At 72.5% G+C, this 41,886-nt stretch carries 35 protein-coding genes and 1 pseudogene; 20 read left to right on the top strand and 16 right to left on the bottom strand.

From position 1 onward, the window contains the following. Window positions 1-67: 67 nt before the first annotated feature. Complete coding sequence (locus J7F03_RS07180) at window positions 68-805, top strand: enoyl-CoA hydratase family protein (protein ID WP_214947810.1); 738 nt, start codon at window positions 68-70, stop codon at window positions 803-805. Beyond that, window positions 793-1,389, top strand: a complete 597-nt coding sequence (locus tag J7F03_RS07175) for a TetR/AcrR family transcriptional regulator (RefSeq protein ID WP_214947809.1) — start codon at window positions 793-795, stop codon at window positions 1,387-1,389. The genes J7F03_RS07180 and J7F03_RS07175 overlap by 13 nt, the downstream gene beginning before the upstream one ends. Window positions 1,390-1,495: 106 nt before the next feature. Here J7F03_RS07175 and J7F03_RS07170 read toward each other — a convergent pair whose 3' ends face one another. Then, a complete protein-coding gene (locus J7F03_RS07170) occupies window positions 1,496-2,611 on the bottom strand; it encodes a citrate synthase 2 (RefSeq protein ID WP_214947808.1) in 1,116 nt (371 codons plus the stop codon). Between the two features lie 237 nt (window positions 2,612-2,848). Between J7F03_RS07170 and pdxH the strand changes: the two genes are divergently transcribed. Next, a complete protein-coding gene (pdxH, locus tag J7F03_RS07165) occupies window positions 2,849-3,472 on the top strand; it encodes a pyridoxamine 5'-phosphate oxidase (protein WP_251071555.1) in 624 nt (207 codons plus the stop codon). 462 nt (window positions 3,473-3,934) lie between these two features. Further along, on the top strand, window positions 3,935-5,302 hold the full coding sequence (locus tag J7F03_RS07160) for a PAS domain-containing protein (RefSeq protein ID WP_214947806.1): 1,368 nt from the start codon (window positions 3,935-3,937) through the stop codon (window positions 5,300-5,302). Here the strand turns inward: J7F03_RS07160 and J7F03_RS07155 are convergent. Continuing rightward, the gene (locus tag J7F03_RS07155) at window positions 5,299-6,054 is read right to left on the bottom strand and encodes an SIS domain-containing protein (protein ID WP_214947805.1); all 756 of its coding nucleotides are present in this window, start codon (window positions 6,052-6,054) and stop codon (window positions 5,299-5,301) included. The genes J7F03_RS07160 and J7F03_RS07155 overlap by 4 nt on opposite strands. A 267-nt stretch (window positions 6,055-6,321) precedes the next feature. On the opposite strand from J7F03_RS07155, the gene J7F03_RS07150 reads away from it, so the two are divergent. Together J7F03_RS07150 and J7F03_RS07145 are read left to right on the top strand one after the other, a co-directional pair. Continuing rightward, entirely contained in the window at window positions 6,322-7,014 is a 693-nt protein-coding gene (locus J7F03_RS07150) for a metal-dependent transcriptional regulator (RefSeq protein WP_214947804.1), read from the top strand. Between the two features lie 396 nt (window positions 7,015-7,410). Then, window positions 7,411-8,283 carry an alpha/beta fold hydrolase gene (locus tag J7F03_RS07145; RefSeq protein WP_214947803.1) on the top strand — a complete coding sequence of 291 codons (873 nt, stop codon included), beginning with the start codon at window positions 7,411-7,413 and terminating at the stop codon, window positions 8,281-8,283. 330 nt (window positions 8,284-8,613) lie between these two features. Here J7F03_RS07145 and J7F03_RS07140 read toward each other — a convergent pair whose 3' ends face one another. The 3 genes from J7F03_RS07140 to J7F03_RS07135 form a co-directional block, all read right to left on the bottom strand. Next, a complete protein-coding gene (locus J7F03_RS07140; protein WP_214947802.1) occupies window positions 8,614-10,104 on the bottom strand; it encodes a dienelactone hydrolase family protein in 1,491 nt (496 codons plus the stop codon). 435 nt (window positions 10,105-10,539) lie between these two features. Beyond that, window positions 10,540-10,878 carry a hypothetical protein gene (locus J7F03_RS42290; RefSeq protein ID WP_308379199.1) on the bottom strand — a complete coding sequence of 113 codons (339 nt, stop codon included), beginning with the start codon at window positions 10,876-10,878 and terminating at the stop codon, window positions 10,540-10,542. Next, window positions 10,879-13,668, bottom strand: a complete 2,790-nt coding sequence (locus J7F03_RS07135; RefSeq protein WP_308379198.1) for a BTAD domain-containing putative transcriptional regulator — start codon at window positions 13,666-13,668, stop codon at window positions 10,879-10,881. Window positions 13,669-13,816: 148 nt separating this feature from the next. On the opposite strand from J7F03_RS07135, the gene J7F03_RS07130 reads away from it, so the two are divergent. Both J7F03_RS07130 and J7F03_RS07125 read left to right on the top strand, forming a co-directional pair. After that, a complete protein-coding gene (locus tag J7F03_RS07130; RefSeq protein ID WP_214947801.1) occupies window positions 13,817-14,986 on the top strand; it encodes an NADP-dependent oxidoreductase in 1,170 nt (389 codons plus the stop codon). After that, on the top strand, window positions 14,983-15,579 hold the full coding sequence (locus J7F03_RS07125; protein ID WP_214947800.1) for an NAD(P)H oxidoreductase: 597 nt from the start codon (window positions 14,983-14,985) through the stop codon (window positions 15,577-15,579). Before J7F03_RS07130 ends, J7F03_RS07125 begins: the two co-directional genes overlap by 4 nt. 50 nt (window positions 15,580-15,629) lie before the next feature. On the opposite strand, the gene J7F03_RS07120 is transcribed toward J7F03_RS07125, so the two are convergent. The 3 genes from J7F03_RS07120 to J7F03_RS07110 form a co-directional block, all read right to left on the bottom strand. Then, window positions 15,630-17,258, bottom strand: a complete 1,629-nt coding sequence (locus tag J7F03_RS07120; protein WP_214947799.1) for a transporter — start codon at window positions 17,256-17,258, stop codon at window positions 15,630-15,632. A 74-nt stretch (window positions 17,259-17,332) separates the two neighbouring features. Then, a complete protein-coding gene (locus J7F03_RS07115; RefSeq protein ID WP_214947798.1) occupies window positions 17,333-18,205 on the bottom strand; it encodes an ABC transporter ATP-binding protein in 873 nt (290 codons plus the stop codon). A gap of 185 nt (window positions 18,206-18,390) precedes the next feature. Continuing rightward, a complete protein-coding gene (locus J7F03_RS07110) occupies window positions 18,391-19,071 on the bottom strand; it encodes a bifunctional DNA primase/polymerase (RefSeq protein ID WP_214947797.1) in 681 nt (226 codons plus the stop codon). A 220-nt stretch (window positions 19,072-19,291) separates the two neighbouring features. Here J7F03_RS07110 and J7F03_RS07105 point away from each other — a divergent pair, with 220 nt between their 5' ends. Both J7F03_RS07105 and J7F03_RS07100 read left to right on the top strand, forming a co-directional pair. Then, complete coding sequence (locus J7F03_RS07105) at window positions 19,292-20,671, top strand: transcriptional regulator (RefSeq protein ID WP_214947796.1); 1,380 nt, start codon at window positions 19,292-19,294, stop codon at window positions 20,669-20,671. A gap of 266 nt (window positions 20,672-20,937) precedes the next feature. Beyond that, entirely contained in the window at window positions 20,938-22,455 is a 1,518-nt protein-coding gene (locus tag J7F03_RS07100) for a hypothetical protein (protein WP_214947795.1), read from the top strand. A 39-nt stretch (window positions 22,456-22,494) separates the two neighbouring features. Here J7F03_RS07100 and J7F03_RS07095 read toward each other — a convergent pair whose 3' ends face one another. Further along, window positions 22,495-23,856 (bottom strand): ABC transporter substrate-binding protein, encoded by a 1,362-nt coding sequence (locus tag J7F03_RS07095; RefSeq protein ID WP_214947794.1) that lies wholly within the window; start codon window positions 23,854-23,856, stop codon window positions 22,495-22,497. A gap of 260 nt (window positions 23,857-24,116) precedes the next feature. Here J7F03_RS07095 and J7F03_RS07090 point away from each other — a divergent pair, with 260 nt between their 5' ends. Together J7F03_RS07090 and purU are read left to right on the top strand one after the other, a co-directional pair. After that, window positions 24,117-24,563: a hypothetical protein gene (locus J7F03_RS07090; protein WP_214947820.1), complete on the top strand. Its 447-nt coding sequence runs from the start codon at window positions 24,117-24,119 to the stop codon at window positions 24,561-24,563. Between the two features lie 28 nt (window positions 24,564-24,591). After that, the gene (purU, locus tag J7F03_RS07085; RefSeq protein WP_214947793.1) at window positions 24,592-25,473 is read left to right on the top strand and encodes a formyltetrahydrofolate deformylase; all 882 of its coding nucleotides are present in this window, start codon (window positions 24,592-24,594) and stop codon (window positions 25,471-25,473) included. A gap of 46 nt (window positions 25,474-25,519) precedes the next feature. On the opposite strand, the gene J7F03_RS07080 is transcribed toward purU, so the two are convergent. Both J7F03_RS07080 and J7F03_RS07075 read right to left on the bottom strand, forming a co-directional pair. Then, on the bottom strand, window positions 25,520-26,812 hold the full coding sequence (locus tag J7F03_RS07080; RefSeq protein WP_214947792.1) for a maleylpyruvate isomerase N-terminal domain-containing protein: 1,293 nt from the start codon (window positions 26,810-26,812) through the stop codon (window positions 25,520-25,522). Continuing rightward, a complete protein-coding gene (locus tag J7F03_RS07075) occupies window positions 26,809-27,387 on the bottom strand; it encodes a sigma-70 family RNA polymerase sigma factor (protein WP_214947791.1) in 579 nt (192 codons plus the stop codon). The genes J7F03_RS07080 and J7F03_RS07075 overlap by 4 nt, the downstream gene beginning before the upstream one ends. Before the next feature lie 320 nt (window positions 27,388-27,707). On the opposite strand from J7F03_RS07075, the gene J7F03_RS07070 reads away from it, so the two are divergent. Then, window positions 27,708-28,229, top strand: coding sequence for an EF-hand domain-containing protein (locus J7F03_RS07070; protein ID WP_214947790.1), 522 nt, complete (start codon window positions 27,708-27,710; stop codon window positions 28,227-28,229). A gap of 119 nt (window positions 28,230-28,348) precedes the next feature. Here the strand turns inward: J7F03_RS07070 and J7F03_RS42610 are convergent. The 3 genes and pseudogenes from J7F03_RS42610 to J7F03_RS07055 all read right to left on the bottom strand — a co-directional run bounded on the left by J7F03_RS42610 (window position 28,349) and on the right by J7F03_RS07055 (window position 32,255). Further along, window positions 28,349-29,444 (bottom strand): annotated as a pseudogene (locus J7F03_RS42610) (DUF6879 family protein). A 362-nt stretch (window positions 29,445-29,806) separates the two neighbouring features. Continuing rightward, entirely contained in the window at window positions 29,807-30,736 is a 930-nt protein-coding gene (locus J7F03_RS07060; RefSeq protein WP_214947789.1) for a helix-turn-helix domain-containing protein, read from the bottom strand. Between the two features lie 175 nt (window positions 30,737-30,911). Continuing rightward, the gene (locus J7F03_RS07055; protein ID WP_214947788.1) at window positions 30,912-32,255 is read right to left on the bottom strand and encodes a hypothetical protein; all 1,344 of its coding nucleotides are present in this window, start codon (window positions 32,253-32,255) and stop codon (window positions 30,912-30,914) included. A gap of 145 nt (window positions 32,256-32,400) precedes the next feature. On the opposite strand from J7F03_RS07055, the gene J7F03_RS07050 reads away from it, so the two are divergent. Together J7F03_RS07050 and J7F03_RS07045 are read left to right on the top strand one after the other, a co-directional pair. Next, entirely contained in the window at window positions 32,401-32,883 is a 483-nt protein-coding gene (locus J7F03_RS07050) for a hypothetical protein (protein ID WP_214947787.1), read from the top strand. Window positions 32,884-32,952: 69 nt separating this feature from the next. Next, the gene (locus tag J7F03_RS07045; RefSeq protein WP_214947786.1) at window positions 32,953-33,372 is read left to right on the top strand and encodes an ATP-binding protein; all 420 of its coding nucleotides are present in this window, start codon (window positions 32,953-32,955) and stop codon (window positions 33,370-33,372) included. 327 nt (window positions 33,373-33,699) lie between these two features. Here the strand turns inward: J7F03_RS07045 and J7F03_RS07040 are convergent, their stop codons facing one another. Next, complete coding sequence (locus J7F03_RS07040) at window positions 33,700-34,284, bottom strand: RICIN domain-containing protein (RefSeq protein ID WP_214947785.1); 585 nt, start codon at window positions 34,282-34,284, stop codon at window positions 33,700-33,702. A gap of 393 nt (window positions 34,285-34,677) precedes the next feature. On the opposite strand from J7F03_RS07040, the gene J7F03_RS42285 reads away from it, so the two are divergent. Continuing rightward, window positions 34,678-35,904: a sensor histidine kinase gene (locus J7F03_RS42285; protein WP_214947784.1), complete on the top strand. Its 1,227-nt coding sequence runs from the start codon at window positions 34,678-34,680 to the stop codon at window positions 35,902-35,904. Further along, on the top strand, window positions 35,892-36,542 hold the full coding sequence (locus tag J7F03_RS42280; protein WP_214947783.1) for a response regulator transcription factor: 651 nt from the start codon (window positions 35,892-35,894) through the stop codon (window positions 36,540-36,542). Before J7F03_RS42285 ends, J7F03_RS42280 begins: the two co-directional genes overlap by 13 nt. 15 nt (window positions 36,543-36,557) lie before the next feature. Here J7F03_RS42280 and J7F03_RS07025 read toward each other — a convergent pair whose 3' ends face one another. Beyond that, on the bottom strand, window positions 36,558-38,108 hold the full coding sequence (locus J7F03_RS07025; protein ID WP_214947782.1) for an AMP-binding protein: 1,551 nt from the start codon (window positions 38,106-38,108) through the stop codon (window positions 36,558-36,560). Between the two features lie 184 nt (window positions 38,109-38,292). On the opposite strand from J7F03_RS07025, the gene J7F03_RS07020 reads away from it, so the two are divergent. The 3 genes from J7F03_RS07020 to J7F03_RS07010 are packed head-to-tail and all read left to right on the top strand — an operon-like array spanning window position 38,293 to window position 41,622. Then, a complete protein-coding gene (locus tag J7F03_RS07020; RefSeq protein ID WP_214947781.1) occupies window positions 38,293-39,501 on the top strand; it encodes an amidohydrolase family protein in 1,209 nt (402 codons plus the stop codon). Window positions 39,502-39,506: 5 nt separating this feature from the next. Next, window positions 39,507-40,670 (top strand): acyl-CoA dehydrogenase, encoded by a 1,164-nt coding sequence (locus tag J7F03_RS07015; protein ID WP_214947780.1) that lies wholly within the window; start codon window positions 39,507-39,509, stop codon window positions 40,668-40,670. 7 nt (window positions 40,671-40,677) lie between these two features. Next, window positions 40,678-41,622 (top strand): acyl-CoA dehydrogenase family protein, encoded by a 945-nt coding sequence (locus J7F03_RS07010; RefSeq protein WP_214947779.1) that lies wholly within the window; start codon window positions 40,678-40,680, stop codon window positions 41,620-41,622. The last annotated feature ends 264 nt before the right edge of the window (window positions 41,623-41,886 follow it).

Here is a 41,886-nt window from a genome sequence, read left to right as displayed (position 1 = left end):
CACAAACGCACCCCACATACCCTCCCCAGAGGGGCCCCCGCCCACCAGACCCCCCTCCGGAGGAGACATGCCCCCACTGGTCCAAGCCGCGCGAGCGAACGGCATCACCACCCTCACCCTGGACTCCCCGGCCAACCGCAACGCACTCTCCGCCGCCCTGGTCGCAGAGCTCCGCGAGGCCCTGGCCGTCGCGGCCGGAGCCAAGCCCGCCGCAGTCGTCGTCCTCACCCACACCGGCAACACCTTCTGCGCCGGCGCGGACCTCAAGTCCCCCTGCGACCCGGCCGACTTCCTCGCCCTGCTCCGCGAGATCGCCGAACTCCCCAAGCCCGTCGTCGCCCGCGTCACGGGCCACGTCCGCGCGGGCGGCCTCGGCCTCCTCGGAGCCTGCGACATCGCCGCCGCCGGCCCCGCGTCCACGTACGCCTTCACCGAGACCCACCTCGGCGTCGTCCCGGCCGTCATCTCCGCACCCCTGCTGCCCCGCCTGGACCCCCGCGCGGCCGCCCGCTACTTCCTGACCGCTGAAGCCTTCGACGCCGCCGAAGCCACCCGCATCGGCCTGCTCACCCTGCACGGCGAGGACGTCGACAAGATCCTCGTGCCCGTCCTCGACGGCCTGCGCAAGGCCGGACCGCAGGCGCTGGCAGCGACGAAACAGCTGCTCACCGCCCCCGTACGGGCCGCCCTGGAGCAGGACGGGGCCGCGCTCACCGAGCTGTCCGCCCGCCACTTCGCCTCCGCCGAGGCCCGCGAGGGCATCACCGCCCGCTTCGAGCGCCGGGACCCGTCATGGCTGCGTTGACCACGACGAACGCCCCCAAGCAGGCCCGCAGCCGGGTCACCCGCCGCCACCTGCTGGAGGCGGCCGTCTCCTGCCTGGCGGAACACGGCTGGGCCGGCTCCACCGTCTCCGTCGTCGCGGAACGCGCCGGGGTCTCGCGGGGCGCCGCCCAGCACCACTTCCCGACCCGCGAGGACCTGTTCACCGCCGCCGTCGAGTACGTGGCCGAGGAACGCTCCACCGCCCTGCGCGAGCTCTTCCAGGCCGGCCCGGCGGCGCGCCCGGCCGTCGTCGAAGCCCTCGTCGACATGTACACGGGCGTGCTCTTCCGCGCCGCCCTCCAGCTGTGGGTCGCCGCCTCCAACGAGGAGCAGCTGCGCCCCCGGGTCACCGAGCTGGAAGCCCGCGTCGGCCGCGAGACCCACCGCATCGCCGTGGAACTGCTGGGCGCGGACGAGTCCGTACCCGGCGTACGGGAGACCGTGCAGGGCCTCCTCGACATGGCCCGAGGGCTGGGCCTGGCCAACGTCCTCACCGACGACACCGCCCGCCGGGCCCGCGTCGTAGCCCAGTGGGCCCGGATCCTGGACGCGGTCCTCACATGAAGGAGCGCCACACCCCGTCGGGGATGCGGCGCCCTGGTCTCACGGCGGCCCTGTGCGGGGGCAGCCGGCGAGCTCGGATCAGTCCGTGCGGATCAGTCGGTCCGGATCAGTTGGTCCGCGACAGGTCCGTGATGTCGGAGTAGCCCTCGATCCCGCTCGGCTTGCGCACGCCCGGCCCGATGTAGCGGGCCGAGGGGCGCACCAGGCGGCCCGTGCGCTTCTGCTCCAGGATGTGCGCCGACCAGCCGGCGGTACGGGCGCACGTGAACATCGAGGTGAACATGTGCGCCGGGACCTCCGCGAAGTCCAGCATGATCGCGGCCCAGAACTCCACGTTGGTCGCGAGCACCCGGTCGGGGCGCCGCGCGTGCAGCTCCTCCAGCGCGGCCTTCTCCAGCGCGGCCGCGACCTCGTAGCGCGGGGCGTCCAGCTCCTTGGCCGTGCGCCGCAGCACGCGGGCGCGCGGGTCCTCGGCGCGGTAGACGCGGTGGCCGAAGCCCATCAGCCGCTCGCCCTTGTCCAGGGCCTTCTTCACGTAGGCCACGGCGTCGCCGGTGCGCTCGATGTCCTCGATCATGCCGAGGACGCGCGACGGCGCCCCGCCGTGCAGCGGCCCGGACATGGCGCCGACGGCACCGGAGAGCGCGGCGGCGACGTCCGCACCGGTCGAGGCGATCACCCGGGCGGTGAACGTGGAGGCGTTCATCCCGTGCTCGGCGGCCGAGGTCCAGTACGCGTCGACGGCCTTGACGTGCTTCGGGTCGGGCTCGCCGCGCCAGCGGATCATGAACCGCTCGACCACGGACTCGGCCTTGTCGATCTCGCTCTGCGGGACCATCGGCCGGCCCTGCCCGCGGGCGGACTGGGCGACGTACGACAGTGCCATCACGGCGGCGCGCGCGAGATCGTCGCGAGCGGTCCGCTCGTCGATGTCGAGCAGCGGTTTCAGACCCCACACGGGGGCGAGCATGGCGAGCGCCGACTGCACGTCGACCCGGATGTCACCGGAGTGCACCGGGATCGGGAAGGGCTCGGCGGCCGGCAGGCCGGGGTTGAAGGCACCGTCGACCAGCAGACCCCAGACGTTCCCGAAGGAGACGTGGCCCACGAGGTCTTCGATGTCGACGCCCCGGTAGCGCAGAGACCCGCCTTCCTTGTCGGGTTCGGCGATCTCCGTTTCGAACGCGACGACTCCCTCGAGCCCGGGTACGAAGTCGGACATCAGGCAGCTCCTCAGATAGTGCGAACACGCGCGGCTCCCGGCGTGATTCGCGGTCCGGCGCGGTCATCCCCGTTGATGCCCGGCACGGCCGATGGTCACCCCTGTGGAACCGTCGGACCGGCCCCAAGATTTTGTCCGTTCCGCAAGGCGCGGGGAAGCGTGACATACGGCACACCCCTTCCGCGTCCGCTGGGGGAGGATGGCCGCGTGACCGATCAGCACCATGACCCCGCCGTCATGCGCAAGCAGTACCGCTCCCACCTCGTCGCCGAGGAGAGCCTCGCCGAGGACCCCATGGGCCAGTTCGCCGACTGGTTCAAGGACGCGGTCGAGGCGCACGTCTTCGAGCCCAACGCCGTGATCGTCTCGACGGCGACGCCCGACGGCCGCCCCAGCTCCCGCACGGTGCTGCTGAAGCAGTTCGACGGGCGGGGGTTCGTCTTCTTCACGAACTACGACTCCCGCAAGGGCCGCGAGATCGCCGCCAACCCGTACGTCTGCCTGCTCTTCCCCTGGCACCAGGTCGCCCGCCAGGTCATCGTGACCGGCACCGCCTCCCGCATCGGCCGCGACGAGACGGCCGCGTACTTCCGCTCCCGCCCGCACGGCTCGCAGCTGGGCGCCTGGGCCAGCGAACAGTCGACGGTCATCGCCTCGCGCGCCGAGCTCGACCGGCGCTACGCGGAGCTGGAGGCCCGCTACCCGGAGGGCGAACAGGTCCCGGTCCCGCCGCAGTGGGGCGGCATCCGGGTCGTCCCGGACGCGCTGGAGTTCTGGCAGGGCCACGAGAACCGCCTGCACGACCGCCTGAAGTACGTCCTGGAGGCCGGCGAATGGCGAGTGGAACGCCTCTGCCCGTAGCCGCGCGGCGCTGACCGGGGAGGGCGGCCGGCACCCTGAGCCGTCGCCCCGACCGGCGGCCGAAAACGCAGACGACCCGCGGGCTCGGGTCTCTCCCCTGCAGTGGGAGAAGCCGGCCGGACGTACCGGCGAGCCCGCGGGTCGGGTGACTGCTGTGGATTGGCGCCAGGCATCCCGCCAGGCACCGCACTGGGTGCGTGCGACGACGGGCGCTTTAGCCCGCAGCCACCTCACGCGTCCGGTTTCCGTACATTTCGAAAACCACCTCCCTTCTTGTGTACGGCCGAGCCTACGACCGCCCCCGAGGGGCCTCAACCCATTTAATCGGGGCGTCCGTCATCCGGGGGAAGGTCGTCACGTAGGGACATACCGGGAGGATTGCGGGAAGTGGGTGTGGGCTGCGTCACGTTCCAGTTCAATTGCGTGACGTGCCGCACACGCGAACACCTGCAGGGGGCCCAGGTGACTGCTTCCGGACGTAGCGAGACCGCCGACGATCTGCTCGCAGCGCTGTTGGACGGGATGGACGCCGCCTTGTGCGCGTTCGACGCCGACGGCGTGATCACCCACTGGAACCGCGAGGCCGAGCGGATCCTGGGGTGGACCGCGGGCGAGGCCGTGGGGCGCAAGGGGTTCGCGGGGTGGGCCGTACGGGCCGCCGACGCGCAGGACGTGCAGGACAGACTCATGTCCGCCCAGGACGTGCGGGGGCGCCAGGTGCACGAGTTCGCGCTGCTCACCAAGGACGGCGGGAGGGTGCTCGTACGGACCCAGTCCGCCGGGGTGCCGGGCGCCGGCGGGAAACCGGCCGGGGTGTACTGCGCCTTCAGCGAGGTGCACGCGCAGATCGACCTGGAGCGGTCCATCGCCCTGAGCGAGGCGCTGATGGACGACGCCTCCTGGGGCGTCGTGCTCGTCGACGTGGACCTGCGCCCGGCCGTCGTCAACGCGCACGCCGCCCGCGCCTTCGGCTCCGGGCGCACCGCCCTGCTCGGCCGGCCGCTGGGGGAGCTGCTGGCGCAGGGCGTGGAGGAGCTGGAGGGGGCGCTGCAGCACGTACTGGCCGAGGGCGCGCCCCCGGCACCCGTGGAGCTGTGGGTCTGCGTACGCACCCCCGAGGGCGTGCGCCGGCGGTGCTGGCGCTGCGGGTTCCTGCGCCTCGCCTCGCCGCTCGCGGAGGAACCCGTACCGCTCGGCGTCGCCCTGCTGTTCCAGGACGTCACCGAGGCCCGGCAGGAGCAGCTGGACACGGCGCAGCTGCGGTTCCGGTCCCACCAGCTGTACCGGGCCGGGCGGGCCGCCGCCGAGTGCGAGGACCCGGCGGAGGCGGCGGTCGTACGGCTGGAGTTCGCGCTGGCGGGCTTCGCCGAGCACGCGCTGCTCGACGTACTGGAACCGGGGCGCGCGCGGCTGCTGCGCTGGGCGGCGTCCCCGCCGGGCCTGCCGGGGCTGCCCGAGCCCGGGGCGATCCCCGTGCGGTACGAGCCCGGGCACCCGGTGCTGCAGGCGCTGGACCGGACCGGGTCGGTGCGCACCAGCGCGCCGCTCGGCGGGGCCGCGGCGGAATGGGCGCGGGCCCGGCGATGGCCGGAGGGCGCGGCGCACGTGCTGTGCACGGTGCTGCGCAGCCGGGGGCGGAGCCTGGGGACGCTGACGTTCCTGCGCGGGCCCTCGCGGGCCGCCTTCGAGCGGGCGGACGCGGCGTACGCGGAGGAGGTGGCGGCCCGGGTCGCGGCCGACCTGGACCTGGCGGGCGCGGGTCCGGGTGCCGCGGGTCCGGGTGCCGCGGGTCCGGCGGCGCCCGGCCCGGACCGGAAGGGGAGGGCCTAGTGGCGGAAGAAGATCCGGTCGCCGTACTCCTGCATGACGCGGCCGTTCCACTCGTGGCCGCCGTCGACGTTGCCCGAGCGCAGCAGCGGCGGCTCGACGCCGCGGGCCGCGAGTTCGCCGGCCGCGGCGGCCATGACCGCCTGCATGATCGCGCTGGTCACGACGGTGGAGGCGGGGGCGAAGGGGGCCTCGATGCCGTCGAGGGTGAGCTCGGCGTCGCCGACCGCGATCTTGCTGTCGAGGACGATGTCGCAGTGGTCCTTGAGGAAGGTGCCGGAGACGTGGCGCGACTTGGTCTCCGTGGCGTAGGCGACCGAGGTCACGCCGATGACCTTGAGGCCGATCGCGCGGGCGTTCATGGCCATCTCGACCGGCAGGGCGTTGCGCCCGGAGAGGGAGATGATCACGAGGACGTCGCCGTCGGAGGCCGGGCTGCTGTCCAGGACCGCTCCGGCGAGGCCGTCGACGCGCTCCAGGGCGCTGCCGAGGGTGGCCGGCATGACGTCGATGCCCGCGGTGCCGGGGACGGCGAGGAAGTTCATCAGGGCGAGTCCGCCGGCCCTGTACACGACGTCCTGGGCGGGGAGCGAGGAGTGCCCGGCGCCGAAGGCGAAGAGCTTGTTCCCGGCGGCGACGGCGTCCGCGATGACCGTGCCGGCCTCGCCGATGCGCGCGGACTCCTCGTCCCGTACCCGCTCCAGCAGGCCGATCGCGGCGTCGAAGAACTGACCGGCCAGCTTGCTCTCGCTCATACGCCGATGGCCTTCCGGGTGGGAGTTGGGGTGAGGTTGTCGTCCGTGTCCGCCGCTCACCGTGCGGTCTGGACCAAGGGCGTGTCAATACGAACGTCAATCCACGGCGCGAAAGGCCCGGCGGCATCCGGAATGCGAGACGCCGAGAGGTCCCGAGGCGGGTTTCGGGCACTCCGGAACGGCCCTTGCCCTCCGGTACGGGACGGTTGTCGGCCTGATGCGTCAGAATTGGGGGCAGGGCCAGCGCACGCAATCCGAGGGGCACGAATGTCCGGACTGATCGATACCACGGAGATGTATCTCCGCACCATCCTCGAGCTGGAAGAGGAAGGTGTGGTCCCCATGCGCGCCCGTATCGCCGAGCGGCTCGACCAGAGCGGCCCGACGGTGAGCCAGACGGTGGCGCGGATGGAGCGGGACGGCCTGGTGGCCGTCGCAAGCGACCGGCACCTGGAGCTCACCGAGGAGGGGCGGCGGCTGGCGACGCGCGTGATGCGCAAGCACCGCCTCGCGGAGTGCCTGCTCGTCGACGTCATCGGCCTGGAGTGGGAGCAGGTGCACGCCGAGGCCTGCCGCTGGGAGCACGTGATGAGCGAGGCGGTGGAGCGGCGGGTGCTGGAGCTGCTGCGTCACCCGACCGAGTCGCCGTACGGCAACCCGATCCCGGGTCTCGAGGAGCTGGGGGAGAAGGCCGAGGCGGACCCGTTCCTGGAGGAGGGCATGGTCAGCCTGGCCGAGCTCGACCCGGGTGCCGAGGGCAAGACCGTCGTCATCCGCCGGATCGGCGAGCCGATCCAGACGGACGCGCAGCTGATGTACACGCTGCGGCGGGCCGGCGTGCAGCCCGGCTCGGTGGTGAGCGTGACCGAGTCGCCGGGCGGTGTGCTCGTCGGCAGCGGTGGCGAGGCGGCGGAGCTGGCGGTGGAGATCGCCTCGCACGTGTTCGTGGCCAAGCGCTGAGGGTCGCCGTGGGGGTGCTGGGGGTCGCCGAAGGGCGCTGACGGCCTGAAACAGGGCGCTGACGCACATGCGTTCGGTCGGGTCGCCTCTGCGAGCGAATCCCGCCGGTGTCGGTCGGCGTGGAGCGGTGCGGATGGGTATGGATGTGGGTGGTCCCGGCGCCTCGCGGCGCCGGGACCAGTCCTCCCCTGTCTGACCTGGAGCCCCGAGCTCTCAAGGTCATCCCCTTCGGACCGTCTTCCCCGAGCGGCCCGCCTCCCTGTTGAAAGGATCTCCATCGGCAGCGCCGGCCAATCCTTGAGCAAGGTCACTCGAAAGAGCGGTGTTGTCGGCCAGAACCCCGTTTTCGAATGGGGGTTCGATACTGTGGCCGAGAGCGAAGGGGGTGCATCCGCGGTGGTACAGCGCTTCGATGTGACAGGGGCCGATGGCGTGCGCCTGGCCGCCTGGGAGTTCCGGTCGGCGGCCGCGGAGTCGCCGGAGGAGCCCGCGGCCCTCTTACTCCACGGCCTGATGGGCCGCGCCTTCCACTGGGCCGGCACCGCCCGCTGGCTCGGCGCGAGCCGCCGCGTGGTGGCCTTCGACCAGCGCGGTCACGGCCAGAGCGAGCGTCCCCCGGCCGGATCCGGAAGCTCCACCTCCTATGCGCGGGAGGCCTTCGTGGCCGATGCCGAAGCCGTCATCGAGCAGCTCGGCCTCGCCCCCGTGGCCCTGATCGGCCACTCCATGGGCGCGCTCACGGCCTGGCAGCTCGCGGCCCGGCGCCCCGACCTCGTCGCGGCCCTGGTGATCTGCGACATGCGGGCGTCGGCCCTCGGGGAGGCCTCGCAGCAGGAGTGGGAGGACTGGTTCCGCCGCTGGCCCCTGCCGTTCCCCACGCAGGACGCCGCCCGGCGCTGGTTCGGCGAGGACGATCCGCGTGTCGAGCGCCCGGATCCCGGCCGCGGGGCGTTCTTCGCCGAGGTGATGCACGAGGCCGACGACGGCTGGCGCCCGCTGTTCTCGCGCCGCCAGATGCTGACCGCGCGCGAGACGTGGGTCCACGACGCGCACTGGGAGGAACTCGCCCAGGTCCGCTGCCCGACCCTGGTCGTCCGCGGCCTGGACGGCGAGCTGGGCCGCGCGGAGGCGCAGGAGATGGTCCGCGTCCTTCCCGCCGGCCAGTACGCGGAGATCCCCGACGCCGGCCACTACCTCCACTACGACCAGCCGACCGCCTGGCGCGAGGCGGTCGAGCCCTTCCTCAGCGGCATCAAGACCTCGGCGTGACGGCGGGTCGTGACGACAGGGTGTGACGGCCGTTCGTGACGGCGGGGCGTGACGGGAAAGAAGGGCCCGCCCCCGCCGGGTGCCCCGCCCCTGCCGGGTGCCTGTCCTGTGACAGGAGACCTGGACGGATTGCCATTGAAGATGGATCACCGGCTGGTTCATGTCATCGATCTTGGACGGCAGATGTCCCTGGGTATGTGCGCTCGCCGGGACCTTCGCCCCGGTGGCTTCGGTTCAGCCTCAGCAGTTGCAGCCGGGGCGGAGATCGGGTCGGCCTGGGACCAGCCCAGGATGGCGTTGCGGATGCCTCGGCTGCCGTGGCACAGCTGATCAGCGGCTGTTGTCCGGGTCGTAGACGCTGAGGTCGCCGTAGGCAGACAGAACGCGGGCCAGGTCACCGGGTTTGTGCCGCAGGGTGGTGTCCAGGAAGGCGAGAGTGGTTGCTGCGACGACGTGCGGGCTCTCGGTTCGGTCCAGGGAGCCGACGATCGAGGGCACAGGCGGCAGGTACAGGGGGCCGTCCATGAAGGTGAGGTGTGCGGCGCCGGGGATGGTGAGCCGGTAGCTCGTCGCGGTGCTGAGCTTGAGGGCCTCGGTGAGGCGGGGTATGTAGTGCGGGTCGGTTCCGGGGGTGATGGCCTGGGTGAGCGCGAGTGTCGGCTGGTGGAGGGACGGGGAGGTGGGGCCGTGGGGGTAGCCGTCCAGATCGATGACGGCGTCGAACCGGTGGTCCTGCCGGGCTGCTTGCAGAGCGGCGGCGCCACCCATGGAGTGGCCGGTGACCGCGACCCGACTGGTGTCCAGGCGTCCGGTCAGCGGGCCGGTCATCTCACCCCGGTCCAGATGGTCCAGCTGGGTGAGGACGAAGCCGAGGTCTGCGGCCCGAACAGCCGTCCAGTCAACCGCCAGCCTGTCGTCCTTGTCCCGGTCTCCGGTGGAGGCGATCTCGGTGTGGATCGTTCGGCCGTCGGCGAGGACGACGGCGGCGGAGTCGTACGGGTGGTCGAGGGCGGCGACCACATAGCCGTGGCTGGCCAGTTCCTCCGCCCAGGCGGTGTTCTGGGTACGCACTCCGCCCGACCCGGGAGAGAACAGCACGACCGGGAACCGTTCGCCCCCACCGGCCACCGGGGCGTTGAAGACCGCATGGGTGTGGGCACGCGGGACGCCGTCGACCAGGAAGCCAGGCAAGCCAACCTGGCGGGCGAGGGCATCGGAAACGGTGCGCGCCTCGTGCTCCGTGCGTCCGAGGTACTGGGCCCGCTGCGCGCCTGCGGGGCTCTTTTGCGCGGGATACCAGAGCTGGACCACGACCGTGCGCCGGTCGTGCGGATCGGCGGTGAAGCTCTCGGGGCGGCGTTGGTCGGTCCACTGCTCCACGCGGGTGCCGACCGCGAAACGGCCGGACGGCTCGGGGAACACGGGTACGGGGAAGGCCCATGCGGCCACCGGACCCGTGGCAATCAGGCCGATGCAGGCCACCGACCCCGGCAACGCCAGCCACCATCGGGCCCGCCACGTCGGCCGGCCGGTACGGCGTCGCAGCAGGGGAGAGAGGGCGAACGGCAACGCGACGGCAGCGCCTGCCAGCACCGGCAGCATCTGCCAGCGGATCCCCACCACACTCAGCACGATCGCGGACAGTACGAGAATCGCTCCCGCCGCGATCGTGACGCGTGGGCGGGCAGCGGGGGGAAGCCAGCGCGCCACCACCAGTGCGACGCCACCCAGCAAGGCAAGAAGTTCCAGAGGGGACATGTACAGCCCCGCGATGATCTCGGTCACCCGGCCATCCTCGGGGCGGGGCACGGGATGCCACATCGGTCCCGGGTCGTGATCGCATGCGACCGGAGTCGCAATCTGAGGCATGTCCCTTGCGACCAGAGTCGCATCCAGGCATCTTGCCTGTGCAACCGGAGTCGCAATCGAGCACGCCAGGTGAAGGCCGCTTTGTGACCGCGGAAGGTAGCGGGGCTCCTCCTGCGGTCGTACCTAGGCACGGTGCCATCAGGCGGTGGACTCATGTGCTTCGCGGGCTCGCGTGCACCGTGGCCGCAGTCCACGCCGGGGAGCGCGGGGTGTGCGCTCCTTGTACCCGACGGCTCCGGCTGCACGCGGTGTCGGCGATTCGGTCACGCGGCTGAGGCGCGCTGCGTACTCCCTCGAGGAACGACTCGCCACGACTGCCTGATCAGTCCAACTTCAGTGGCAAACGATCCAACTTCGATGTCAGAGGACAGTGCCCCGCCCGGCGGGTCAGGGCCGGGCGTCCAGGAGCGCGAGCTGTTCCGCCGGGGGAAGGGCCTCGCCCGCCGTGAAGGCGGCGGCGAAGGCCTCGGCGCCCAGAGCCGTGCGGGCTCGGGCCGTCGCCCGGTCGGTGTCGGCGCGCTCCGCCGCCGGGAGCGGGGTGCCCACCGAGGCGCGCAGGGCCGTGGCCGTGCCGAGGAGGGATGCCGCCCGGGCGGGCGGGAGTATGCCCGCCAGGCCTTCCAGGGCCATGGCGAGCGCGCGCGGGTCCCCCGTACGCAGGGCCGCCGCGAGGCCTTCGCGGTGGAGGGACTCCGCAGCGGCCGGGTCGCCCCGCAATTCCGCCACCTACCCGAGCTCCGCCAGGATCAGCGCCGCCCCGGAGTCCACCCCGAGCCGCCGGTTCCAGCCGAGCCACGGCCGCAGCCGGGCCTCGGCGCCGTCCAGGTCGCCGCCGCGCCGCGCGCCCAGGGCCAGCCCGAGTTCCGCGAACTGCTCCGCCGGGCGGTGGCTCTGCTCCACCGCCAGCCGCAGGGCCCGCTCGTGCAGCTCGGCCGCGCGCCCCGCATCGCCGGTCAGCAGCGCGATCCGCCCCTGCCGGGCCAGCCGGAAGGAGGCGTGCGTCCACAACTCCAGCTCCTGCGCGTCCCGTACGCCGTCCTCGTGCAGCCGCGCCGCCGCCGCGTAGTCCCCGGTCACCTCGGCGAGGACGCCGAGCTGCTCGGAGGCCTGCAACTGCCCCCACCGGTCACCGAGCGCGGCGAACATGGCCGCGGCCGCCACCGCGTTGCGGCGCAGCTCCACGAGGTCGCCGTCGTAGAGCGCCCGCGTCCCGAGCGTGAGCAGCGCGACGGCTTCGCCCCACCGGTCGCCGGCTTCGCGGAACAGCCCGGGGAGCAGGACGAGTTCGCCGTCGGGGAGCCCGGAACCGAAGCCGAGCCGCGCGTAGGCCAGCAGCCACCGCCCCCGGAGGTCGGCTCCGGAGAAGTCCCGGCCCAGCTCGCTGTCGTCGCCGCCGAGCAGCGCGAACGCGGCGTGCCGGACCGCGGCCCCCGCCGCGCCGGTGGCCTCCGCGGCCTCCCTGACGCGGCCGCGCAGGAACCAGTACCAGGACTGCGCCTCGACCAGCCGCCGCCCCAGCTCGCCACGACCCGCGTGCTCCAGCGCGGCCCGCGCGTTGAGGCCCTCCCGGTCGAGCCGCCGCAGCCATTCGCCCTGTTCGGGTCCGTGCAGCCGCTCCGCCGCGCGCTCGGCGAACCCGGTGTAGTACTCCGCGTGCCGCTGCCGGGTCGCCGCCGTCTCGCCGGCCGCGTCCAGCCGCTCCAGCCCGTACGCCGCGACCGACTCCAGCAGCCTGAGGCGCGAGCCCCCGTGCGCGGAGTGCCCGTACGCCGCGACCACCAGCGAGCAGTCCACCAGCCGTGTGGCCAGGTCGAGGACCTCCTCGGCCGGTACTTCCCCGCCCGCGCACACCTCCTCGGCCGCCTCCAGCGTGAACCCGCCCGCGAACACGGCCAGCCGGCGCAGCACCGTCGCCTCCGCCGGAGACAGCAGCTCCCAGCTCCAGTCGATCACCGCGCGCAGCGTGCGCTGTCGGGCGGGGGCGTCCCGCCGCACCTGGTTGAGCAGCCGGAACCGGTCGTGGAGGCGCTCCGCCAGCGCCTCCACCCCCAGCACCCGCACCCGGGTCGCGGCCAGCTCCAGCGCGAGCGGAATCCCGTCCAGCCGACGGCAGATGAGCGCGACGGCCTCGGCGGTTCCGGGCCCGAGGGCGAAGCCGGGGGCGGCGGCGGCCGCGCGGGCCGCGAACAGCTCCATGGCCTGCTGCTCCGCGAGCGGCGCGACGGCTTCGAGCACCTCGCCCGCCAGCGCGAGCGGCTCCTGGCTGGTGGCGAGGACGCGCAGGCCGGGGGCGTGGCGCAGCAGCCGCTCGGCGAGGGCGGCGGCGGCCGGGAGGACGTGTTCGCAGTTGTCGAGTACGAGCAGTGCCGTGCGCCGCCGCAACGCTTCGGCGAGCCGCTCCTCGAGGGAGCCGCCCACCGCGTCGTCCTCGCGCAGCCCGATCGCGGCGGCCACTGTCTCGGACACCAACCCGCCGTGTGCTCCGGCGAGTTCCACGAACCACACCCCGTCCGGGTAGGCCTCCTCCAGGCGCGCCGCGGCGGCGAGCGCGAGCCGCGTCTTTCCGACCCCGCCGGGCCCGGTGAGCGTCACCAGCCGGCCGGCCGCGAGCGCCGCGCACACCCGGGCGACGGCCTCCTCGCGGCCCACGAGCGAGCTGACGGGGGCGGGCAGGCCGCCGGCGTGGGGCCGGATGCGGGGCGTACGAGGCTCCGCGCGCTCGGCGCCACCTGCCGACCCCATCCGTCCTGCGGCCCCCGCGAGTTCGGGGTCCTGCCGCAGGATCGCCTCGTGGAGGGCCGCGAGCTCCGCACCGGGGTCGATGCCGAGTTCCTCGGCGAACAGCTCGCGCAGTTCCCCGTAGACGGCGAGCGCCTCGTTCTGCCGCCCGGCGCGGTACAGGGCCCGCATCTGGCTGCCGCGCAGCCGCTGGCGCAGCGGGTGCTGTGCGGCGGGGCCGGCCAACTCATCAGCGAGTTCCCGGTGTTCGCCGAGTGCGAGCCGGGCCTCGGCCAGGTCCTCGTACGCCGTGATCCGCTGCTCCTCCAGCCGGGCGATCGCCGCCCGGGTGAACTCCGCGTCCCGGAAGTCCGCGTAGGCCTCCCCGTGCCACAGCCCGAGCGCCCGCGTCAGGATCTCCGCCTTGGGGCGCGGCTCCGCCTCCTCACGCGCGGCCGCCGCCAGTTCCGCGAACCGCCCGGCGTCCACGGCCCGCGCCGGTACGTCCAGGGCGTAGCCCGCCGGACCGTAAGCGACCAGGGCGCGGGCGCCGTCCTCGGCCTTGGCGAGGGTCCGGCGGAGCTGGGAGACCTTGGTCTGGAGGGTGTTGCCGGGGTTGCCGGGGGCGTCGCCGCCCGCGTCGCCCCACAGGTCGTCGATCAGCCGGTCCACCGGCACGGGCCGCCCGTCGCGTACGAGGAGGGCGGTGAGCAGGGCCCGTACCTTCGCTTCCGGCACGGGGACGGGGGTCCCGTCGTCGGTCCGTACGGTCACTGGCCCCAGCACCTCGAAACGCATGCGCCAACGTTACTTCGGGTCCGTCGGCACGGCGTGGGCGGAGGGTTCGAGGCCCGTGCGCGGACCGTGCGTGACCCGTGCGCGGCCCCGGACATGGTGTTCCTGTGACCGCGACCGAGCGGCCACGGCAACCGGAAGGCAGAGCCTGATGACCAGCACCGCCACCACCCCCGCGACGGCCCCCGCGACGGCCCCCGCCCCCGTCTCCCGTGAGATCCGCCTCGCCGCCCGCCCCGTGGGCGAGCCGGGCCCGCACCACTTCGCCCTGGTCGCCACCGAGGTCCCGGAGCCCGCCGAGGGGCAGGTCCTCGTCCGCAACACCTGGATGTCCGTGGACCCGTACATGCGCGGCCGGATGGACCACGCACCCTCCTACATCCCGCCCTTCGCCCTCGGCACGGCCCTCGAAGGCAGCGCGATCGGCGAGGTCGTCGCCTCCCGCGCCGCGTCGGTGCCGGTCGGGGCGACCGTCTCGCACTTCCTCGGCTGGCGGGAGTACGCGGTCCTCGACGCGGCCGCCGCCACCGTCGTGGACCCCGCGATCGCGTCGCGGTCCTCGTACCTCGGCCCGCTGGGCACCACGGGTCTGACGGCGTACGCGGCGCTGACCCGCACCGCCCCGGTGAAGGAGGGGGACGTCGTCTTCGTCTCGGCGGCGGCGGGCGCGGTCGGCAGCGTCGCCGGGCAGCTGGCGCGCCGCCTGGGCGCATCCCGGGTGATCGGCTCGGCGGGCGGCCCGCTCAAGACGCGGAAACTGCTGGACCGCTTCGGCTACGACGCCGCCGTCGACTACCGCCGGGGCGACCTGGCCGGCCAGCTCGCCGAGGCGGCCCCCGAGGGCATCGACGTCTACCTCGACGCGGTCGGCGGTGACCACCTCCAGGCCGCGATCGGCGCGATGCGCCAGGGCGGACGGATCGCCATGGTCGGTGCGATCAGCGGCTACAACGCCACCGCGCCGGCGGTGGGCCCGGACAACCTCTTCCAGGCCGCCGCCCGCGAGGTCACCCTGCGCGGGATGCTCGTCTCCAGCCACTTCGACCTGTTCCCGGAGTGGATCGGCCGGGCGGCGGGATGGCTGGCGGACGGCAGCCTGTACACGGAGGAGACGGTCGTGGACGGCATCGAACACGCCCCGGAGGCCTTCCTCGGCATGATGCGCGGCGCGAACACCGGCAAGATGCTGGTCCGCCTGGAACCGGCATTCCCGGCTTCCTCTACGGCCGACTCCGCCACCGTCACCGCCACCGACTCGGCCGCCGCTACCGACTGGGCTACCGCCACCGCCGCCACCACCGACTCGGTCGACGCCCGATGAGCGCCGCCCTGGTGGTCGTGGCCCACCCCCGCACCGACTCCCTCACCGCCCAGCTGGCCCGCCGCGCCGTGGCCCGCCTGGAGGCCGACGGCCACACGGTCGACGTACTCGATCTGCACGCCGAGGGCTTCGACCCCCGCATGGGACCCGAGGACGAGCCGGACTGGTCGGACCCGGGCAAGGAGTACTCCGCCGGGACCCGGGCGCACATGGCCCGGATCGCCGCCGCCGACCTGCTCGTGGTGGTCTTCCCGCTCTGGTGGTTCGGCCTGCCGGCCATCCTGAAGGGCTGGATCGACCGGGTCTGGAACAACGGCTTCGCCTACGGCCGCCGCCTTCCGGCCCTGAAGGGCAAGCGGATGGTCTGGATACCGCTGGTGAGCTACCCGGAGGCGAAGTTCAAGGAGCTGGGCTGGGACGAGCCGGTGAACCGCCTCCTGAGGGTCGGGATCTCGGAGTACTGCGGCATCGACGGGGCCACCGTCCACTTCGTCTACGACTCCCTGAGCGCGGGCGCGTCGGCCCTCGCCGAGGCCGACGCGGCCCTCTCCGGGACGTCTTCCGTGGTCCCTGGGCTGCGGCCCGGATCGTGATCACCGGCGGTGATCACCGCCTGCCTCCGCCAGGTCCGGCCGACCGCGCGTCAGCCCTTGCTGACCGCCAGCAGGATCTCCGGGAGCCTGCGCGCCACCGTCGGGGCCGCGAGGCGCAGGCCAGCCCAGGCGGCCAGCGTTCCCCAGACCACGCCCAGGGGGAGCAGGATCCAGGCGAGCGACTGGTGTTCCGCGACGTTCAGGTACACGGTCAGGGCGATCACCGGGGCGCAGATCACCGCCGAGGCGACCAGCCCGCCGAAGAAGCCCATCCACGCCAGGGCGCCCTGCCCCGGGGCGACGTTCTTGAAGGCGCCGTCCGTCGGGATGGAGTACGGGAAGCGGGCCGAGGCCACGGCTCCCGTGCAGAGCATCGAGCCGAGCAGGGCCAGCGCCAGGCCCAGCGCGGCCGGGAAACCGGTCCAGTCGCCGACCAGGGCGGCCGTCACCACCGTGACGAGGACCGTGTACGGGATGGTGACGAGCGCGATGGCCAGGGTGCGGGCGCGCAGTTCCCCGTACGCGTCGCGGGTGTTGGAGATGGTCTGCGCGACCATCCAGAACGCCGAGGTGTCCTGCCCGAACTGGTTGTACGTCTGGACGCCGAGCATGCCCGTCCCGAAGCAGGCCAGGTACACCGAGCCGCTGCCCTGCAGGGCGTTGGCGACCGGGATGATCAGGCCGATCGCCAGGGCCGACACCCACGCCGCCTTGGTCTTCGGGTCGCGGACGATGTAGCGCAGCGTGCGCTGCATGGCCGCGCCCGTCCGGTTGTCGGGGAGCGGGGACCAGCGGCCACCGCTCGCGCTCGGGGCTTTCTCCGGCTTGGCCGCCGCGATCGTCGAGCCGTCCGGGGTGACCATGAGCTTGGTCAGGCCGCGCTCCCAGAAGCGGAGCAGCAGGACCAGGGCGGCGACCGTGACGGCCAGTTGGGCCGCCGCGACGGCGTACGAGCCCTCGCCGGCGGAGTCGACCATGCCGACGGCCGTCGCGGGCGGCAGCCAGCGGACGACGGCCTCGGCCGGCTCGAGCTTCTCCAGGCCGCCGTTCTGGAACAGCCGCTGGCCGGCGAAGTTCGCCACCTGTGCGCCCACCGCGATCAGCAGGCCGCTGAGCAGCGCGAGGTCGCGCCCCTTGCGGCTGGTCAGCAGCCGTACGTTGGCCGTCGCCACCGCCCGGGCGAGTGCGACGCAGCAGAGCAGCAGGAGCGGCACGGCCAGTACGGCGGCCACCACGCCCGCGGCGCCCCGGGCGAGGGCGATGGCCGAGCCGACGGCCAGGCACAGCGTGAACAGCGGCCCGACGCCGACGAGGGAGGAGGCCAGCAGGGCCCGTACGAGCGGACGCGGGCGCAGCGGCAGCATGACCAGCCGGCTCGGGTCGAGCGTCTCGTCGCCCGTGGGGAAGAACAGCGGCATGAAGGTCCAGCCGAGGGCGAGGACCGCCGCCAGCAGGACGACGACCGCGCTCGCGTGAGCGTTCCCGCGCAGCAGGGCGAGGCTGAGCGTGACGAAGAAGGCGACGACGAGGGCGAAGGCGAGGGCGCCGAAGTAGGCGGCCTTGCGCTTGGAAGAGCCCTTGAGGCCGTTGCGGAGGAGGGAGAGTTTGAGGCGGACGAAGATCGGGGTGAGGGGGACAGAGGCGACGGCGGAGCCGGTGCCTGCCGGCGGGGCCGACATGACCGATGCGGATCCCGATCCCGATCCCGATCCCGGTCCCGGTCCCGTTGCCGTTCCCACGGGTGCTGAGGTGTTCATCGGACGCCTGCCTCGTTGCCCGCGCCGTTCGCGCCCGCGCCGCCTCCGAGCCAGTCCAGCGACTCGCCCGTGGCCCGGCCCTGTGCCCCGACCAGTTCCAGGAACGCGGCCTGCAGCGAGGGCGCGTCGCCCCGTACGTCGGCCAGCGGGCCCGCGGCCCGGATGCGGCCCGCGGCCATGACGGCCACCCAGTCGCACAGCGACTCGACGAGCTCCATGACGTGGGAGGAGAAGACGACCGTGGCCCCGGAGGAGGTGTAACGTTCCAGCACTCCGCGGATGGTCTGCGCGGACACCGGGTCGACGCCCTCGAACGGCTCGTCCAGGAACAGCACTTCGGGGTTGTGCAGCAGCGCGGCCGCCAGGCCGATCTTCTTCCGCATGCCCGTGGAGTAGTCGACGATCAGCTTGTTCTGCGAACCGGCCAGGTCCATGACGTCCAGCAGCTGCGTGGCCCGGCTGTCCGTCTCCGGGCCCGTCAGCCCCCGCAGCCGGCCCATGTAGCCGAGCAGTTCGCGCCCCGAGAGCCGCTCGAAGAGCCGCAGCCCCTCGGGTAGTACGCCGATCCGGGACTTCACCTCGACCGGGTCCGCCCACACGTCGTGCCCGGCGACGATCACCCGGCCCATGTCCGGGCGCAGCAGCCCGGTCACCATCGACAGCGTCGTCGTCTTTCCGGCGCCGTTCGGCCCGACCAGGCCGATGAACTGCCCGGCGGGCAGCACCAGATCGATCCCCGCGACGGCCACCTGGTCGCCGAACCGCTTCCACAGACCCTCTACCCGCACGGCGGCCGCGGCGGACGGCGCGGATCGCGCACCGCCATCCGTACCGTCGGTCCCACTCGTCGCAACGCCCTGGTCCGGCATGCGCCTGCCTCTCGTTCTGTTCCCCGTGTCCTGCTTTTCTCACCATAGGAGGAGGGGTGGAGGGCAGAGCAGTTACGTATGTCATGTGTTTCCCGGCGGGCGGGGCGCGCCCGCCCGCCGGGACCGCGGGGTCTCTCCGGGGCGGGGACCAGGCACCGCGGGCCCGGCGAGATCCGAGAGACGACCTAGGCGCTGCGCCGGGCCCGCTCCGCCGCCGCCTCGCGGCCGCACGCGTAGGCGAGCGCGTCGATCAGCTCCTCCACGTCGGGCAGCCACCGGTTCGCGGCCGTCGGCGGCTGCGCCCACTGCACCGAGCCGCGCCCGCCGATCCGGGTCGGGGGCGCGGCGACGTACTCGCCCTCGCCCCGTGCGGCCAGGTCGAGTTGGGACGGCTGCCAGCCGATCTTGCGCAGCAGGTCCGGCACCTTCGTCCCGGCGCCCGGCAGGACGAAGAACAGCATCCGGCCGGCGGGGGTGGCGATGACCGGTCCGAGGGTGCGCTGCATGCGCTGGAGCCGGGCCAGGGCCAGGAAGCCGGCCGCGTCGGGCACGTCGAGCGCGTCGAAGGTCCGGCCGGTCGGCAGCAGGATGGAGGCCTTCGGGTTCTTGCCCCAGAGCCGGCGGACCTGCACGGCGCTGCCCGAGGCATGCGAAGTCCAGTCCTTCACCGCCGGGTGCGCACCGGGCGCCGGGCAGTCCGCCGCCCCGCACGAGCACTGCTCCCGCCCGTCTACGGACTCCAGCCAGGCGCCGGCGAAGACGTCCCAGTGCCGTTCTTCCGTGTACCGCACGGCATGGTCCAGCAGCGGCTCACTGCGCTGCAGGGGGATGGGCGCGGTCTCCGTGACTCCGATGGTCTTTTCCACGTGCAACACAACTCTTGCGGTCACCGGGGGTTACGGGCGTAAACCCGCCGGGGAGCGGAGCATCGATCCTGCATACGGGGCGCATCGGTGCATCGCGGGGGGCGCGTGGGAGGCCGGGGCGCCGGAGGTGGGTAGCGACACGACGCAATGGGGAAGATTCCCCGCACATCAGGCGGGAAGTGATCATTCCAACGATCACCCGCGGCCACTGGGGGTTTTCATGGCAGCCAGGCCTCTCGTCGCCCGCCAGCCGAACGAACGGCTGCAGGCGCTCATCCAGGAAGCCGGGTGCTCCAATGCCGGGCTCGCCCGGCGCGTCAACATGTGCGGGGCCGAGCACGGCCTCGACCTCCGCTACGACAAGACGTCCGTGGCCCGCTGGCTGCGCGGCCAGCAGCCGCGCGGCCGGGCACCCGGCATCATCGCCGAGGCGCTCGGGCGCAAACTCGGCCGGACCGTCACCATCGACGAGATCGGCATGGCCAACGGCAAGAACCTCGCCTCCGGCGTCGGCCTGCAGTTCTCCCCGACCGTCGTCGGTGCCATCGAGCAGGTCTGCGAGCTGTGGCGCAGCGACGTGGGGCGCCGCGACTTCCTGTCCGCGTCGAGCGTGGCCTCCTCCGCGCTGGTCGAGCCGAGCCGGGACTGGCTGATCACCGGGGCCGACGCGCAGGTCGCCCGCAGCGGCGGCTCGCGCGTGGGGATGTCGGACGTGGAGGCCGTCCAGGCGACCACCGAGGCGCTCAAGGACCTCGACCACCGCTTCGGCAGCGGGCACGTGCGGCCGGTCGTCGTGCACTACCTCAACTCGGTGGTCTCCGGGCTGATCGGCGGCTCATACCGGGAGCCCGTGGGCCGCGCGCTGTTCGCGGCGGTCGCCCGGCTCACGGAACTGGCGGGCTACATGGCCGTGGACACGGGCCAGCCGGGGCTCGCGCAGCGCTACTACATCCAGGCCCTGCGCCTGGCCCAGGCGGCGGGCGACCGCGCGTACGGCGGCTACGTACTGGCGGCGTCCATGAGCCACCTCGCCGCCGAGCTGGGCAACCCGCGGGAGATCGCGCAGCTCGCGCGGGCCGCGCAGGAGGGGACGCGGGGGCAGGTCACGCCGCGCGTGGAGGCGATGTTCTACGCGGCGGAGGCGCGGGGGCACGCGCTGATGGGCGACACCCGGGCCACGGCGGTGCTGTCCTCGCGGGCGGTGACGGCGCTGGAACGGGCGGAACCGGAGTCGGGTGACGACCCGGCGTGGATCCGGCACTTCGACCAGGCGTACCTGTCGGACGAGCTGGCGCACTGCCACCGCGACCTGGGCCAGGCGGAAGCGGCGGTGAAGCGGGCGGAGGAGGCGCTGCGGGACCTGCCGGCGACGAAGGCGCGGCGCCGCGCGATCGGCATGCTGCTGCTGGCGGCGGCGCGGGTGCAGCAACGGGAGGTCGAAGCCGCCTGCCAGACCGCTGCGCAGGCGGCGGACGTCCTGTCGGGGATCCGCTCGCACCGCGGGGCGGTGTACCTGGAGGACTTCCGCTCCCGCCTGGACCCCTACCGGGAGGAACCCTCGGTCCGCGAGTTCACGTCCCGCCTGCAGCCGGTCCCCTGACCCCGACCCTGACCCCGACCCGGCGCTGTGCCCGCCTCTCCGGGGCTCCGCCCCGGACCCCGCGCCTCACACGCCGGCGGGGCTGTGTCGGCCCGGCGCGGCGGGGGTCGGTCGGGCGCGGCCCGGGCTTCGACGGGCCGGGTGGCGCCCGGGGCCAAGGCCCGGGCGGAGGCTCCGCGGTAGGGGAGGCCTGACGGGGGAGGGGGGTGACCGGGTAGCGTGGGCCGACGGTTCCGGAGTTCGGACAGGTCGGAGAGGGAGTCCCGGTGACGGAGAGCGGACAGGGCGGCAGCCCCCAGGCAGGCGTGCCGTGGGGCCCGCCGATGCCGGCGCAGCCGCCGACGCAGCCGCCCGCGCAGCCTGACGCGCAGCCGGAGCAACCGCAGGGCCAGCCCTCCTACGGGTACCCCGCGCCCGGCGGCCCCGCCTACGGCTACCCGCAGGGCCACGTCGTCGGCCCCGGCTACGAGGGTCCGGGCGACCCGCACGGCTACGGCTACCCGCCGCTCCCCGAAGCGGTCACCCAGTACATCCCGCCGGTCCCGGCCGCCCCGTCGCCCGGGGAGCCCGCCGCCCGGCACGGCGCCCCCGCGTCCGGGGAGTCCGCCGCTTGGTACGCGGCCCCGGGGCACCAGGAGGCCGCGACGCAGTACATCGCGCCCGTGCCGGCTGCCCCCGGGCACCAGGAGGCCGCGACGCAGTACATCGCGCCGGTCCCGGCTGCCCCCGGGCACCAGGAGGCCGCGACGCAGTACATCGCGCCGGTCCCGGCTGCCCCCGGGCACCAGGAGGCCGCGACGCAGTACATCGCGCCCGTGCCGGCCGCCGCCTCGCACGGGGAGTCCGGACCGCAGTACGGCGCGCCCGCGCACGACGAGGCCGCGACGCAGTACATCGCGCCCGTCCCCGCCGCTCCCGCGGACCCGGCCGCCGGGTTCGACGGGCTGTTCCGGGGTGACACGCAGCAACTGCCGCCCGTTCAGGAGCCGGTGCTCCGGCAGCCGCCGCCGCGCCCCTACCCGCAGCGGCAGCAGCACGCGCAGCAGCCCCACCCGCAGCAGCAGTACCCCCATCCGCAGCAGCAGTTCCAGCAGCAGCACCCACACCCGCCGCACCCCCAGCAGGGCTTCCAGCAGCCCGCACCCGCGCCCCGTAAGGTCTCGCCGGCGATCGTCGCCGCCGTCGTCATCGGCCTCGCCGTCGCCGGGCTCGGTGTCGGCGCGCTGCTCAGTGACGGCAAGGCGCAGAACAACGATCCCGGCGCCGTGGGAACCGTCCCCTCCGCCGGCGGCTCCGCGGCACCCGTCGGCGAGGCGCCGCTGGATCCGGCGCAGCCGCAGGCGGTCCAGCTGGACAAGCTCCTCGCGGACAGCAACGACAGCCGGGCCTCGGTGATCAAGGCCGTGGACGACGTCAAGGGCTGCCGCAACCTCGACCAGGCGGCCAACGACCTGCGCGGCGCGGCCCGTCAGCGCGAGGAGCTGGTGACCCGGCTCCAGGAGCTCAAGGTGGACCAGCTCCCGGACCACGCGAAGCTGACCGCGGCCCTGACCAAGGCCTGGAAGTCCTCCGCGGAGGCCGACAACAGCTACGCGTCGTGGGCGGACGACGTGAAGGGCGACGGCGAGAAGTGCAAGGACGGCAAGGCCAAGTCGACCGACAACGCCTCGGCCGGCAACAAGGCGAGCGGTGACGCCACCAAGGCCAAGGAGTCGGCGGCGGGCATGTGGAACGCGATCGCCGGCAAGTACAACCTCACCAAGCGGGACAAAAGCCAGCTCTGACCCCCGGCCTCGGCCCCGTTCTCGGCCCCGGCCCCGTCCTCAGCTCGAGCGCGGGGCCTGTTCCAGGGTCTTGGTCATGTCCGTGGTCTGCTCGCCCTGCTGGGCCACGAGGCGGCCCTGCTGGACGACCTGGAAGGTGACCTGGCCGTTCACGATGCGGGGGAAGCCGGCGACGGCGCGCATGTCCTGATAGCGCCAGCTGAGGTCGGGGGTCAGGCCGCTCGTCTTGACCGGTTCGGACTGGTTGAGCTTGCGCGCGAGGGTGCGCGCCGTGACCTCCTCGCCGGACTTGAACCGCTTCAGGGTCTCGCTGAACACCGTGTACGCGATCCACGTGGTCTGCGCGCCGCTGTCGTCGGGGTCGACCGTGTCGTCGCCGAAGGCCTGCTCGGTGATGACGCGGCGCATCGGCTCCCAGAGCGGATCGGCGGCGACCGGGTACCAGCTGGTGACGTACGCGCCCTCGAAGGGGCTCTCCTTGCCGCCGGTGCGGTCCACCAGGGCCTGGGTGATCGAGCCGAGCACGGAGGAGATCTGCGGCTTGCGGTTCTGGGAGTCGGCGGCGCGGCGGAAGGCGTCGAAGAAGGTCTCGGTGCGCGAGCCGAGTACGGCGGCCACGCAGCCCTTCTCCGTGGAGTCCCTTAAGGCCGCCCCGTCCTTCGCGGCCGCCCCGTCCTTCGCGGTGGCGCCCGCCTTCACCGCGGAGGTGTCGGTCAGTGCCTCGCGGGCCTGCGGGGAGAAGTCCGCGGAGTCCTCGGCGGCCCGGATGTCGCTGGCCTCGCCCACCTGGTTGGCCTTGAGGCCGGCGTTGAGCTGGAGGGGCAGGGCGTCGCCCGCGAGGGTGTCGGGGCGGACGAGGGCGACCTTGTCGCAGGCGCGGCCGAGCTGGTGGCCGGCGCCGGCGAGGAGGGCGGGCTGGCCGCCGTTGACGGGGTAGGAGAGCGGGGACTGGAACTCCTCGGAGGAGACCCCGTACCCGCCGATGAAGGGGATGCCCTCGGCCTCCAGCGGGGCCATGAAGGCACGCCCGTGCTGGCTGTACGAGCCGATGACGGCGACGGCCTTCTCCGCGATCGCCTTGCGGGCGCAGTCGGCGGCGCCGCTGGGCGTGTTGTGCTCGTTGCAGGTCAGGACGCGGAGCTTGTGGCCGTTGATGCCGCCCTTGGAGTTGACCCAGCGTTCGTAGGCCTTGGCCATGCCGGGCATGCCGGGCATGTTGGTCGCCTTGGAGTCCTGCGGTGCGAAGGTCATGACCGTGAGGGTGCCGCCGGTGGCCCCGGAGCCCCCCGGGCCCCCGGGGAGCACCCCGCATCCGGCGAGGAGACACGCGCCGGTCGCCGTGGCCGCGGCCTTGGTCAGGAGGGTTCGGGAAAGGGCTGTTGCGCGTCGCCGGGTGGTCATGTGCATGCACCATTCCCCGCGCGGGTAACCGAAGAGTGAGGTGTACACAACATCCGGTGACGCCGAGGTGAATTGCGGGTGGCGGGCACACGCGGAGCGGACAGCGGGCGGATATGGAGCGCACACGGAGCGAATGCGGAGTGCGCGCGGAGCACGCAAGGGCGCCTCAAGATCACGCAAGACAGGAACGTACGATCGAAAGCGTGACATTCGCCCAAGGTTCGAAGAACTCTTCCCGCCGCGGCGGCCGCTCCTCCACCATGGGCGGCATGCCCCTCAACGACATGCCGTGGTGGCGCTGGCGCAGCAACGTGCGCTCGGCGCTGCACATGCTCTCCGACCCCGTCTTCCAGGAAGACACCTGGCTGGCCGGCGCCGAAGGGTACGGGGACGTCACCGACGCCGTGTACCGGCTCGTCGAGGACACCTGGCTCGACAGCTGGTCCGCGGAGAAGTACGTCGGCACGATCTTGCGCGACTCGCAGGAGGCGGCCCTGGTCGACCTCGCCGTGCTGCGGGTGCTCCGGATCATGCACCAGATCGGCCCCGACGCCCCCGTCTCCGGCTACCTGGAGCACCACGCCTGGCCGGAGGCCGTACGGGCCGCGCGCGAGGCCCACGTACGGCTGGCGACGGCGGACGGGGACGACCCGGACGCGCGGCCGTCGTCGCTCGACGTGCTGCGGATCCTCACGCGCGCCGTGTGAGCTGCACGATGTGAAAGGCTATGCGGTCATGAGCGATGACCCGCAGCCGCGGCCCCAGGCCGCGCAGCAGTACGTACTGACCCTCTCCTGCCCCGACAAGCAGGGCATCGTGCACGCGGTGTCCAGCTACCTCTTCATGACCGGGTGCAACATCGAGGACAGCCAGCAGTTCGGCGACCGCGACACCGGCCTCTTCTTCATGCGGGTCCACTTCGAGGCGGACGAGCCGGTGACGGTGGACAAGCTGCGGGCCAGCTTCGCCGCGATCGGCGACTCCTTCCGGATGGACTGGCAGATCCACCGCTCCGACGAGCGCATGCGGATCGTGCTGATGGTGTCGAAGTTCGGGCACTGCCTCAACGACCTGCTGTTCCGCCACCGGATCGGCGCGCTGCCCGTCGAGATCGCGGCGGTGGTCTCCAACCACCCGGACTTCGAGGAACTGGTCGGCTCGTACGGGGTGCCGTTCGTGCACATCCCGGTGACGAAGGACACGAAGGCGGCGGCGGAGGCCCAGCTGCTGGAGCTGGTCCGTGCGGAGGACGTCGAGCTCGTCGTCCTCGCCCGCTACATGCAGGTGATCTCGGACACCCTGTGCAAGGAGCTGAGCGGGCGGATCATCAACATCCACCACTCGTTCCTGCCGAGCTTCAAGGGTGCGAAGCCGTATCACCAGGCGCACGCGCGGGGCGTGAAGCTGATCGGCGCGACCGCCCACTACGTGACGGCGGACCTCGACGAGGGCCCGATCATCGAGCAGGAAGTCGAGCGGGTGGGCCACGAGGTCACCCCGGACCAGCTGGTGGCGATCGGCCGCGACGTCGAATGCCGGGCGCTGGCGCGCGCGGTGAAGTGGCACAGCGAGCACCGCGTGCTCCTGAACGGAACCCGCACGGTCGTCTTCGCATAGCGGTCGGGCCCCGCCGCGCCGACCGGCCGCAGCGGGGCTGGAATGCCTACATGCGACTGAGCGAGGCCGCCGCGAAGAGGACGTCCCGGATGGCCTCGCGGTCGCCGTTCTGGCCGACCGCCGCGTCCTCCGGGAAGATGTGCCCCGCGGCAAGCTGGCAGAACTCGAAGCCGTCCAGGGCGATCCGGGCCACCGTGTGCTCCGGCGACGGCTTGGCCGCCGGGGAATCCAGCGCGATGTCCCAGCCGCCTCCGCCCGCGCCCTCGATCTCCAGGTGCAGGGTCCGGCCCGGCGCCCCCGCCGCGACCAGCCCGCGCGGCGGCGCCGCCAGACCCGCCCGCCGGCGCCCGGCCAGCGCCTCCGGCAGCAGGCGCGCCGCCAGGTCGATCATGCGGTGCAGGTGGGGAGCGGACGGCGGCTCGTACGGGTAGTCCACCGCGTCCGCGATGTCCACGGCGTGTACCCAGCACTCGAAGGCGCGCTCCAGGAAAGCGTCCCCGAGGGGGAGCGCGAAGGGTCCGTAGCCGACGGACAGTTCAGCGACGCCGCGGCCCGCGAAGGACACCGTGCGGACCAGGGTGTGGCCCTGCTCCCGCCACGGCTCGCGTACCCGCCGCGTGGTCGGGTACGGGGAGTCCTCCCAGAACTGCTCGGTCCGGCCCGTCGGTCCGGTCGAACGCACGTCCGGGCCCAGCGGGTCGTCGAGGCCCAGCGCCGCCGCGATCAGGCCGTCCACGGCCAGCAGGTGCCCGATGACCCCGGCGACCGTGGTCCGGCGCGTCTGGCGCCGCTCCTCCTCGAACCACTTAAGCCGGACCGGGGTGTGCCACTCCGAGTCCCCGAAGTCCCGTAGCAGCGCGTCGAGCCGCGCCGTCTCCGTGTCGTACGGATTCGCCCACACCGGTACGGGGATGCGGGCGGGCCGCTTGCCGAGGCAGTCCTCCAGCACGCGCGAGCGCAGCAGCGGCTTGAGGTCGAGGCTCTCCTCCGGGTGCAGGAGCCCCACGGCGTCGCGCAGTCGCAGCGCCTCCTCGGCGCAGGGCGCGCACTCGGTGAGGTGGTCCTCGACGGCCAGGGTCTCGTCGGTGGAGCAGGCCGCCAGGGCCCACGCGCCGAGCAGGGACTTCAAGACGGCGTGGGTGGGCGGGGGCGGCGCGGGCCGGGCCGGCTGCTCCTGCGCCCAGTCGCCGATCGCCGTGTACTCGGGGTAGTCGGCGGCCTGCGCGTACTGCGTGTAGTCGAGGTCGTCGGCCGCCTCGCGCGGGCCCGGTATGCGCGCCGGGCCGCCGCCGCGGGGCCGCTCGTACTCTTCGCCGTCTTCGCCGAAGGGGCTCGTCATCGAGGTGTTCCATATCCCGAGGTGCCGTGTCCGGGCGGGACGTTGTCGTCCCGGGGTACGGCATTGGCCGTCGACAGCAGCTGCAGGCCCAACCGCAGCCTGCGCCTGGCCTCGTCCTCGCTGATCTGGAGGTCGGCGGCGGCCTGGCGGTAGTCGCGTCGTTTGAAGTAGGCGAGTTCGAGCGCGGCCCGCAGCGGCGCCGGCATCGAGGTGACGATGAAGTCGGCGCGGGCGGCCGCGTTGGCGCTGCGGACCTTCTGCTCCAGCTCCTCGCGGGAGCCGCGCCCCAGCTCGGCCTGGCGCAGCCGGGCGACCGCCTGGCCCTGGGTGATGCGGGCGACCCAGGAGCGCATGGAGCCCTGCTTGGGGTCGTAGGCGTCCGGGTTCTCCCAGATGTAGCCGAACACCTCGCGGGTGATGCGGTCGGCGGCCTTCTCGTCGCCCAGGACCCGGTGGGCGAGGCTGTGCACGAGGGAGGCGAAGCGGTCGTAGAGCTCGCCGAGGGCGGCGGCCTCACCGCGGGCCAGGCGTTGTTGCATGCGGCGGTCCCAGCGCGGTGGTACGTCCTTCGCCATCGTGCCCCCAGCCGGATTCCCGGATTCGCAGCCGTGTGTCGACGACTCGAATGTAGTCGGCACACAGGGATGTGCGCCCGTTTTGCGAGAACCTCGCCCCAGATGTGCGCCCTGCGTGATAGTGGCGTAGCGCACTGTGAACCGGGAGGCGGGGCATGACACATGGGTACAGGCGTACGCGCCCCGCCGCGCTCCTCGTGCGCTGGTTCGATGCGGCCACCTGCTTGCCCGCTTCGCTTAACGCGCAGGCCACATAGGCCTTACGCTCCGCCTTGTCTTGAACTGAACACCACCGCACACGTGAAGGCGGAACGCCGAATATGGACAGCGCAGAATACGAGCGCAAGATCGCCGCCCGATTCGCCACCTTCGACCAGGACGGGAACGGCTATATCGACCGGGAGGACTTCAGCGCGGCCGCCAAGGCGGTACTGGCCGAATTCGCCGTGGCGGCCCGCTCCGACCGTGGTCAGGCCGTCTTCGCGGGCGCGGAGGCCTTCTGGCAGGGCATGGCCGGGATCGCGGACGTGGACGGGGACCAGCGCGTGTCCCGCGAGGAGTTCATCACCGGTGCGGCGAAGCGGCTGCGCGACAGCCCGCAGCGGTTCGCGGAGATCGCCCGCCCGTTCCTGCGGGCGGTGATCGCGGTGGCGGACGACGGCGACGCCGGCGGCCCGACCCCGGAGGCGACGGCGCGCGTGCTGCGCGTCCTCGGCACCCCGGAGGAACTGGCCGGCCCGGTGGCCGCCGCCCTGGACGCGGACGGCGACGGCCACATCTCGGAGGACGAGATCCTGGCGGCCTTCGCGGGCTACTGCGGCGTGGCGGCCCCGGACGCGTAACGCCGCCGGCGCGGGCCCCCGTACGACGCCCCGGACGGGGGCGTACGAAGCTTCGTACGCCCCCAACCCGTGTCGGTGTGGGGGCTGCGAAGCGTGAAATCGGTCCTGGCTCAGAACCTTCAGAACGTGAGGCCCCGGCGGGCGCGGCTGATGAGCTGCTGTGCCTGGGGGCCGAAGACGGCCGACCCATGCAGGGTGGCCCACACCCGCCGGTACGTGTCGACGGTGTCCGTGTCGTCGAGCCACATCTCCGCGTGCCAGGTCTCCACGATCACCTGACGGTCGTCGTAGATCCAGAATCCACCGGCTGGGGGAAGCTTCAGACACGCGAACAGATCCGGGCATGGAGCACGCCTTCCCACAGGACGATGCGGTAGGTCCGGGTCGAGTCGTACAACCCTTCCTGCCGCCTCGCGCGGGCCCGCACGGCCTCCTCGATGTCGCGTAGCGGATGTGGGACTCCAGGCCGTGCAGCCGGCCGAGCAGTTCATTCGCCGCCTCCGGCTGCTCGGTTCCTGCGGCCCACGCCGCCAGATCTCCGGCCGTGGCGGTCTGGCGGCCGTTCTCCAGCTTGCTGACCTTCGACTGGGTCCAGCCCAGACGCACGGCCAGCTCCGTACCGGTGAGCCGGCCGCCGGGGCAGGTGTCCTCGACTGGCAGTCGGAGGCGGTCCGCGTCCGCGCGCCACAGGTTCCGGATGTCTTCTCCGAGCGCGGCGTTCTTCCGTGAGTGCGACAGGAGGTACTTCTGACCCGTGGTCGGCGGACTGTCGACGATTCGCACGCGGCCTACGGTCGCCCCGCCATCCGTCTTCGCCCGCATGGTCACCGCCCAACCAGTTCCCATGTCCCAGGCCGGAACCTCTCCCCGCAGGAACTCGGCGTACGTCTCGGTGGCTTCGTCGGACGCGTAGCGGCCACGGGTCTCCAGCCGCCAGGCGGTGTGCTCGAAGATCTCGAAGAGCCGGCCGAAGGCGTCCAGACCGATGACGCGTGGCACTCGCGTTGCCTCCTGCGGCCCGAAGTCGACCAGTAGCTCGCGTGGCACGACGATCGCCACCTCTTCGGGAGAAATGTGGCGGAGCTGCGTGACGTCGGCCGGATCCGTGAGAGGTGGACCGTGGACGACGATGTCTCCAGTGCCCAGGTCTTCGTGCACGGCAGGGCAACCGCCCTCACCGCTGCCAGTGCCGTTGAAGCGCAACCTACGTGCCATCGTGAGCCACCGCTCGTGCGGGGGAAAGTGTGCCCCGGCAAGGCTCTACGGGCCTGAGGTGGAATGTCGAGGCGTAGCCGGGCGGCTCGGGCGAATAACAGCGAATATTCCCCACAGTGCTCAACTCTCTCTTTCTGCCGTGCTGTTCAAGCCTGAGCTTCGAGAGGATGGCGGCACAGTGGCACGTCGGCACGAAGCACTGCGGGGTGGCGGGGGAGGCCCCGTGCTCTATCGCCACGCCGAGGAGTGCCCTGGCCACACCACGGCCGTCGGGATCGCCGATGCCCTCAAGGGGTCTACAGGGCCCACCTGATGGGGGCGGTTCGCATGGTGAATCCAGAATCGGCGAGCGGCGCCTCGCGTCATGCGAGGGCCGGCATGCCGCGGAGGGCGCGGCGGGCGATGTCGGCCAGGGTGGCGACCTCGGCGGGGGTGGGCAGGGCCGTACTGGGGGCCGTACGGGGGCCCGCGCAGCTGCGGCAGGGGGTGTCCGGGGTGGGCAGCGGGTCGTGGCAGAAGCCGCATTCGGCGGGTGGCGCGGCGGGCGCGGCGGGGTCCTTGCGGATCCGTGGTGCGGGGAGCTTGCGGCCGAGGCGGTCGGCGAGCAGGGCGCGGGCGGAGTAGACGAAGCGCGGCAGGCCGTCGGTGAGCAAGGAGCGGGCTTCCAGCTCGGACACCCCGTGCGCGAGCCACTGTTCGGCGAGCGGGGCGAGGACGAGGGTCTCGTTGACGCTGAGGGCGAGCCGCGGTTCGTACGTCGCGAGGCGGGCCAGGAGTGAGGCCCCTCGGCCGGAGGCCGCCGTCAGCTTGACGGGTTCGGGGAGGGAGGGTTCTTCCCCCGTAGTTTTTGTCCCCAGGGGGGACGCTCCCGTCTCTCCGTCCTCCCTCTCACCGGTTCCCGGGTCCTGGTCCGGGTCGCTCTCAGGGGTGAGAGCCGGATCGTTTCCCGGCGCGGGGTGCGGGGCCGCCTGGTCCGGGTGCGGCCATGCCTCCGACTGAGGGGTGTCGGAGACGAAGGTCTCCGTGCGGACGTGTCCGGTCTCCGGGTCGCGCACCGTCCGCCGCAGGTAGTACCCGTACCGGACCAGCTCGTCGACGGCCTTGGCCACTCCGCGCCGGCCGACTCCGGGGTGCTTGTCGGCGAGGGTACGGACGTCCTCGCGGGAGCCGTCGGGGAGGGAGAGGAGGTATCCGAGGATGCCCCGGGCGGTGAAGCTGAGGCGCCGGTCCCGGAGGACTTCGTTGCCGAGGACGGTGAAGGCACGCTTGCGCGGGCTAATGTGGATGCGCACGGAAGAGTCGCTTTCTTCGGTGTCGGGCCCCGGGGCGTTGGCGCGCCGCCGGGGTCACCTGTCTGTGTTCAGTTCGTGTTGAGCCGGGACGATAGCGCACCCTTTCCGGCATATACCAGCCGTGGCCAGCGATGTGAACTATGCGTAGCCGCGCCGGAGTTCACCCTGTGAGGGTCTATCCCTTGAGCGCACCCACGGTTCGCGCGCGGTTGCTCAGCTCGCGCACCGCGCGGACGGTCGCATGCGGCTTGAGGCGGAGCGTCATCACCTCGAAGTGTTCGTCCCCCCTGGCCGAGGACAGGCCCTCGTACTCGTCGAGGAACCGGCCCCAGGACTCGCAGGCGGCCTCCACGTGCCCGATCGTGAGCTGCCGCTGGGCCAGCAGGCCGTACGCGTGGAGACGCCCCTGCCTCTCGTGCGCGGGCTGCACCCGGATGGACTCCTTGAGGGTTCGGACGGAGCCCGGGACGTCCTTCGTCTCGTTCAGGACGTGCGCGACGTGGAAGAGGTAGGCGGTCCGGTCGTAGCCCCCGATCGATTCGCGCCGGTCGTCTGCCTGCCCGAGCGCGTCCTCGGCCTCCCTGAGCCGGGCGAATGCCTGCCGCTTGTCTCCGACCATGGCGGCCCCGTGGGCCTGTTGGCCCCGTAGGAACGCCATCAGTCTTGGTCCGGCCACGGGGGCGGCTTCGGCGGCCGAGTCGGCGAGCTCCAGCGCCCGTCGGCCGTAGCCGAGATTGGAGGCCTGGAGACTCATCCCGCGCAGTGTCCGGCAGCAGGTGACGTGGTCCTCCGCCTCGCCGGCCAGCTTGAGGGCACTCACGTAGTAGTCCTGGCCGAGGCGGTGCTGACGTTCGTACATGGCCATCCACCCGGTGAGGTAGACAAAGTCGGAGGCTGCGGCGAGCATGCTGCGCCGTACTGGGGCGGAGGCCTCCGCCTTCAACCACGGACCCACCGTGTTGACGAGGAACGCGGCGGCCATCGGGCGTGCGTGACCTGCGCCGAGCTCGTCGAGGATGTCGGCGATCCGGTCCGTCATCGACCTCACGGCATCCACCTGGCCCTGGCCGACTCGCGTCGTAGCCTTCCCTGGCCTGATCGGGTCGGGGCTGTCGGCTCGTGCGAGCTCGGGGAACAGGGGGATGGTGAGCGCTGCGGAGAAGACGCCTGCCGCGATGACGCGGCGGCGGGATGGATCCATGTCGGCCCTTCCGAGGTCTACGAGGTCCCGGACAGTGTCCGCTTCCCCCCTCCCCGACGGTGCCGTGAGACCGGCTTCGGCGTAGGTGACCGGTCGGCCGAGTTTCCGCTCGAAGGCTTCGATGATCAGCCCCCTGACCTGTGCGCGGGGCTGATGGCCTGCGATCCACTGAGATACGGCCGGCTGACCGTACTTGAGCCCGATCCCTGCCTCCGCGCCGAGCCGGTTGATGATCGAGGCGAACTGCTGTCGCGACCATCTGGCCTGTTCAAGCAGCACGGGAAGGCCGGTGTTAGGTGTGCGTGAGTGTTGCGCCATGTGCAGCTCCCGACCGGTGCATGGCTTGCATACTTCTCCGACCGTTCAACGGTACTCGCGGACAGGGGTCGTGGGGTTACCTCTTCATACCCAGTGGTGGCCGAGCGGGAGTTGTCCGCTCGCTGACGACGGTAGGGAGCGGTTGATGACCGACGACGGTGAACGGCACGAATACATGGCTACGGGCGGCGGCGTATGCGGCAGCCTCGGCGAGGCGCTGCTTCAGATGGCCGCGGCGATGGAAGCCGGGATAGAGGAGGCCGCCGAGACGGACATCGTCGAGGTCCTCACCACCGAGCCCGAGACCATGAAGCTTGCCGAGCTGACCTCGCGCCTGGTCACACACTGCAAGTGCCTCGCCGTCGGCCTCGGCGAAATCGCACTGGCGGAGCGCTCCTCGCGCGCGCTCGGCGCACTGCGGGACTGGGAGGACGTAGCGTCCGCCGACCCAGAGCAGGAAACTTGCTACGACGCCACCACCGACCTTGGGTATGCGCGCATGCTGGCCCTGATCGCCCGCAACCTGTTGACCGCGCTACGGGAACACCGGGCAGCCCAGCCCGCGTCAGGGGCCTTCGTCGGCCGTGTGGGCCTGCCTCCGATCACGCCGAGTCAGGCCGGCCGGTGAGCGAGGGGCCTCCGGCCCCGGGCGACGGTGACCCTGCCCGCCCCCTGGAAACCGAGACGCGAGGTCCTCATGCCTGATGCGCAGCAGAAATACTTCGCCCCCCGGCCCCAATCAGTGAAAGACGCCCGCGACTTCGCCGCCTCCATCGTGACGTCCTGGGGCCTGGACGACACCGATATTCGGCTCTGTGTCTCGGAACTCGCGACGAACGCACTCCTCCACGGCAGCGACACCGCTCACGGCTTCCTGGTCCGGCTGGAGGCCGACGATCGCCTCGTGCGGCTTGAGGTCCACGACATCCGTGAGGAGTGCACGCAGCAGCTCAAGTCCGCCCAGCCTGCCGCCACCGACCTCAGGGGCCGGGGCCTGCTGATCGTCGAGACCCTCGCGGCCGACTGGGGGGTCGAGCGCCGCAGGCCCCGGGGCAAGGTCGTCTGGACCCATTTCAAGCCCACGCCCAAGGCCACATGTCAGGCCGCGCCGTGCTGACACGGCCTTCCCGGCCCCTCGCCCCGGATGGCGCCAGGTCGCCCAGGTCTTCCTCGCCCACCCACCCGGCCGACCCAGTTCACCCCGGACGAGCCGCCCGCGTCGTTCACAGCACTAGTCACCCACCTGCTGCCCGAGCGGCCTGCACCATCCGCCCAGCGATGGGAGACCACCATGGACGGCACCATCGTCCGGTACGGCGACTGGTGGGAGGAGGGCGCGTGCGGTGCCGGGGAGCGCGCGGGCTGTGGGCGGAGGTGACGGAGGCCGTCGTAGGGCATGCCCTACGACGGCCTCCGGACTGCGGTGGAGCGAGCTCTCGCGGAGCTAGAAGCCGATCCGGGAGAAGTCGTAGTACCTGTCGAAGCGCGGCACCCAGATGGTGGGCCAGGGCGTACCGCTGATGCCGCAGTCGCCGAACACCACGGGCGAGCGGCGGCCGGTGTCGGTCAGGCACAGCCTGGTTCCCACCTCCTGGATCTCCCAGTGGTCGCCCTTCTCACCGCCCTGGAAGATCCACGTGAAGGTGGCGCAGCCCCAGCCGTTGGCCTGGATGAGGGAAACGCCCTTGTTGACGACGCCGCCCTGCGCGCCGAGACAGAACGCGCCGCCAAAGGTGCCGATCGCGAAGTTGCCGTTGCCCAGGCTGTGGAAGGTGAAGCGTTGGTGCAGCGCCCCCTTGCAGTCGTACCTCTGGATGATGGCACCGGGACTGGTGGACCCGCCACGGATGTCGAGGCACTGCCAGCTGTATCCGGCCCGTATCTCGTAGATGGGCGCGTTGTACGGGGTGGTGCTGTAGCGGATCGTCGGGTTCTCCGCGGCCTGCGCGGACGACGGCAGCAGCATGACGAACATCGCCGCGAGAGCTGCTACGGCCGCACTGCCGAACCGGCGAAATTTTTGCGCCACGTTCTCTCCTGACTGGAAACAACTGACTGAGGACGAGCTTGACGCCGGAGAAGCTAGCGATATCCACTGGGCTTCCGGTACCCACCCTTTCAGGGGGGTGGGCAACTGCTGCTGTTCGAGTGGGCAGGAGTGCGCGCAAGAGCTCACGTGTGTGTCCTCGGTTGTGGTGCCGGAGCACGCCCTGGGTGGGTTGTCGGTGTCGGCCGGTAGGTTCGGGGCGTGGATCGCGGAGGGGCGAGCGGTGCGAGAGGGCACGAAGCGGCGATTACCGCCCCGTGACGAACAGAGCGATCGTCGTGGTCATCGGACCGACAGGACACCCGAAACCGTTCGGGACGTCCGCGGCGCGCAGGAATGGGTCCAAGACTCACTCCTGCTCACGGAGTAGGACCGGTGAGCTCGGGGCTGCAGCGTGCCCAGCGGTTCATGATGCTGGCGACCGGCTTGTACCGGGCCAGCCACCTGATGGCGGGCTTCGTGGCCGTGCTGCGCAAGGCACCGAACGAGGTCGTCCCCTGGGCGGTGTTCGGCGGGGTCCTCGCGTCCAGCGTGTGGCTGTACGGGAACGCGTACGCGCGGGGCTGGTTCGACCGGCGCTGGGTGTGGGCCGACGTACTGGTGACCGGGTGCGCGGTGCCGCTGCTGGTGGGACTGGCGAGCGGCGGGGTGGCGGGCGGCGGCTGGGTGCCCGGGGGAGCCGGAGTGGCCGTGTACGGCTGGCTGTTCCTGCTGGGCGGGTCGGTGAGTGCGGTGGCGGGAGTCGGTCTGGCGCGGGCGCCGGCCGTGGCGGCCGTACTGCTCCTGCTCGGCACCACGCTGGCCGCGTACCTGTGGGTGATAGGGCCGGAGGCGGCTCCCGGATCCGCCCTCGTCGGGCACCTCAACTCGGTGGTCTCCTCGGCCGTGATGGCGAAGGTCTTCTGGTGGTACCTGCACCGCCAGGGCACCCAGTTGGACGAGGCCAACGAGCGGGCGCTGACCGCCGAGGCCGCACGGGCCCGGCAGGCCGAGCGGATCGCGCACCATCGGGCCCTGCACGACACCGTGCTGGCCACGCTGACCACCATCGCCGTCGGCCGGGTGGACGCCAACGCGCCCGGGGTGCGGGAGCGGTGCGCCCGCGAGGCGGCGTACCTCAGGCGGCTGATCCAGCGCGAGGACGACCCGGAGGGCACTGGGGCGGAGGCCGCGGAGGTGGCGGTCGGGACCGTGCTGGAGGAGGCGGTGCACTCGGCCGAGTGCCTGGGCCTGAAGGTCACCGCCCAGTACCACGAACTGCCGTCGGTGCCCCGGCCCGTGGCCATCGCCCTCGCGGCCGCCGTGTCCGAGGCGCTGAACAACGTACGGTGCCACGCCGGGACCGGACAGGCCTTCCTGACGGTCGTCGGGGCGGCCGAGGGCGTGTCCGTCACGGTGGTGGACAGGGGTGTCGGCTTCGATCCGACGGCCCCCGGGAGCGGGAGCGGGAGCGGGACCGGAACCCGGACGGGGACCGGGACGGGGAGGGGGACCGGCCTGCGGCGCTCCATCCACGCCCGGCTGGCCGAGATAGGCGGGCGGTCCGAGGTCGACAGCGCCCCGGGAGAGGGCACCAGCGTGGAGCTGCGGTGGCCGGCGTGATCACCGTGGCCGTGGTCGACGACGACCGGATGCTGCGCGAGGGGCTGCGCTCCTGGCTGACCGGGGCGGAGCGGTTACGGCTGCTGGCCTCGGTGGAGACGGTGGACGCGCTGCTCGCGGTGGGCGGCCGGCCCCCTGACGTGGTGCTGCTCGACCTGGTGCTGCGCGACGGCTCCGTCCCCGAGGAGAACGTCCGGCGGGTGTGCGCGGCGGGCAGCCGGGTCGTGGTCATCAGTACGGTCGCGGACCGGGCCCGGATCGTCGGGACGGTGGCGGCCGGAGCGGACGGCTACCTCACCAAGGACCACTCGCTGGAGACGCTGGTGGGGGCCGTGGAGGCGGTGGCCGGGGGCGGTACGGCGCACTCCGCCGAGCTGGCCTTCGCCTGGGCGCACGACACCGGCCCGGCCCGGCCGCGGCTGGCGCCGCGGGAGCTCCAGGTTCTGCTCGACTACGCCTCCGGGCTCACGCTGAAGGCCACCGCGCGACGGGCGGGTGTCAGCCCGAACACCGCCAAGTACTACCTGGACCGGGTCAAGGAGAAGTACCAGCGGGCGGGCCGTCCGACGTACACGAAGATCGACATGGCGCTGCGGGTGAGGGAGGACGGGCTCGATCCGCACGCCGTGGACCCGTAGGGCTCCGGGGGTGAACTACGCGTAGCGCTCGCGGAGTTTGTACTTCAGGACCTTGCGCAGGGCGTCGTTGCGGGGGAGGTCGTCCACCAACTCCAGTTGTTCCGGGAGCTTGTGGGTGGACAGGCCCTGCGCGCGCAGGTACGCCGTCACCTCGGGCAGGGTCAGGGGGTCCGCGCCCGGGGGCTGTTCGACGACCGCGCAGACGCGTTCGCCGCGCTCGGGGTCGGGGAGGCCGATGACCGCCACGTCGGCCACCGCCGGGAGCCGGTGGAGCAGGTCCTCGATCTCCTTCGCCGAGATGTTCTCGCCCTTGCGGATGATGACGTCCTTGCTGCGGCCCGTCAGGACGAGGTAGCCGTCCGGGGTGAGGTGGCCGAGGTCGCCCGTGACCAGGTAGCCGTCGGCGTCGAAGACCCCCGTGGTCTCGTCCCGGTTCAGGTAGCCCTGGCAGACCGCCTCGCCGCGCAGGCGGACCTCCCCGTCCGTGTTCGGGGGAAGGGCCACCCCTTCCGGCGTCGTGATGCGGATCGACATGCCGGCCGGGGGGCGGCCCTCGGTGGTGGCCAGGTTCTGCGCCGTGTCGTCCGGGGCGCCCATCGTGATCATCGGGACCTCGGTCATGCCGTAGCCGTGGGTGAGCTGGCAGCCCAGCTCGCGGACGACCGCGTGGTAGATCTCCGGGGGCTTGGGGGCGCCGCCGCCCGCCAGCAGGCGCAGGGTCGGGATGAGCTTGGTGCCCGGGTCCTTGCGCTGCTCCGTGAGGAACATCGAGTAGAAGGCCGTGGAGCCGCCGGCCACCGTGACCCCGTGCCGGCGGTAGCCGTCCAGGGCGTCGGGCATCGCGAACTTCTCGAAGAGGACGGCGGGGAACCCGTAGAGGAGCAGCATCACCGTGTAGTCGGGTCCGGCGATGTGGGCGAAGGGGAAGGCCATCGAGCCGACGTCGGCCGGTGAGAGGTGCAGGGCGTGGGCGAGGCAGGAGCCGCCCGCGATGAGGGAGCGGTCCGTGTGCAGGACGCCCTTGGGGTCCGAGGTGGTGCCCGAGGTCCAGTAGATCCACCGGACCGAGCCGCCCTCCGCCGGGGGCGGGGGGAGTACGGCCGGGTCCCCGGCGGGGAGGGACGCGTAGGCGTCGAAGACGCCGCGGGCGCCGAGGCGCCGTGCCATCGCGGTGTGGTCGAAGCCGCGCCAGACGCCGGGGACGGCGAAGAACTCCGCTTTGGACTCGCGCAGGGCGAAGCCGACCTCGCGGTCCCGGTAGAAGGGGATGACGGGGGTCTGGACGGCGCCGATGCGGGCGAGGGCGATCGAGAGCAGGACGGTCTCGATGCGGGTGGGGAGCTGCCAGGCGACCACCGTGCCGGGGCGCACGCCCATGTCGTACAGGCCCGCCGCGACCTCTTCGGAGCGGTCCCGCAGCTCTCCGAAGGTCAGCCGGCGGTCGTCGGCGGGGTCGTCGGCCGCCTCGATGAGGACGGTGGCGTCCGGGGTCATGGCGGCCCGGCGGGTGATCAGGTCCCACAGGGTCCGGGACCGGCTGAGTTCGACTGCGGTGCTGTCCGTCATCCCGGACCGACCTCCCCTGGCGACGATACCTGACGGATAGTCAGATCAAGCGCAGAGCGTAGAGCGCGGACGCTTGTCGGTCCAGGGGTGGCGGAGCTAGCTTGGTTCCAGATTTCTGACGCACCATCAGATTCAACGATCCGTCAGATTCGGCGAATCATTCGGCATGCGGCGAGGGGACACCATGGAACTGCCTCGGATCATCAGCGTCGACGACCACGTCATCGAGCCCGCCCACCTTTTCGACGTCTGGCTGCCGGCCAAGTACCGCGACCGCGGACCCAAGGCACTCACGGCCGGCATCGGCGAACTCGCCTACACCGGCGGCAAGTACGTGATCACCATGGACCCCGACGGCCCGCCCACCGACTGGTGGATCTACGAGGACCTGAAGTTCCCGTACAAGCGCAACATCGCCGCCGTCGGCTTCGACCGGGACGAGATGACCCTGGAGGGCATCACCCGCGAGGAGATGCGGCGCGGCTGCTGGGACCCGAAGGCGCGCCTGCTCGACATGGACCTCAACCACGTCGAGGCCTCCCTGTGCTTCCCGACCTTCCCGCGCTTCTGCGGGCAGACCTTCGCCGAGGCGCACGACAAGGAGGTCGCCCTGGCCTGCGTGCGCGCCTACAACGACTGGATGGTCGAGGAGTGGTGCGGCGACAGCGGCGGCCGGCTCATCCCGCTGTGCATCATCCCGCTCTGGGACATCGACCTGGCTGTCGCGGAGATCCGCCGCAACGCCGCGCGCGGGGTGCGGGCGGTGACCTTCTCCGAGATCCCGACCTACCTCGGACTGCCGTCCATCCACTCCGGGTACTGGGACCCCTTCTTCGCCGTCTGCCAGGAGACCGGCACCGTCGTCAACATGCACATCGGCTCCAGCTCGCAGATGCCCGCGGCCTCCCCCGACGCGCCGCCCGCCGTGCAGGCCTCGCTCAGCTTCAACAACGCCATGGCCTCGATGATGGACTTCCTCTTCAGCGGCGTCCTGGTGAAGTTCCCGACGCTGAAACTGGCCTACAGCGAGGGCCAGATGGGCTGGATCCCGTACGCGCTGGAACGCGCCGACGACGTGTGGCAGGAGCACCGCGCCTGGGGCGGGGTCAAGGACCTGATCCCCGAGCCGCCGTCCACGTACTACTACCGGCAGATGTTCTGCTGCTTCTTCCGCGACAAGCACGGCATCGCCTCGCTCGACGTCGTCGGACGCGACAACGCCACCTTCGAGACCGACTACCCGCACGTCGACTCGACCTTCCCGCACACCAAGGAGGTCGCCCTCGACCACGTCAAGGGACTGGACGAGGAGACCGTCTACAAGCTGATGCGCGGCAACGCCATCCGCATGCTCGGCCTCGATTTCGACAAGGACCGGCGGACGGGGCGGTAGACGCGGTGGACCTCACCTACACCGAGGAGGAGCAGGAGTTCCGGGCCCGGCTGCGCGCCTGGCTCGCCGAGGTGCTCCCCCAGCTGCCGCCCAAGCCCTCGCCCGACGACTGGCCCGGCCGGCGCGCCTACGACGCCGGCTGGCAGCGCAGGCTCTACGACGCCGGGTACGCCGGGCTGCACTGGCCGGCCGACGCGGGCGGCCGCGGGGCCACCCCCACGCAGCACCTGATCTACCTGGAGGAGACCGAGCGCGCGGGAGCCCCGTACGTCGGCGCGAACTTCGTCGGGCTGCTGCACGCCGGCCCGACGATCGCCGCCGAGGGCACCGCCGAGCAGCGGGCGCGCTGGCTGCCGCCCGTACTGCGCGGCGACGAGGTGTGGTGCCAGGGCTTCAGCGAGCCGGACGCCGGCTCCGACCTGGCCTCCCTGCGCACCCGCGCCGTCCGCGACGGCGACGAGTACGTGATCACCGGCTCGAAGATCTGGACCTCGCACGCGGAGGTCGCCGACTGGTGCGAGCTGCTGGTGCGCACGGAGCCCGTCAGCGAGGCGGTCCCCAAACACCGGGGGATCTCCTGGCTGGCCATGCCGATGGACGCGCCGGGGGTGACGGTCCGGCCGCTGCGCACGCTCGCCGGGTCCACGGAGTTCGCGGAGATGTTCCTCGACGAGGTACGGGTCCCGGTCGCCAACCGGGTCGGCGCGGAGAACGACGGCTGGCGGGTCACGATGGTGACCCTGTCCTTCGAGCGCGGCACCGCCTTCGTGGGCGAGGTCGTCGCCTGCCGGCGCACCCTGGGCGAGCTGGCGCGCACGGCCAAGGCGAACGGCCGCTGGGACGACCCGGTCCTGCGCCGGCGCCTGGGCCGGCTGTACGGGGAGTTCGGCGCCCTGTGGCGGCTGACGCAGTGGAACGTCAGCGAGTCCGAGCGCTCGGGCGGGGTCCCGGGCATCGGCGGCAGCGTGTTCAAGCTGGCGTACTCGCACGCGCGCCAGGAGCTGTACGACACCGCCGCCGAGGTCCTGGGGGCGCAGTGCCTCTCCCTGGAGGAGGAGTGGACCCTGGACCGGCTCTCGTCGCTCTCGTACACGATCGCGGCGGGCACCTCGCAGATCCAGCAGAACATCGTCGCCGAGCGGATCCTCGGCCTTCCGAAGGGCAGGTGAGCGTTCCGTGGACTTCCACCCGACGCAGGACCAGCGGGACCTGCGGGCAGGCGTACGGGACCTCCTGGAGGGGCGGTACGGGCGCGAGGAGCTGCGGGCCTCGGTGGACTGGGCGGCGCGGACGGGCCGCTCCGTGGACCGGGAGCTGTGGCGTGAGCTCGGCGCGGCCGGGTTCTTCGCGCTGCGGCTCCCGGAGAAGGAGGGCGGGGTCGGGCTCGGCCTGCCCGAGGCTGTCCTCGTCTTCGAGGAGGCCGGGCGGGCGCTCCTGCCGGGGCCGCTGGTCGCCACCCACCTGGCCGCCGGGGTCCTCGCGGGCGCCGCGGAGGGCGAGGCGGTGGTGACGGCCTTCGACCTGGACGGGCCGCTGGTGCCCCACCTCGGCGAGTCGGACGCGGTGCTCGGGCTCCCCGGGGTCCCGGCGGGCGAGCCGGTCCGTTCGGCGGACCCGCTGACACCGCTGGCGCGGGTCCGCGCACAGGGGGACGCGGATGAGGGGTACGCCCAGTGCGCCGCCCACCGCGACGAGGGGGCGCTGCTGACGGCGGCGCTCCAGCTCGGCAGCGCGCTGCGCACGGTGGAGCTGGCGGTGCGGTACGCGGGCGAGCGCGAGCAGTTCGGGCAGCCGATCGGGGGGTTCCAGGCGGTCAAGCACCTGTGCGCGCAGATGCTCGTGCGGGCGGAGGTGGCCCGTACGGCGGTCTACGCGGCCGCGGTGACGGGCGACCCGGGGGAGGTGGCCGGAGCCAAGCTGCTGGCCGACGAGGCGGCCGTGCGCAACGCGCGGGACTGCCTGCAGGTGCACGGCGGGATGGGCTTCACCTGGGAGGCGGACGTACACCTGCACCTGAAGCGGGCGTGGGTGCGGGCGGAGCAGTGGCGCACGGCGGCGGGGGCCCAGGAGGTGCTGGCGGCGGAGCTGCTGTCGGAGGCGCTGTCGTCGGAGGTGCCGTAGTCGGAGGTGCCGTAGTCCGGGGTGCTGTCGTCCGAGGTGGCGGCGTCTGAGGTGGCGGCGTCCGGGGCGGGGCAGCTCGACCGCCCCCTCGCTCGCAGTGACCGAGGGGCACGGGAGGGACGGCGCGGGACGCGTGTCCGATTACAGAGAGTTGATATCGGTTTGTGTCCTTCGCCCGACTCATTGCGGCCCGGTGACGGGGGGCCGCTCCGGTACGCTCCCGGGAATGCGAGCGGTTGAGCGGCGCGAGCGCCGCACAGTATG

This window comes from Streptomyces sp. ISL-43 (genome assembly GCF_018614195.1).
Taxonomy (GTDB): Bacteria; Actinomycetota; Actinomycetes; order Streptomycetales; family Streptomycetaceae; genus Streptomyces.
The sequence above is the reverse complement of the archived record's forward strand: the minus strand, read 5'-3'. Positions and strand labels throughout refer to the sequence as shown.

Excerpts from the sequence above, each read along its gene's own strand:
- J7F03_RS07180 (WP_214947810.1), top strand. The coding sequence starts at position 68 with ATGCCCCCACTGGTCCAAGCCGCGCGAGCGAACGGCATCACCACCCTC.
- J7F03_RS07175 (WP_214947809.1), top strand. The coding sequence starts at position 793 with ATGGCTGCGTTGACCACGACGAACGCCCCCAAGCAGGCCCGCAGCCGG.
- J7F03_RS07170 (WP_214947808.1), bottom strand. The coding sequence starts at position 2,611 with ATGTCCGACTTCGTACCCGGGCTCGAGGGAGTCGTCGCGTTCGAAACG.
- pdxH (WP_251071555.1), top strand. The coding sequence starts at position 2,849 with ATGCGCAAGCAGTACCGCTCCCACCTCGTCGCCGAGGAGAGCCTCGCC.
- J7F03_RS07155 (WP_214947805.1), bottom strand. The coding sequence starts at position 6,054 with ATGAGCGAGAGCAAGCTGGCCGGTCAGTTCTTCGACGCCGCGATCGGC.
- J7F03_RS07150 (WP_214947804.1), top strand. The coding sequence starts at position 6,322 with ATGTCCGGACTGATCGATACCACGGAGATGTATCTCCGCACCATCCTC.
- J7F03_RS07140 (WP_214947802.1), bottom strand. The coding sequence starts at position 10,104 with ATGTGGCATCCCGTGCCCCGCCCCGAGGATGGCCGGGTGACCGAGATC.
- J7F03_RS07135 (WP_308379198.1), bottom strand. The coding sequence starts at position 13,668 with ATGCGTTTCGAGGTGCTGGGGCCAGTGACCGTACGGACCGACGACGGG.
- J7F03_RS07130 (WP_214947801.1), top strand. The coding sequence starts at position 13,817 with ATGACCAGCACCGCCACCACCCCCGCGACGGCCCCCGCGACGGCCCCC.
- J7F03_RS07125 (WP_214947800.1), top strand. The coding sequence starts at position 14,983 with ATGAGCGCCGCCCTGGTGGTCGTGGCCCACCCCCGCACCGACTCCCTC.
- J7F03_RS07120 (WP_214947799.1), bottom strand. The coding sequence starts at position 17,258 with ATGTCGGCCCCGCCGGCAGGCACCGGCTCCGCCGTCGCCTCTGTCCCC.
- J7F03_RS07115 (WP_214947798.1), bottom strand. The coding sequence starts at position 18,205 with ATGCCGGACCAGGGCGTTGCGACGAGTGGGACCGACGGTACGGATGGC.
- J7F03_RS07105 (WP_214947796.1), top strand. The coding sequence starts at position 19,292 with ATGGCAGCCAGGCCTCTCGTCGCCCGCCAGCCGAACGAACGGCTGCAG.
- J7F03_RS07095 (WP_214947794.1), bottom strand. The coding sequence starts at position 23,856 with ATGACCACCCGGCGACGCGCAACAGCCCTTTCCCGAACCCTCCTGACC.
- J7F03_RS07090 (WP_214947820.1), top strand. The coding sequence starts at position 24,117 with ATGGGCGGCATGCCCCTCAACGACATGCCGTGGTGGCGCTGGCGCAGC.
- purU (WP_214947793.1), top strand. The coding sequence starts at position 24,592 with ATGAGCGATGACCCGCAGCCGCGGCCCCAGGCCGCGCAGCAGTACGTA.
- J7F03_RS07080 (WP_214947792.1), bottom strand. The coding sequence starts at position 26,812 with ATGACGAGCCCCTTCGGCGAAGACGGCGAAGAGTACGAGCGGCCCCGC.
- J7F03_RS07075 (WP_214947791.1), bottom strand. The coding sequence starts at position 27,387 with ATGGCGAAGGACGTACCACCGCGCTGGGACCGCCGCATGCAACAACGC.
- J7F03_RS07070 (WP_214947790.1), top strand. The coding sequence starts at position 27,708 with ATGGACAGCGCAGAATACGAGCGCAAGATCGCCGCCCGATTCGCCACC.
- J7F03_RS07055 (WP_214947788.1), bottom strand. The coding sequence starts at position 32,255 with ATGGCGCAACACTCACGCACACCTAACACCGGCCTTCCCGTGCTGCTT.
- J7F03_RS07050 (WP_214947787.1), top strand. The coding sequence starts at position 32,401 with ATGACCGACGACGGTGAACGGCACGAATACATGGCTACGGGCGGCGGC.
- J7F03_RS07045 (WP_214947786.1), top strand. The coding sequence starts at position 32,953 with ATGCCTGATGCGCAGCAGAAATACTTCGCCCCCCGGCCCCAATCAGTG.
- J7F03_RS07025 (WP_214947782.1), bottom strand. The coding sequence starts at position 38,108 with ATGACGGACAGCACCGCAGTCGAACTCAGCCGGTCCCGGACCCTGTGG.
- J7F03_RS07020 (WP_214947781.1), top strand. The coding sequence starts at position 38,293 with ATGGAACTGCCTCGGATCATCAGCGTCGACGACCACGTCATCGAGCCC.